The organism is Nonomuraea sp. NPDC050733, assembly GCF_040654215.1.
Lineage (GTDB): Bacteria > Actinomycetota > Actinomycetes > Streptosporangiales > Streptosporangiaceae > Nonomuraea.
Window position 1 is genome coordinate 1 of sequence record NZ_JBFAHO010000041.1, and the last position, 55609, is coordinate 55609.

The window sequence follows — 55609 nt, forward strand, 5'->3', positions numbered from 1 at the left end:
CCCGGCGGTTTCCAGCGGTGGCTGCTGGTACGCCGCAGTCTCACCCCGAACGATCAAGGCGAGCGTGAACTGGCCTTCTACCTGTGCTTCGGACCCGCAGGCACCCCACTGGAACAGCTCGTCCGCATCGCCGGCTCCCGCTGGGCCATCGAGGAATGCTTCCAGTCCGCCAAGAACGAAGTCGGCCTGGACCAGTACCAGGTCCGCCGCTACGACGGCTGGCACCGCCACATCACCCTCGCGATGCTCGCGCACGCTTACCTGGCCGTCACCGCCGCGCACGCCCCAAAAGCACGAGCGGCCTGGTCCCCCTCACCCCAGCCGAGATCCGCCGTCTCCTGGCACATCTGACCAGCGCCGTCACCCACCCCATCAACCAAATCCTGCAACGCGCCCTGGCATGGTCACACCACCGACGAGCCCACCAAGCCCGCGCCCGCAGCAGCCACTACTGGAAACGCTGGCTTCGCCACAACAAGATCCAGCTATAGATCACAAAACATGACTGTAGTACTAGGCAGTGTGACTGCGCCGACGCCGACGCGAGCCGGGCCTGAGCGAGATCCTTGAGAAGGGGTTTCCGCAGGGGATGAACGTGCCTGACGCCCCTAGATAAAGGGTCAGGCACGTTCGTCGGGAGCCCCTTTGCCTTACATGCCTGACACCTGGCTCTGTAGGTGAATTTGAGAGCCGGATGTCGGTCAGTGGCTCTGTGACGCTCGGTGGGGCTGGAGCCGTGTTAGCGAATTCCAGAGCCACTTGAGGGTTAGCGGTGCGAGTATCGAAGCGTTACTCCGTGTGAGGAGACGCTGGTGACACACCCCCAGTCCAAGGTGGAGGTATTCGCGGCGATTCGTCGGGATTCTCGTGCGGGGCTGTCGGGTCGGCAGATCGCGATCAAGTATCGGTCAGCCGGAACACGGTGGCTGAGGCGTTGCGTCAGCCGTGGCCGGAGCCGAGGAAGAAGATGGCGCCGCGGGCGAGTCGGCTGGATGAGTTCAAGCCATTGATCGACGAGATGCTGCGGGCCGATCTGGATGCGCCGCGCAAACAGCGGCACACGGCGAAGCGGATCTTCGCGCGGCTGGTGGATGAGCACCAGGCGATGGAAATCTCGTATTAGATCGTCCGCGCCTACGTCGCTCGCCGGCGGGGCGAGATCCGGGTCGAGGCAGGACGGGGTCCGCCGGAGGCGTTCGTCCCGCAGTCGCATCTGCCGGGAGTCGAGGCGGAGGTCGACTTCGGGGACGTGACGGTGCGGATCGCGGGCGAGCAGGTGAAATGCTTCCTGTTCTCGTTCCAGTTGTCGTATTCGGGCAAGGCGGTCCATCGGGTGCTCGCCACCGGAGGCCAGGAGGCCTTCCTCGAGGGACACGTCCACGCCTTCAGAGTGCTGGGCGGAGTCCCGACAGGCAAGGTTCGCTACGACAACCTCAAGGCCGCGGTCTCCAAGGTGCTGGGGTTCACCCGGGCCCGGACGGAGTCCGCCCGCTGGACGGCGTTTCGAGAGCACTACGGGGTCGAGGCGTTCTACTGCCAGCCGGGGATCAAGGGCGCCCACGAGAAGGGCGGGGTCGAGGGCGACATCGGCTGGTTCCGCCGCAACCACCTGGTCCCGGTTCCAGAGGTCGGCTCGCTGGATGAGCTGAACGAGATGATCGACCGCTGGGACGAGGCTGACGAGGGACGGCGGATCGGGGCGCGGGCCAGAACGGTCGGCGAGTGCTTCGCGATCGAGCGGCCGCTGCTGCGGACGGTCTCGGAGGAGCCGTTCGAGACCGGGCTGTTGCTCCCGGTCCGAGTCGATCGCTACGGCCAAATCACCGTCCGGACGAACCGGTACTCGGTCCCGGCCCGGTTCATCGGCCGCCAGCTGCGGGTCATGCTGCACGCCTCCCACCTGATCGTCTATGACAGGCAGCAGGTCGTCGCTGAGCACGATCGGTTGTTCGCCAAGGGCGGCCGGCGCCTGGAGCTGGACCACTATCTGGAGGCCCTGATCCGCAAGCCCGGCGCGCTGCCGGGCGCGACCGCTCTGGAGCAGGCGCGGGCCGCGGGCAAGTTCACCCCGGTCCACGACGCTTGGTGGGCGGCGGCTTGCAAGGCCCATGGCGACCGCGACGGCACCCGCGCGCTGATCGAAGTGCTGCTCCTGACCCGTCACATCCCTACCGAGCATCTGGTCACCGGCCTGGCCGCCGCGCTGCGGGCCGGCGCCCTCACCGCGGACGCGGTCGCCCTGGAGGCCCGCAAAGCCGCTGAGGAAGACGAACAAGCTGCTCCCGAGCCCGCCCAGCACGACAACCACGAGGCAACGGTGATGTTCCTGACCGAACGGCGCCTGGCCCAGCTTCCCCGCGACACCCGACCGCTGCCCTCGGTGACGGCCTACGACCAGCTCCTCAAACGCGCCCGGCCGCCCGGCGAGCGCCCAGCCCAAGGAGGAACACCATGAGCGTCCCCCACCGCGGCATGACCGAACAGGCCGCCCAGGCCTCCATCGATCAGGCCTGCCGGATGCTCCGCCTGCCCAGCATCCGCACCGCCTTTCCCGAAATGGCCGAGCAGGCGACCCGCGAGCAGATGTCCTACCTGGGATTCCTCGCCGAACTCCTACTGACCGAATGCGACGACCGCGCTCGCCGCCGCTCTGAACGCCGCATCAAGGCCGCCCGGTTTCCCCGCGACAAGTCCCTGCGCGCCTTCGACTTCGACGCCAACCCCAACATCGATCCCGCCACCATCCACACGCTCGCCACTTGCGAATGGGTGAAAAAGGGCCAGCCTCTCTGCCTGATCGGCGACTCCGGCACCGGCAAGTCCCACCTGCTCATCGCCCTCGGGACCGAGGCCGCAATGAAGGGCTACCGGGTCCGCTACACCGTCGCCACCAAGCTCGTGAACGAACTCGTCGAGGCCGCCGACGACAAGGTCCTCGCCAAGACCGTCGCCCGCTACGGACGCGTCGACCTGCTCTGCATTGACGAGCTCGGCTACATGGAACTCGACCGGCACGGCGCCGAACTCCTCTTCCAGGTCCTCACCGAACGCGAAGAGAAGAACAGCGTCGCCATCGCCAGCAATGAGTCCTTCTCCGGCTGGACCCGCACCTTCACCGACCCGCGCCTCTGCGCCGCGATCGTCGACCGGCTCACCTTCGCTGGCAACATCATCGAGACCGGCACCTACTCCTACCGCCTTGCCCAAACCCGAGCCAGAGCCGAACAAGCCAGCTGACCACACTCACAGAGGTGGGACCGGAATACGCCAGAAACCTGCCGTGGTGACCGGTAAGCGCTGGTCAGCGGGTGGCCGAGCTTGGACTGACCAGATCACTCCGTCACGGGCAGGCACTCGGCAAGCAGGTCGACGACGTCGCGCCAGGCTCGCTGCGCGTGCCGTGGGTGGTAGCCGACGCCGGGGACCACGGCGTGGTCGACCGGCGGGTGGTGGAAGGCGTGCAAGGCGCCGCCGTAGACCACGAGGCGCCAGTCGACGCCCGCGGCCTGCATCTCGGCGGTGAACGCGTCCCGTTGCGCGGGCGGCATGATCGGGTCTTCCGACCCGACCCCGGCCCACACCGGGCAGCGAATGCGCGCCGCCTCGCCCGGTCGGCCCGTGGTCAGTGCGTTGACTGTCCCGATCGCGCGGAGGTCGACGCCGTCGCGCCCGAGCTCCAGCCCGATGGCGCCCCCGGTGCCGTAGCCGACGGCGGCGATCCGGTCGGGGTCGGTCCGCGGTTCGGCGCGCAGCACGTCGAGCGCCGCGTGGCCGATGCCCCGCATCCGGTCGGGGTCGGCGAGCAGCGGCATGCAACGGGCCAGCATCTCCTCGGGGTCGATGAGCAAGCGCCCGCCGTGGAGGTCGAAGGCCAGCGCCACGTATCCCAGCTCGGCGAGCGCATCGGCTCGGCGGCGCTCGACGTCGCTGAGCCCTGGGCCCTCTGGTCCGAGCAACACCGCGGGGCGGCGCCCGGTGCCGGAGGGCAGCGCAAGGTGCCCGATCATCGTCAGGCCGTCGGCCTGGTACTCGACCGTGTGGGTTGTCACTGTCGTCATGAGACGGGACTGTAGTGATCGTCGAGCCAGGCCGGGCCGGTGTTCACCGCTGGCAGAGTTCACTGCTGGCAGAACAGCGCGGGTGTGCCTCTGAAATGCGGCGATGGCTCACAAGGTTCGTCACAAACCCCGTTCTCGCGGCAGCGTTATCGGATCACCTCCCTGGCCACGGTGCTGGAGACTGACCCTCGCGGCAGGTTTCTGGCATATTCCGGCCCACCCCTCACACAGCGTCACGAGAGCCATGCCCCAGACCCACGGGCATGGCTCTCGTTTTCACCAACACTCAAGGCAGTTGATCAGCAAGTGGCTCTCAAACCGACCGACACATGGCTCTCGGATCCACCTTCATAGCCAGACACCTTCTTGGCACCCCAGATAACCACTGCGCCCGTTGCGGCATCGAAGCCCACCTTCTCGGCGGCCGCCTCTGCGAACGCTGCACCCTGCATGACCGGCTCGACATACTCCTCGATGACGGCACCGGACGCGTCAATTTCGCGCTCGTCCCGCTGCATCACCTACTCACCGACATGCCGCGATCGAAGAGCGGGCTGGCCTGGCTCAGAAGCACAAAGGTCCAGAATCTGCTGACCGCGTTAGCGACCGGAGACATGCCGCTCTGCCACCAAGCGTTCCACGAGCATCCCGATTGGCGGCCCGCGGCGCATCTCCGTGACCTGCTGATGTCCTGCGGCCTGCTACCGACGGTCGACAAGCACCTCTTGCACGTCGAAAGCTGGCTGCAACGGCGCCTGGCCGAACTCGCCCACCACGAGCACCTGCCGATCCTGCAGCGGTTCGCGACCCGGCACCAGCTGGCCAAACTCCGAGAACGAGCCGCCCGCCGCCCGCTGACCAGCAGCACCGTTCCCCTGGCGACGCAAGAGTTCAACCGAGCCCACGAGTTCCTCCTCTGGCTCACACAGCGCCAATGCCCTTTGGACCGGTTGAGCCAAGTTGACGTCGATCTCTGGCACGCCACTCACAAACCTCACGAGCATCGTTCCCTGTGCGCCTTCTTCACCTGGGCGATACGCACCAGACGCGCGCCGCAAGGGCTCAACCTGCCACGGCTGAACCGGCCGGAAGGCCGACCGCTCACCCAGCACCGGCGGCTCGAACTCCTGCACCGGACTCTGGACGACAAGGCAGGCCCCGTCTGGTCCCGAGCCGCGGCCTGCCTCATGCTGCTCTATGCCCAGCCCGCCGGCCGCATTGTCCGGCTCACCCTCGATGACATCATCCATGACTCCGCCGGCCAGCCCCTCCATTACAGAAGCCTCGCCGACGTCGTCCGCGACCTCGGCATCTCCGGCCAAGCCGCCCGCACCGCCGCCCTTCGGCACTTGGTCCTCCAAGCTCCCGCTCCCGTCATCGCGCAGGCTCTGGGCTTCCACGACAAGACCACCACCCGGCTCGCATCCGAAGCGGGCGGGACCTGGAGCCGCTACGCCTCAAACGATCACGCTCAGTGAACAAAAGCAGAGACAGGAGCGCGAACTCAGATCACTCGATCAACGATCTTTACCAGTCTCGGAGGCCGATACAGGCGTGGATCTCGACCGAGCTACCGGCTGCGGCGTCTCATTCTCTCCGGATCAGCAAGAAGGCCCCGAGGGCGATCAACACGATCCCCAGCAGGACCACGGTCGCACCGATGCCGATCAGGATCGTCCCCAGGAGGACGAGGATCGTCCCAATGACGAGAAGAAAGATCGCGAGGACGGTCACGGCGGCCTCCTGTCACCCTTCCGCCCGACACCCTTCCCCCCTCCAGCGCAAACACTCTGCCCCCGACCTCGGAAGACGGGTCTCTGGACACGGCTAGCGGCCTCTGCCTCGCCGGCTACGTCTGCGAGGTGACCGGCGGCCGGTGGCTGGTCACCGCGGATGATGAACTACGCCGACTGGATCGACGACAGCAACAGCCCTGAGCGGCGGGCCACCCGCCGACCACATTCCCGGCCTGGAGGCCGCCGCGGGCGTCCTGTGCACCCCGTTCGCTGACCCCGCCCCTGCGGTTCGCCGCTGGCTGGAGCAGCGCGCCGACGACTGGCAGCACGGCACCAGCAACGCCCCCGACCTGCCTGCGTACCTGCGCGTCATGGTCACCGAAGCGTGGATCGACTACGCCGCCACCATCGACCTGGGCGTACGCGGCGACACCCCGCAGGACAGCGCGCCGCACGCCGTCACCCCAAAGGTCGTCTTCCACGCCCGTCTGTGGGACGGCCGCCAGATCGACACCAGAGAGCGCGACGTCCAGCTCGCCGCCGACACCCCGGGACTGCCGAGGCGACCTTGTGACACCCGGGCCTGCGCCTGCCCGGGTCGCCGTCATTGGGCGAAGACGCAAAGGCCCTCTCGTGTAGCAATCCGCGGCGTGATGCGACCCCAGACCACGCAGGCCAACACCGACCCACAGCAGATCACCCCCTCCCACGCGCCGGACGGCGTCGACCCCGGCCCGCTGCAGCGGCCCACGATGACCGTGCGCCAGGCGGCCGCCGTGCTCGGCATCGACCGTGGCGCCGCCTACGACGCGGTCCGCCGCGGCGAGCTGCCCGCGCTGCGCATCGGCCGCAAGATCCTCATCCCCACCGCGCCGGTCCGGGCCATGCTCGGCATGCCGCCCCTCGACGGCGAGCACTGAGGTGGGCCTCCGCCTGATGGTCGAGGTCTTCAACCACGCCCCCACCACGCTGACCTGGCGCGAGCTGTTCGTGCTGCTGGCCCTGGCCGAAACAGGCCCGCGACGCCACCCGGCTGTGCCTGCCCGGCCTGGAGGACGACCGCGTCTTTCTGCGCCGAGCCCGGCTCAGCCGCAGCCAGCGCTACGACGTCCCGGTGGGCATCGCGAAGTGGATCGGGGAGCGCGTCGCCGCCATGGGTCGACACACCGCTCGGGAGGCCGATCGTGGCCGATGCCGACGATGAGTTCGCGGATGAACTTTGCGAACTCATCGTCGCCGCGATCAGATCAGTGCATGGTGTCGGCAACCTTGATCATGCTGTGTTCGATGAGGAACCTCTGGTTGTACATGTAGGACTCGTAGGAGCTGGCGCACTGGTAGATGATGGCGCGGTCGCCGTTGTTGCGGGTTGAGGTGATGTCGAGGCACATCGGCCTGCTGGTGCCGAGGGTGTCGGCGACCATGATCTGGCCGTGCTCGATGACGAACTTCTGGTTGGCGTGGATTGGGCTCAGGCACTGCCAGAGACGGACGTTGTCGCTATTGTTGCGGGTGTTGCCAGCGTCCAGGCACATCGGCCTGGCGGTGCCGGCGGTGTCGGCCACCTTGATCTGGCCCCCGTCGATGACCCACTGCTGGTTGGGCGTGAAGCTGTCCCCGGGGACAGCGCACTGCCAGATCACGACGGGGTTGCCGTTCTGGCGGCTGTTGCCGGCGTCCAGGCACATGGTTGGCTCGGCGGCATACGAGGTACTCGGTGACAGGGTCAGTGATACGGCCGCTGTTGTGAGCACGGCGCCAAGCGCCAGGCCGGCTCTTTTCGCCACCGTGCGAAGTGTTGCGGTGCGGTTCATGGGCAACATGAGTTACTCCGTTTCCGTATCGAATTGATTACAGAGCGTGATACTCGGTGCTCCGGCCTCAACATTTCCCGTCCGCCGCACCGCGCTCGACTTGATCAACTCCAATCCACCCATCGAGCTTGACGTGATGCGAATCGGCTTTACCGGGCGTTGACGGATAGTCGCCGGTGGAGCGGCTCCGCTCACGCGCCACGGGCGACACTCCCGCGCTGCTCGACATGGAGATGGCCGCGCGGGCGCACGGGTTCCGCACGTTCGAGGAGACCGTGGCCAAGCTGCTCGCCCTCCTCGACTAGGAGTGTCCTGAAGATCTTGATGGTCTGGCCAGGGTGGGATCGAGGATGCAGACTCGGGTCATGATGGGTCGTCGGAGGGTTCCGGCCGGGCCTGAGGCGTGGGTGGTGTGCCGGGAGATGATCCCGGCTGGGAGCGTGTTCGCGTTCCTAGCCGAACAGCGGCGGGTGTTGTTCCCGCCGCTGGCGTTCGCGGACATGTACGCGCCGGTCAACGGGCGTCCATCGGTGCCGTCGGGCCTGCTGGCCACGGTGGTGGTGCTGCAGGCGCTGCATGGTCCGAGCAGCCCGTCGTTCTCCGGCGCCTGCCGCACCCCGACGGCACGATCCATCTGAGGCAGTGGGCATCCCTACAACGCCACCGCCACCGTCATGGACGCCTCGACGCTCGGCTGCAGCGGTGGCTGGAGGCCCTGCCGGGCTGGAGATGGGAAGTGCCGCTCGCACCATGCGCTGACCCCCAGCCGATCGTGCGCGCATCGCGTCAGGGTCGTACCTGTCACGCACCCATGGAGGAGTAACGATGCGAGCCCTGACCTTCAACCCTGACCTCTCCTTCGAGGTCGTGCCCGACCCGGTGCCGACGCCCTCACAGGCGCTGGTCCAGGTTGCGGCATTCTCGCTCAACTTCGGCGAGATCGCTTTCAGAAGCGCGGACATCCGGCCCGGGTACGTCCCGGGCTGGGACGCCGCCGGAGTGGTCGTCCAGGCCGCCGCCGACGGCTCAGGTCCTGCCGTCGGTACCCGCGTTGTCACTTTTGGCTGGTCGGGGGCCTGGGCGGAGCTGCGCGCCGTGGACACCGCCGAGCTGGCCGTCGTTCCCGAAGCCGTCGACCTGGGGCAGGCGAGCGCACTGCCGGTCGCCGGGGTCACGGCGCTGCAGGCGGTCCGACGGCTCGGCCCGGTGGCGGGCCGCCGCGTCCTGGTCACCGGGGCGTCCGGAGGTGTCGGCCGCTTCGCCGTACAACTCGCCGCCCGTGCGGGAGCCCGTGTCGTCGCCTCCGCCGGCAGCCTGGCCCGCGCGCAAGGCCTGCGTGAACTGGGCGCCGCGGAGATCGTGATCGGTCCGGAAAACCTGGAGGGCCGCGTGTACGGGGTGCTGGACAACGTGGGCGGGCGGCAGCTCGCGCAGGCGTTCTATCGGCTGGAGGACGACGGCGTCGCGATGGCCATCGGACGGGCGGCCCGCGAGAACACGATCATCGACTTCGAGCTCGCGGGCACGCGATCGGCGCGGGGGAGGATCGAGAACTTCAACGTGATCACGCCGTTCGGCGACGACCTTGCTCGCCTGGTCGAACTGCTGGCGGCGGGCGAGCTGGTCGCGCAGGTCGGCTGGCGCGGGCCATGGAACATGGCGATGGAAGCCGCCGATGCCCTGCTCGCCCGCCGCGTCGCCGGAAAAGCGGTCCTCGACGTATGACCTGTCGAGTCGCGCTGGGCGATCGGTCCCGCCTGTCCTTCAGAGTCGGCATACTGAACAGGCTGCTCCACTGTGCTGTCCCCGCACAGGCAGAACGGGGCGCCTGAGCCGTCGCCGTCGACCGCATGAGTGGCATTCTTGGGGCGAACGATTTGGCGTCAAAGACACCCTCTCAGGGCTGAAGACATCTTCCCGCAGACGCTCAACGCCTGGCGCAGCGACCAGCTCGTAGGAGTGGGCGACGAGGTCCTTCACCAGCTCGGCGGTGATCTGCCGGCCCTCGCCCAGGGAGATCCAATGCTTCTTGTTCAGGTAGCGGCCCACCATGATCGATTCGTGCCGTCGCCGCAGCGACCGCGCATGTTCGGGCTCGGCCTTGACGGTGATGATCTGATCCTGTGGGTCGTCGGTGACGATGAGGAAGACCTTTCCCGCCACCTTGTAGACGTCAAGCTTGTCGGTGAACGGCCGGCCATGGCTGACGCCGGGAAGCTCCTCGGCCGTGCTGCGGGCCAGGCGCTGAAGTCGGTTGCCGGTGATGGACATGGCGTCCTCAGCGGGTGTCGAACCGCGCCGGGTCGACTGGCCTGCGCCTTTCCGTTCATCGCGGGCCGCCCCCTCGGCGGTCCTCAGCGCCGGCGTACGCGGGCCAGAAGGGGCCGCGGATCCCACAGCCCCGGCACCGCCGCCCGTTTCGATCATCCGCGCATGCCCATCCCCAGGAAACAGTGCCCAGCGCTGCAACTGGCCCTCGCAACGGCCGGGAAGTGACACAATCGAGGAACTCGGCAAGGCCGTCAAGAGCATCTTCGTCGCCGAATACGTCGCCTCCCAAGAGCTGCGCCGGGAGATCCACGAGGGCCTGCAGGTCGTGGAGAACTGGAACTCCGCCAACACCGACCTGTTCCGCTGCAGTCCGCGCTGGTGTTTCCCTCGGTGTCCGGCAATTCCTCGAACGAGGCGTACCGGGCGACCCCTCATCACCCGGGTGAGGGCGTCGTCGCGTCCGCACATGAAACGGATGTAGTCGCCGGCGGCCAGCCGCCGCAGGCTGGGGTACTGCACCCGGACCTCGATGGTCTTGGAGCCGTCGGCGACCAGGTCGAAGTAGCGGTGGTAGAGGTTCATCTCACGGGCCCGCAGGCCTGGCGCGGTGGTGGCGGGGCGACCTTCCCACCTCCCGGATCGGTCCGCGAGGAGGCTGAGTGCAAGAACCAGCGGTTAGTTCCAGCAAGTTCGGCCGACCCATCGTTACCGCCGAGGCGATCGGCTGGCGCACGCGGTCTTCAAGGCGGCCGCCGACACCTCACCCGGCACGATCTGCGCGGAACCGACGACACAGCGTGATTCGCCGCGAAATGTCCTCTCGCACTACTGTCGCGTGTGCGGCGTCGGCGGCCGCCAGCTTGCTCCGGAATGGCGGCCGTCGAAGCGACGCCTCGGTCTGTCTCGCCAGCTCCCAACGTGAGAATGGGCGCATCCACATGGACGATCTGGAGACCCTCATGGTTTTCGCGAGTTATGAAGAAGCGCACGCGAAGGTGCGCGAGTTGTGCGTCGAGCACCTGGGCGAGCACATCGGCGCGCAGGTCGCGGCGCTGGCCAAGCCCGCCTTCGGCCTGCGCCCGGTGAAGCCCGGCATCGAGCCCGCCGGCCTCGGCCGCTGGGGCGGCCCGGCCCTTCTGAACCCTGGGACGCCGTGGCCCGACTACGACGGCGTCCCACTGAGCCTCTTCGCCGTCCTGGACGTCGACGCCCTCGGCCCCTGGCTGGCGGACGAGCGCCCGCCCGTCGGCGACCAGCTCCTCAACATCTTCTACTGCGACCCCGACCCCGGCCGCGGATACGAACGCGGGAACGCCCCCATTCCTGACTACGAGGGCCCGCGATACTGCCGGATCATCCCGGCGGACCCGGCACAGGCGATCGAGGTGGACGCGCCCGCACCCGCGACGATCCGCGACCCCGAGCCGTTCTACGCCGTGCCGGTCATCACGATTCCCTCCGCCCAGGGCGTCACCTACGACCCGGTTCTCGACACGCTGGATTACGGCGGCGAGACCGACGGATCCCCGTACTACGGATCCCTGCCCGGCTGGCTGGTCGGGGACAAGCTCGGCGACGCCTGGCGCGACTTCTGCCACCAAGTGCAGGGCCTCTACCAGTACGAGGACGTGAACTTCTCCCCAGACCAGGCCTTCGGCTGGCCGTACCTGGAGAACACCTTCCCCCTGGAGAAGATGTCGGAGGACGAGCCGTACCGCCACATCATCACCATTGGCCACTTCGACATGGGCGACGGCGGCTACATGCACTTCGTCCTACCGGCGAAGGCTCTCCGCGAAGGCGACTACACGCAAACAGTCGCCTTCTTCGAAGGCTTCTGACGCTTCTTCCCGCGCTCTGGGCGCACTGTCGCTCTGCGCGGCGGACACGTCACGCTCGCCGCGGCCACCGACGCCTTCTGGCCACCCCGCGCACGGCCAACCCCAACAGGCTGATGCCGATGGCCAAGTCGCGACACAAGAAGCCGGACAACCTCCGCCGCTATTTCAAGCGCTCCCCCGACGCCATCGTGGAAATCACCAGCCTCCTCGCCCCCGGCGACAGCAGTCGCTGATCGCACCGCCTGCTATGCGGAGGCGTTGGCCCACAGCGCGGTGCTGTGGTCATCGACGAGAGCACTGATGCGGGTGAGCACGTCGCTGACCGGCTGTGGGTCGAGTCGGCGTCCGTCACGCAGACGCAGTGCGACGTGATCGTCAGCGGCCTCCTTGGCGCCGATGACCGCTTGGTAGGGAACCAGGCGGGCCTCTCGGATCCGGGCGCCCAGAGTTCCGCGGTCCGGTCCCGCGATGTCGGCACGCAGTCCGAGGTCGGTGCATCGCTGGGCGAGGGCCGCGGCGTTCGGCAGTTCGGCGTCGGAGATCGGGAGAATCACCAGTTGGGTGGGGGCGAGCCAGGCGGGGAAAGCACCTCCGTGCTCTTCGATGAGATGGGCGACGGCTCGCTCCACACTGCCGATGATGCTGCGATGGACCATGACCGGGCGATGTTTGGCGCCGTCCGCGCCGATGTAATGCAGGTCGAACTGCTCGGGCTGGTGGAAGTCGACCTGGACGGTGGACAGGGTGGACTCCCGGCCGGCGCCGTCGGTGATCTGGACGTCGATCTTGGGGCCGTAGAACGCGGCCTCTCCCCCGGCCGCCTCGTAAGGCAGGCCGGAGCGGTCGAGGACGTCGGTCAGCAGGGCGGTGGCCCGTTGCCACTTCTCGGGAGCTGCGATGTACTTGCCGCCAGGGCCCGGGAGGGAGAGCCGGTAGCGGGTCGGGGTGATGCCGAGCGCCTCATACGCCCGGCGGATCATCTCCAGCGCGGCTTGCGCCTCCTGGGCGACCTGGTCCAGAGTGCAGAAGATGTGCGCGTCGTTGAGCTGGATGGCCCGCACCCGAGTCAGCCCGCCGAGCACGCCGGAGAGTTCGGAGCGGTACATGCCTCCCAACTCGGCCATGCGCAGGGGCAGCTCGCGGTAACTGTGGGAGCTCGAGCGGTAGATCACCGCGTGATGAGGGCACAGGCTCGGCCGCAGGACGACCTGCTCTCCTCCGAGGTCCATCGGGGGAAACATGTCGTCGCTGTAGTGCGCCCAGTGCCCGGAGATCTCATACAGCTCCCGCTTGCCGAGGACCGGTGAGTACACGTGGCGGTACCCCGCTCGCCGTTCGGCGGCGCGGATGTACTCCTCCAGGGTGTGCCGTACGGTCGCGCCGTCGGGCAGCCAGTACGGCAGGCCCGCGCCGATCAGCGGGTCGGTGTCGAACAGGCCCAGTTCACGGCCGAGCTTGCGGTGGTCATGCATGGCGGTCTCCTCGCGGATATCGGGCGAGTGACCGCAAGACGAAGCCCCGGGGCACTCGCCCCGGGGCTTCGAACTGAAGACATCTGTCAGCGCGCCGGGACACTCTCCGGCGTCGTCGTCACAGCAGCGCGCTTCATGCTGGAGACGTTAGCAGGCCGTGGCGATGTCCACACGCTCATTCCTCGTCAAGGGTGCCCGGGTCAGCGAGGGACGGAGGGGTTGTTCAGGAGCCGTCCGGGCGTGGAGTGAGGAGGACGACGGGTATCTCGCGTTCGGTCCAGGCGGCGTACTTGGCGAAGTCGGCGTACAGCTCGACCAGCCGAGGCCACAGCACGGCGCGTTCCTCGCTTGTCGCCTCGCGGGCGTGGACGGCGAGAGGGCGGCGGCCCTTGAGGTGCACCCGGGTGTCGGGGTGCGCTGTCAGGTTGTGGTACCACTGCGGGTTGTTCGGCAGGCCGCCTTGAGAGGCGACGACGACGAGGACATGTCCGTCTTCGAGGTACAGCAGCGGGGTGGTGAAGAGCCGGCCGGACTTGCGGCCGCGATGTTCCAGGAGAAGCGTGGGGACGGGCTTACGGAACCCGGCTCCGACGCGCCATCTGCCGCCGACATGCCCGCCGGTGAGCTTGAAGAGCATGACCTGGACGCGAGCCATGCGCGCCAACCACCCCACCTCAGTGCGATCGACGCCATTGTCGCCGCATTCGCCGAGCTGGCCGACAGCTTCCCCGACCACTACCGCCAGATCCGTGAACTCGCCCGGCTCACTCGCGACTCGACCACGCTGGACGCCTGGACCCTGCGTGCCTACCGGCGCTATGAGGACGCCATCGCCGCCCTGATCGCGGACCGGATCCCCGGTCGCGCCGACGACGACCCGCGTCCCCGCATGGTCGCCTCCCTCACCATGGCCGCCGTGCGGATCTCCCTCGACGACTGGGTCAGCGATCGTGGATCACTGCCCGACCTCATTCACCGGGCCCTGGGAACCGTCACCATCAGCACGCCGCCGCCCTCGCCGCCTCTGCCGGCGCGCCCGAGCTCGCCACGACCACCAGATGGAACGCTTCTATGATCATCTGAGCCTGTCCGGCGGCGGGATCAGGGAGGAAGGTGATGCGGCCTCGGCTGCGGCGGCGTGACTCCCCCGTCTGTCTGTCCGCCGCCGTCGCTCTGGCTACCCACCGGTGGCCTGCGCTGCACCGGCTTTCCATCCGCTTCCGGCCTCTTCTCCGGTGGGGGCCTGGGCCGACCCGACGTAGCTTCACGGTCGGTGGCGGCCTTGAGGCCCGGGTCGGCCGCCGCGAACGTTCACCTGTGGTCGCGGAGGAAGGCGGAGATGTCGGCGCGGGTCGGGTAGTTCCGCAGGGGCGACGTCTCGCCCTGGAGGAACGCCGTGATGACGGCGGCAGCGCGCTCGTTGTTGTCGTCGAGGCCGTTCCACATGCGGTGTCCCACACCGGGCATGTACTGGGTTCGCTCGATGGCGGGATCGGCGGCGAGGATGGCGGTCTGCCATGGGCGTGTCTGTGAGGAGCATTCGGCGATCATCAGCATCGCGGGGGTCCGGGAGCGGCTCAGCTCGGGGGCGATGGAGGGCGAGTCCCTGATCGTCTGCTGGATGCGCAGGCTCGCGGCGGCGTTGAAGGAGAAGTTCTCCGCGGTGTCCTCGACAGGGATGCGGCCGGCGTCCCGCGCGCAGTAGGCGGAGGCTGTGTCGCTGCCGAGATCGGCGGCCTTGAAGGCGTTGACGCCTTCGGCCTGCGTGATCAGGCCGGTGTCGGGCGGGAGGAGTCCGAGTTGGATGAGGCCGAGCGCGACGGCGTACCGGGGGACGCGCGTCGCCCGCGGTCCGGTCGGGGCCGGTACGAGGCCGCGCGCGGACGGTCGCCCCTGTTGCCCGCTGATCAGCGCGGTGGGGCCGTCCATGGGGCCGGGCTCAGCGATGATCGCCCGATGTACGCGGGCGGCGGTGTCCGGGGCGGCCAGGGCCCGGGTGAGCACGATCGCGCCCGCGGAGAATCCGAGGACGTCGACCGGACCCTTGTCCAGGCGATCGATGAAGGCGGCGAGGTCGCGTACGGACCTGGAGATCGTGTACTGCTCCATGGGCAGCAGGTCACTCCGCCCGCCGCCGGGCTGCTCGAAGGCGTACACGTCGTAGCCCTGTCCGGCCAGGAGTCGCAGGAATCGGTGGTCGAGCACGGAGACGGAGCGGACGGGCCCTCCGTGGAGGTACACGAGCGGTGTGGGATGCCGGGGGGCGTCGGCGGCGGGGGGATAGTGGTAGACCGCGACCCGGCTTCCCGTGCTCAAGCTCCAGTGTCTCGTCGCGACGAATGGCAGGTCGGGCGGGTACTGCCGGGTCGTGGGGGCGGTGGGGACGCAGACCGACGCCGTGAGCGCCGCAGCAACGATCACCGGCGCGAAGGGCCACAGCCGGCTACGCCAGGTACGGCCGCGGCCTCGCCACAGTGCGGCGATGATCCCGGTACCGAGGGCGGTCAGCCAGGCGGCGAGCCCGGAGCGCGCGCCGTCGGTCAGAACGATCAGGGCGAGAAACAGCCCGGCCAGCCCCACGACGGCGAGCAGAGCCAGAAGCAGACGGCCGATGAGGCGGAGAGGAACGGGGAGAGACACAGTTTTTTCCAAACGCCGTTTCAAAACAATGTTTGGATACGCTATCACCTCGGCTAGGCTGGTCGTCGTGGGAAGGCCGAGAACAAACGACGACACCGTGAAGGACCGCCTCATCGACTCCGCGACCGAGATGTTCGCCACCCGTCCACGGGAGTCGATCACTATCCGCGCCCTGGCCGCCGCCGCCGGGACCGCGACCGCAGCGGTCTACTCGCTGTTCGACGGCAAGGACGGGCTGATCGCCGAAGTACGCGACAGGGCGGTTGCCGGACTGTTCCGGGAACTGTCGGCGGTACCGACCTCCGATGACCCCCTCGCCGACCTCTATGCGCTCGCGGTCGCGTACCGGCGATGGGGACGCGAGCACCGCCACCTCTACACGGTGTTGTTCGGCGGCGTGCAGAGCTTCGACCCGTCCGGCGACGTGGGCGCCGCAGATCCCGTCAGGCCGCTCATCGAGGCGATAGACCGCGCTCGGTCGGCCTCCGTGCTCTCGGGTGACGCGACCTCCATCGCGCTCTCACTCTGGGTGACCCTGCACGGTCTGGTGACTCTCGAACTGGCCGGGGCCCTCGACACCGCCACGGCCGAGACCACCTTCCGCTCGACGATCCCCGCCGCGCTGCGTGGCTGGGCGGCTTGACCACCGTCTTGCGCATGCTCCGTCGCGACGGACGGCGTCGGGCTCGTCGACGGACTGCTGTTCCGCCCGCGCATCGCCCCCGCGCCCAAAGACTGGGCGGAGCTGGACCAGCGGCTGAGCAAGCTCACGCCGCAGGCCGGCTTCATCGCTGGGGGCCGTGGCCGAGCGCATCGCGAGCGGGGCCTTCGGCTGGGACACCACGCTCACGATCACGCCGGAGCTGAAGAGCCCGGGGTCGGGTGAGCTGCGGAACCGCCCGGACAACAGCAAGGTGTCGGTGCTGGAGGCCGCCAAGCTGATGATCTCCATCAGTGACAACACCGCCGCCGACCTGCTCATCCACAAGGCAGGCCGCAAGAACGTCGAGCGTACGGCGTGGGCCTGGGGCGCCCGCGACAAGCGCAACATGCCCTTGCTCACCACGCGGGAGTTGTTCGTGCTCAAGGGGGCCGACTATCCGCGGCACACCAAGAAGTACCTGTCGCTGGAAACGACCGGGCAACGGATGTACCTGGCCCTGTCGATCAACGACGCAGGGCTCGCGCTGGACAAGGCACAGGGGCCGTCCGTCTGGTTCAAGGGCGGATCGGAGCCCGGGGTGCACGACGGGGTTCCGGTAGCAATCGCGGATAATCCAACGAACCTATCTCTGAACTGCGATTATTCGCCTTCCTGGGACGGTTAGCGATCTTTGCCGCTACGGTTCGTACTGGTTGTAGCTCTTCCGTGGAGGTTGATGGGGTTGGCGACCCAGTTCTTCTCGGATGAGCAGATGGAGCGGCTGCGGTCGTATCCGGACATCGGCCGGGAGGAACTGATCCGGTTCTTCACGCTGACGCGGAAGGACCTGGGCTTCATCGACAACCTGGACCGTGGCGGCGGGCGCGGGCCCGCGGCGCGGTTGGGGCTTGCCGTCCAGCTGTGCACGTTACCGTGGCTGGGTTTCGTGCCCGATGACATCTGGGCGGTGCCGCAGGCGGCGGTGCTTCGGCTGGCGAACCAGCTGGCGGTGTATCCGGGGATGCTGGAGCAGTACGGACGGCGGGCAAACCCGCAGTGATCATCTGAAGCTGGTGCTGAAGTATCTGGATTGGAAACCGGTTCCGACTAGGGGCGAGACGCTGAAGGAGCTGGAACAGTTCCTGCTGGACCGGGCGATGGAACACGACTCACCGTCGCTGCTGTTTCATCAGGCGGCGGAGTTCCTGATCAGCGCGCGCGTGGTGCGGTCGGGCGTGGTCACGCTGATGGAGATGGTCGCGACCGCTCGGACCGGTGCGGGGGCGTTGACGTCGGAGAAGGTCGATCATCTGCTGACCAGGCCGATGCGGGCGGATCTGGACCGGCTGCTGGTGCACGATCCGGAGATCGGGGCGACCCGGCTGGCGTGGCTGACGACGCCGGCGGTGGAGGCGACGCCGACGTCGATCAAGCTGGCGATCGACAAGCTGATGTACCTGCGTGCGTTGGACGCGCATCTGCTGGATCTGTCGATGCTGCCACGTGAGCGGCGCCGGTTCCTGGCCACGTTGGGGCGGCGCTCAACGGTGCAGGGGTTGAATCGGCGCGGGGAGCGCCGGTTCCCGATCCTGCTCGCGGTCGTGGCCCAGTCCGCGGTGGACCAGCTCGACGAGGTCATCGCCTTGTTCGATCAAGCGGTGTCGGGGCGGGAGTCGCACGCCAAGGCCAAGACGGACGAGGCGTTGGCGGAGCGGGCCAAGAGGGGAGAGGCCCGCCAGCTACTGATGGATGTGATCTTGCCGGTGCTGGTCGACCCGGGCGTTCCGGACGAACGTGTCGGCGGGATGCTGCGGGAACGGATCGGGATGGACAAGCTCCGCGAGGTCGCCGCGGTGCGTTGGAAGCCGCTGCCGCGCGACCACGGTCGGCTGGCGGCGTTGGAGGCGTCCTACACCTATCTGCGCAAGTTCACCCCCAGGGTGCTGGCCACGATTGATTTCCAGGGCGGGCCCGGCGCCGCGGACCTGATGGACGCGGTCGCCATCCTCAAGGAGTTGAACCGGACCGGCGGCCGGAAGGTCCCGGCCGGGGCGCCGACGTCGTTCGTGCCCGCCCGGTACGCCGACTATCTGGCCAAGGCTCGCAAGGGCGGGGACGACACCGCGTTCCGGCATTATTGGGAGCTGTGCACCGTGCTCGCGCTGCGGGATGGGCTGCGCAGCGGGGATGTGTTCGTGCCGGGCTCGCGCCGCTACGCCGACCCGGGAACTTATCTGTACACCCCCGAGCAGTGGGAGTCCAAGCGGGCGGAGTTCTGTCAGCTGGTCCGCAAACCCGCTCAGGCGGCCGAGGCGATCGAGCAGGTCAAGGAGGAGCTCCACCAGGCCCTGGAGGATCTGGAGGAGACGCTCGCCAACGCCTCCCCGAACGACGTCGGCGTGGTCCGGATGGACGAGGCCGGGCGGCTGGTTATCCCGCCACTGTCGGCCGAGGACATCCCGGCCGAGGCCAAAGAACTGCGGGAGGAACTGTCGGGGATGCTGCCGTTCGTACCGATCGCTTCCCTGCTGATCGAGCTGGACGCCCGCACCGGCTTCCTGGACTGCTTCACTCACGCCGGCGGCCGCAAGTCGAAATTGTCGGTGGAGCAGAAACGCAACATCCTCGCCGTCCTGATCGCCGGGGCCACCAACCTGGGCCTGACCCGCATGTCGGAGGCGTGCGGGGTGTCCTACGACACCCTCGCCTGGACCCAGGAGTGGTATGTGCGGGAGGAGACGCTGCGCGAGGCGAACACAGTCCTGGTCAACCACCACTACAAGCTGGAGCTGGCCAAGAAGTTCGGCGGCGGCACCATGTCGTCCTCGGACGGGCAACGCTTCCCCGTCCGCGGCAAGAGCTTGACGGCGCGGGACATGAACATCCACGGCGGCCGGGTCCTGTCGACCTACCCATGTCTCCGACCAGTGGTCGACGTACGGCACGAAACAGATCGTGCCAACCACCCGAGAGGGCCACTACACCCTGGACGAGATGCTCGGCAACGCCACCGATCTGCCGATCCACGAGCACGCGACCGATACCCACGGCGCCACGCTGGTCAACTTCGGTTTGTTCGACCTGGTCGGCAAGGTCCTCACCCCCAGGATGCGCGATCTGGGCAGGATCACCATGCTGCGGGTCGACACCCCGGCGGCGACTAACGCGCTCTACCCGCACGCCGGGCCGCTGCTGGCCGACCGGTGGAACGAGGACCTGATCTGCGAGTGCTACCCCGACCTACTGCGGATGGGCGGATCGCTGAAGTTCGGGGAGGCCACCGCCTCGCTCATCGTCGGGAAGTGGTCGGCCGCCTCCCGGCAGAACACCCTGGCCGCGGCGTTGAAGGAGTGGGGGCGGATGCGCCGCACCATCCATGCCGCCCGCTACCTTTCGGATCCGGTCTATCGACGCAAGATCTCAAGGCAGCTCAACAAGGGCGAATCGCTGCACGCGCTGCGCCGGGACTTGCACTACGCCCAGCAGGGCACCATCGTCCGGCCCCACCTGCAAGACCAGACCGAGCAGGCATGGTGCCTTACGATCCTGACGAACGCGGTGATCACGTGGACGACCGAGTATTACGGGATGGCGATCAAGGAGCTGCGCGTCCAGGGCCGCGAGGTTCCCGACGAGCTGCTGTCGTTCATCGCCCCCGGCCACCGCGAGAACATCAACTTCTTCGGCTTCGTCGAGGTCGACATCGAAGCCGAACTCGCCAAACTGGACGACGGCTGGCGGCCGCTGCGGCCAACCCTGGTGAACGAGTCAGGCACCACCTTCCTGATCAATCCCTGACGCCTGAGCCCTGGAAGAACCATGATCGTGGCCGCCTGTCGGCGTGCGGGGCCGTATGAGCGGTGGCTCACCCCTGAGGGCCGCCGCAGGCTCAGCCTCCAAGCTCTACGGCCGGTTCCGGTTGGACATGGACATCCGGCTCCACCTCATCACTGCTTGCCGTTCACATCCCCTCACCGAGGGCGGATGTAGCCGGGCTGGCCGGCGGGCTCGCGCCGCGGCCGGCCAGCCCGGCGGCCTTCACTCGGCGGAGGGCGGGGATGGCCGGGTGTCGGTCCAGCCGGACTCCAGCACCATGTTGACCCGGTCTGTCACCTGTGGCATGCCGCCGGTGACTTCGAAGGTCAGCACTTTGGAGGTGTCGGGGTCGATGATCAGTCTGCCCCGGGTGGGCCGGCCCTGCTGGATTGGGAAGGTCACGGAGACGCCCGGCCGCCCCTGCGGATCGGTGGTCTGGCCTTCGACCCGCACTGCGGGCAGCGTCGCCAGCGCCTGGTAGGCGGCGCTGCGCACCTGTGGGGAGGCGGGCAGCTCGTACAGGAGTGATGCCAAGGTGGGCGGCAGGCCGTCCTCCACCGAACCGGCGAAATTCTGATCGCTACGGATGGCCTTAGCGGCCCGCTTCTTCAGCGCTTCGGGGTCAGCAGGCAGCGCCTCGATCTCCTTCAGGGTCAGGGGCATGGCACTCCAGTAGAGCTTCTGCTCCCCCTTGAGCCGGGTGAGCGTGCCCTCGCCGGGCGAGGTGGAGTAGACGCCGCCGTCCTTCCCCATCTCCCATTCGGTCGGCGAGCCGTCCCGGCGCCATGCCTCGACATCCAGGGGGCGTGCGGCCAACTGCCTGCGGCCGATCCAGCCTCGGCCATCCTTGGCCACCCACGTCTCCGAGAGGTACGAGGTTTCCAGACGGTAGGTGTTGCCGTTCTGGCCGTACGGTCCCGCCGAGCCCACGTACAGCTGCTTGAGATGCCAGTAGGCGCCTTTTGGGGCGGCTTGGGCCTTGGCGGCGGCGGCCAGCAGGATCGACGTGCCCGACAGGACGGTGCCGCCGGGTGTGACCGTGGGAGAGGGCGATGCGGTGGGGGTGATCTGGCCGAGGAAGACCGCCGTCGCGGCCGCGGCCGCGGCCGCTGCGAGCCCGATGGCACCGGCCCGCCACGGCAGACGCCGGACCGCTCGGTGCGGGCGCGCCTGGGTCGCCATGATCGCCACACGCAGTTCGCGCGCGCCGGGCCCCTGATCCGGCGCGTGTGGTGCCGGGTCGATGGCCCTTACCAGGTTGTCGATGTCGCTCATGCTTCCCCCATCGCGATTGTCAAGGACGCCTGCCGCTCCAGCGCCGCCGCCATCCGTTTGCGCGCCCGATGCAGCCGGGTCCGGGCGGCAATAGCCGTACAACCCAAAACTTTGGCGATCCGCTGGCTGGTCAGGCCCTCCCAGCAGGCCAGTGCCAAGACCTCGCGGTCGCGTTCGGGTAACCCGTCGAAGGCGGCGCGAACATGGTCCAGATCGACCGGTCTGACCGGCCGGTCGGCTGCCAGTTCCGCACGTAGCCGCTCAGTGAGCACGGCCCTGCGGGATTCGCCGCGCTGCTGGTTGGCCAGTACGCGGCGGGCCACCCCGTACAGCCACAGCAGCGCCTCCTCCCCCTCAGGCACGTCGCCGATGCGCCGCCAGGCGGTGAGGAACGTCTCGGAGATGACGTCGGCTGTGTCGTCGGGCGAACCGGTACGGCGTGCGGCGTACTGGTGTATCGCCGGGTAGTACGCGTCATAGACCGCTTCGAAGCGATCTCGGTGTGTCACAGAGTCTCCTTGCCGAAAGGTGCCGGACACCTAGTAAATGTCCGGCACCTCGCGGAATGTGGCAGCTGGCTATGAGCAGTTTGCGCTACTCACCCTGTAGTCCGGACGCCATACCGTCGCCGGGGCTGGTGTAGCTGGCAGCGCATCGACCGGACACCGCCACTGCCGACGCAGGTGCCCGAGGACGGGAACGCCCTCAGGGTTGTGATCGGGGCCCGGGGCTCGACCGGTTCTTAGATAATCGGCGTTATCTGGCAAATTGGCGGTCGCAGTCCAGGCGCGAGCTGGGTGGCTGTCGTCCGGCGCGGGAGCTTCGTTTCCCGGTTATCTGGCAACCTGGCGGATCAGGGAGGGCGACACGGTGGATCCGGTCATCGTCGAGCAGCTCGGCCGCGCCCACCCGCTCGCGGCACACCTGAACGACTTCCTCACCGACCTGGCCAACGCCGGCGCCTCGTTCCACACCCGGCGCGCCTACCGTGGCGACCTGATTGCCTTCGCGGCCCACCACGGCGAGGAGATCGGCAGGTTGACCGCCGCGCCCATCCGTGCGTACCTGGCCGAGATCGCCGACCTGTCGCCGGCCAGCCGCAAGCGCAAGCGCGCCGCCGTCGCCTCCTTCGCCAAGTGGGCGGCCCGCCACGACCTGCTGCAGGCCAGCCCGATGGACCGGATCGACACCGTCAAGGTGCCCAAGACGCTGCCCCGCCCCGCCGCGTCGGCCGACATCGCCAAGGCCCTGGCCGCGATCTGCACCCGGCGGCCGCGTAAGGACCTGCCACTGGACCGGCTGCGCGACCGGGTGCTGTTCGAGACCGCCTACGTCTGCGGCGCCCGCGCCTCCGAAGTCTGCGGCCTGTACGTCGAGGATCTCGATCTGCGCTTGGACGACGAACACGTCCGCATCTGCGGCAAGGGCGGCAGCGTGCGGACCGTCCTGTTGGACGATCGCGGCTACGTCGCCCTGCTCAAGCTCTACCTGGCCCGCGCCGGCTACACCGCCGGCCCGTTGTTCCGCGCGTCCATCAACGGCCGCGGCGGACCGCTGTCCTACGACGCCGCCCACCACCGCTGGCAGACCTACTGCGCGCAGGCCAGGGTCGAGATCGACATCCACCAGCTGCGCCACGCCCACGCCACCGAGCTCATCAACGCTGGCGTCTCCATCGAGGCCGTGCGCCGCCGCCTCGGCCACGCCTCCACCGAAACCACCCAGCTGTACGCGCTGCTGGACGACAAGGTCGCCGACGCCGAGATCCGCGCCGCCCGCCGACGCCGCGACCGAGCGATCCGCTGACGACAAACCGCTCAGGGCCATCGCACCCTCTTGCACCATCAGCACAGGTCAGAGATGGGTTCGTTGGATTATCCGCGATTGCTACCGGGACCCCACGACCTGGGCCACCTCGCCAGGACGGCGGACGGGCGGTCGTTCGTGGTGACGACCCTCGAGATCAACCCGAAGATCCGTTCGACGGGGCACGGACGATGTCGGAGCAAATGGGGCTGGCCCGTGGCGCGTTCACGCTGGTCAAGGGCTCCTGAACGTGCCCTCGAACGCGAGGGATGCTCAGCCGACGGACGCTGAGCCCCCGCGGCAGCGCAGCTCAGTGGAATCCGTTGAGTACCACCCGCCCGTCACCCCAACCGGAGGGCTCGGAACCGGACCGGGCCGGCTTGGCCAGCCCGGCCAGGGCGGTCATCAAGGTGGTCTTGCCCGCGCCGTTGCGGCCGACCAGGCCGATGCGGTCACCGGCGGACACCGTGAAGGAGACGTCCGAGAGCAGCAAGCGGGCACCCGCACGCAGCGCGACATCGCGAACGGTGATCATGGTATTACGCTCCGAGAAAGCTGGAGGACACACTTCTGGCGTGGAAGCGGGTCCTCGGCTAGGAAACTCGGGGCGTCGACATGCGCCCCATGCCAGCCCACACCTTGCGCGCCGAACCGCTCAAGCGTAGTCCGACGCCTCCATACGCTCGGTTCCCGGTCACGGGTGAGTGTCAGAGTTCGATGCTGGCTGCGATCGGCAGGTGGTCGCTACCGGCCGATGCGACGAGGGCGCCTCCCCGCAGCGCGAGCGTTCCGATCTTCGATGCTCATACGCCCGACCGTACGGGTCACCATCTGTCCTTGTGCACCGTCCGGCCAGGGGTCACGTGATAGTGGGGCCGGCCGTTCCCGGCCCTTTGGGGGTACGGCCGGCAGTCGATCAGGGCTCATGATGCAGGTGGACGCCCGGTGCCGGAGCACGCCTTCGATGTCGCGGACGTCATTGACCGAGCGGAACAGTCCAGCGGGTGACTCCGAAGTCGAGATATTTCTGCCGGCACGGAACCAGACACGCCGGATCTTGCGATAGATCGGAATGTGCGCCCGTTCTTCACACGCCGCCGCGATCCTCCCGCGGTCGATCCCCACAGTGACGATGCCGAGCTTCTCGCGGCCGTTGCGGCCGACCAGGTGGAGGCGCTGAAGCTCCTGCACCAGCGGCACGCGTCCTGGCTGCGGGCAAGGCTGGCCCGCCGGTGCGGCGACCCCGATCTCGTGGACGACGCGATCCAGGACACCTTCGTCGCAGTCTGGCGCGACGCGCATCGCTACCGCGCGTCGGAAGGCGAGGTGGCGGCGTGGATCTGGACGATCGCGATCCGCAGGCTGATTTCCGCGCTGCGCCGCAGCGGCATCACCCGGCCCGTCGCCGCGCTCGATGACTCGCACGCAGCGGGGAGCCACCGATCAGGCGCGCGACCGACCGCCGCACACCTGATCACCGAGTCGGCCGAGGACGCGGTCTTGGTCGGCGTGGAGCACGGCAACCTGGGCTCCGCGCTGGCCAGGCTGTCGCCGGACCTGCGCGCGGCCATCCAGGCCACCGTCCTTGACGGCCTCACCGTACGTGAGGCCGCCCTGCTCCTCGGCGTCCCCGAGGGAACCGTGAAGACCCGGGTCATGCGGGCCAAGGCCCGGCTCAGGGGGTATCTCGCATGAACGCGCCATGGCACCTGCCCCAAGAGCTGATCGAGCAGTACGTGAGCGGCTGTCTCGAACCGGTGCAGGTGATGTCGGTGGAGAGCCACCTCGCCCGGTGCGGACGCTGCCGTGCGGCGGTGCCGTACGAACGTGAGTGGCTCGCCGCGAGCTGGGAGAAGATCGAGGATCTGGTGGACCGGCCCCGGCCGCGACCTGTGGCGCTGCTTCTGCGCCGGTTCGGTGTCCCCGAACACGTGGCCACGTTTCTCGCGGCCACCCCTGCTCTTACCCGGGGGTGGCTGCTGGCGGTCACTGCGGTGACGGCCTTCGCCGTGGCCGCCGCCCACTTGGTCAGCCGTGATCCTCAGGCCGTCTTCGACGGACTGGTGCCCTTCCTCGTGCTCGCGCCCGTGCTTCCGCTGGCGGGCATCGCCGTCGCCTACGGGCCTCGGGTTGATCCCGTCCACGAACTGCAGGCCGCCACTCCGATGGGAGGTGCCAGGGCCCTGCTGTTGCGCGCCGTCGCTGTGCTGGTGACCGCGATCGTGCTGACGGGAACAGCGACGCCGCTGCTGCCCGGCCCGCCGGGGCTGACGGCGGCGTGGCTGCTGCCCGCTCTCGCGCTCACCGCTGCCACTCTCGCCATGTCGACCCGATTCCCGCCGATGATCTCGGCTGCCGCGCTGACCGCCACCTGGTTCGGCGCCGTGGTGACCTCCACCAAGCTCACCGGTGACGTGCTGGCGCCCTTCTCGCTTGCGGCCCAGGCTCTGTACGGCGCGGCCGCGCTGATCCTGATCCCTGTCATCTACCTGCGGCGTGCCCGCTTCGACCCAGGAGAGCCCACATGAACCCGACCGTGACGGTTCGCGGCCTGACCAAGAAATACGGCCGGAGCGTCGTGCTCGACGGCCTCACCCTGGAGTTCGGCCGAGGGGTGACGGGGCTGCTCGGCCCCAACGGTGCCGGTAAGACCACGCTGCTGCGGAGCCTGGCGACCACGCTGGCTCCCGACGGTGGCCAGGTGCGCGCTCTCGGTCTGGATCCCGCGGACGGGGGCCAGCGGACCGAACTGCGCCGCCGCCTGGGTTACCTCCCGCAGGACCCGGGCTTCTACCCACATTTCACGCTCTTCGAGCTGGTCGACTACGTGGCGATCCTGAAGGAGCTGACGGACCGGCGTGAACGCCACCGGGAAGTGCGCCGGGTCCTTGCGGAGGTCGACCTGGCCGACCGCGCCAGGACGAAGGTGCGCAAGCTGTCGGGTGGCATGAAACAGCGGCTGGCCCTTGCCCAGGCGCTGCTCGGCCGGCCCGACCTGCTCATCCTCGATGAGCCCACGGTCGGCTTGGACCCCGAGCAGCGCATGCGGTTCCGGGCGCTGGTCTCCCGGCTCGGCGAGAACCGTACGGTGTTGCTGTCCACCCACCAGACCGAGGACGTCGCGGCCCTGTGCGAGCGGGTGATCGTGATGAATCGGGGACGCGCGGTGTTTCAGGGGACCCCCGGTGAGCTCGCCGCTGTCGCGTCCGGTCAGGTGTGGGTCTCCGACGCGTCTCCCCTGGACTCTCGCCTGTTCTGGCGGACCGCGGACGGCCGCTACCGGAGCCTGGGAGCCGGGCCGCCGGACGCGGCGCCCGCCGCGCCGACCGTCGAGGACGGTTACCTGCTGCTGCTCGGTGAGCCGGTCCGGGCGGCGACATGATCTTCCGATCATTGTTCCTGTTCGAGGTTCTCAGGCTCATACGCAGCCCCATCCCCTGGGGTGCCGCCGCGCTCTGCCTGGGGTTGCGGCTCGTCGCGACCTGGCAGTGGCTGCCCGACATGAGCGTCGACCCGACGAGCACGTCGGGCGCGATGCTGCTCCTGGCGGTGGCCATGATGCTCACAGCCAACCTTGCGACGTCCCGGGACACCCGGGGCGGCATGCACGAGACGCTCGGCGCGCTGTCCGGCCACGCCGCGGAGCGGACCAAAGCCGCGACCCTGGCGGCCGTGACGGTCGGAGCCGGGATCGCGCTACCAGTGATGATCGGCTACTTGCTGGCGCGTTTCGCGATGGGCCCGGTAGCGGGCGTCTTCGATCCCTACGAGGCGCTGGGCGGAGTGCTGGCCGTGCCCTTCGCCGCGGCCCTCGGCGCGATGCTCGGCAGGTGGGCGCCCTGGCTGGTCGCCGTTCCCGTCATGGCCTTCCTGATCGGCGCTTTCACCTGGCTGAACAGCCAGCAGAGCGGTTACGGGAGCTGGTTTCTGCCCGTCGTGCTCTTCCACGGGCCCGACTGGCCGCAGCGCCCATCGGCGTTGCACGCCGTCTACCTCCTGGCCGCCGTCGCTTTCCTCGCGGCTCTGGCCCTGCTGCGGCACGGGGCCAGACCGGTGCGGCTGGTCGCGGCCGTGGCTGCCGCGGCGGTCGCGGTGCCCACGGGGGCCGCCGCGACCGCCGCCGCACCGGGTGGGGAGATCACCCACCGGTTCGAGACCATGCGGGAGAATCCGGCCGCGTTGCTCCATGACATGGACGCCCAGGTCCGAGAACGCTATTTCGGGCGGGACGCTCGGCGGTGCGAGAAGCACGGCGCCGTCACCTACTGCGCCTTCCACGACTACGTCGCCTGGATCCCGTCCTGGGTGTCGGCGGTGAATCCCGTGGCGCAGGCGCTGCCCCCGGCGGAGCGGGACCGCCTGCCGGCTGTGCGGCAGTTCACCGACAGCTGGCTCGGCGCGAACGACGACGAGGAGCAGTCCATCCGCACCTTCATGATGTGGGGACGGGCCGGGGCAGAGGACACCTACCGCGCCGCACTCGCCTCCCAGGTCATCAGCTCTGTGCTGGACCTGCGACCGCCGATGGCGGGTTGCGACCTCCAGGGCCGGAGCCGGGCGCTCGTGGGTCTGTGGCTGCTCGGCCAGGTCGTTGCGCCGGCTCCGCCAAAGGACCGGGAGATCCAGATAGGCTCCTCCGTCTTCATGAAGGTGCAGTCCCCACTGGGTATGGTCCGGTACGGCGCGGCCGAGCTGGGGTACGCCCGCAGGCTGCTCGCCACGCCCGATGCCCGGCAACGGATCTGGACGCACTGGGACACGCTGCTGAAGCCCGGCACGACGGTCGAGCAAGCCCTTCCGCTGCTGGGCCTGCGTCCCGAGTTCGCCGCCGAGCCGGTGAAGGGGCAGCCATGCTCGTGATCCAGCTGATCAGACCGGTCGCGCGGGCGATCGACTGGATTCCTCTCGCGGTCACCGGGACGCTTGCCGTGGTCATGGCCTCGGTGATGGAGGCCGGTTCTCCGATAGGCGTCGGGACCGCCTTCACCCTGCTCAGGATGATGGGAGTGATGCTGGGCGCCGCCGCCGGCTTCGCCGTGATCGACGAGATGACCGTGAGCACGGGCGCGGTCCCGGTGCCCCGCTGGCTCCGCCAGTGGCTGCGCTGCGGCTTCGGGGGCCTTTCCGCGGGGCTGCTCTGGGGAATTGCCTGTGCCGTCGCCGTAGCCCGGCTGCCCGCCGGTGGAGAGCTCAGGGTGGCGGGGATGGCGGTGGAAGCTGCGATGTGCATCGCGATCGGCCTGCTGACGGCGTCGGTAGCCGGGCGCATGCACCAAGGGAAGGCGGCCGCCCTCGCGGGCATGGGCGGTCTGCTGGTGATCGTCTCGGTGAGCCTGGTCCTGCGGGGGCCCTACTGGCCGTGGCTCTATCCGGAAGAGGAGAACTGGGAGATCGTGCACCACGGGTGGTTGGCCGTGCTGCCACCCACGCTCGCCGCACTGGGCTGGGCGAGCCGGGATCTGCGCTGAGGAGGCGGACCAGGCGTCGGCTTCATCGACTCTCGGGCGTTCTTCCGCCTGGCTTGTGCCCATCGTGAGCACCGAAAGGGTCTGTCCAGTGATCGGCTCTGTCGCAGATGACCGTACAGTCCCCGTGGATGATGCGATGGATGGCGAAAGGGCCGACGCTGTACTCGGTCGCCAGATCCGCCGACGAGCAGTCGGCGTCCTGACCCCGGAGCTGTCTCAGGTCCCGCGACTGTGACCTAGGTCACGGTTGAGGTTGCCCTGGGGTCAAGGTGGAAGCTCGGCGCACGGGCCGACGCCGACCCGGACAGAACAGAGCCGAAGGGCGAACCACCATGACGATCACCCTTTCCGACCAGGACAAGAGCACCCTGCGGATTGCCGCGTACGGCGCCGTGTCGCTGATGGCCGCCGCCGGTGCCGCCGGCAAGCCTCACAAGGTCGCCACCAGCGGCAGCATCGCGCTGGGCTCGGCCACCGGCCTGATCGGGCACGTGCTCGCCGACCACCCCAAGGGCAGGGACCTGGCCGGCAAGTCCGTGGCCGAGATCGCCGATCGCGTGCTGCCGGCTCTGACCGCGGCCATGAACCGGCTGAAGCAGCAGGACCCGGCCGAGGCCGACGACTTCCGCCGCACCGTCCTCGTCGCTGTCGAAACCGCCCAGCTGCACCAGGGCCAGCCGAGCCCCACGACGACCGAGATGGTCCGCAAGATCACCGAAGCCCTCGACGCCGCCAGGGCAGCCGCTGCGGACAGCGGGGCCGTGCCGGAAGCTGCGGCCGGGCAGGATCGTCCGGAGCTGCAGAGGGCGATCGAGGAGATGGTCGAGTCCGGTTTCGTCGGGGTGTCGCTGCGCGTGCACGATGAGCGGGGCGAGTGGGCCGGCAGTGCCGGGGCGGCCGAGCTGGGCGGGACCGCCGAGCCACCGATCGACGGGCACGTCCGGATCGGCAGCAACACCAAGACCTTCACCGCGACCCTGGTGCTGCAACTGGTGGCCGAGGGCAAGATCGGTCTGGACGCCCCGGCGGCGGACCATCTGCCCGAGTTCGGGCTGGACCCGCGGATCACCGTGCGGATGCTGTTGCAGCACACCAGCGGGGTGTTCAACTTCAGCGGCGAGGTCTACGACGACGGGACGGTCGTACCGGGGATCCCCATCCCCTACGGCACCACGGGCAAGGAGTGGGTGGACAACCGGTTCAAGGCCTACCGGCCGCAGGAGCTGGTGGAGCTGGCGTTGTCCAAGCCGACCAGGTTCGAGCCGGGCACGGGCTGGAGCTACTCCAACACCAACTACGTGCTGGCCAGGCTGCTGATCGAGAAGGTCACCGGCCGCACCTACGCCGAGGAGATGCAGCGGCTGATCCTGGGGCCGCTCGGCCTGTCGGGCACCGTGGTGCCGGACGCCTCGCCGGAGATCCCCGAGCCGCGGGCCCACGCCTACTACCGCTACGAGGACGCCGGCGAGCAGAAGACGATCGACATCACCCGCCAGAACCCCTCCTGGATCTCCACCGGCGGCGACATGATCTCGACCACCCAGGACCTCCACACCTTCATCTCGGCGCTGCTGGACGGCAAGCTCCTACCGGCCCCGCTGCTGGCAGAGATGTGCACCCCGCACCCGACGGGCATCCCGAACATGGACTACGGCCTGGGAGTGTTCGTGCTGACCACGGACGACGGCGGCACCGTCATCTCCCACAACGGCGCCGCCGTGGGCCACGCGGCGCTGATGTACAGCACCCCCGACGGCAGCAAGACCCTGACCGCCGCGCTGAACTGCGTGGACGACGCCGACCTGTCCATCGCGGCCGCGTTCCAGAAGGCCCAGCAGAGGCTCCTCAGTGAGGTGTTCTGCGGTGGACAGGCCGATCCGGCCCAGCCCACGGGCTGAGGGCCACGCCGAGCTCGGCGTGGCCCGGCCACATGCTCGGCTGTGCTCTGCTAGGTCGCAGGGCTCGAGCACAAGGCAGCATTGTGCAGATGAACGGAGTCACGATCGGGCAGGCGGCGGCGTTCGTCGGCGTCACGGTGAAGACGGTGCGGCACTACCACAAGCTTGGCCTGGTGAAGGAGCCGGAACGCGACAGCTCCGGCTACCGGAGGTACGGATCGCCCGAGCTGTTGCGGCTGGTGCAGGCCCGGACGCTGGCCGCCGCCGGGGTGCCCCTGGCCGAGATCGGGCCCCTGCTCGACGCCGACCCCACGCTGTTCGCCGCCGCGCTCGCCGACGTCGAGAGGGAGCTCACCGAACGGATCGAGGAGTTGATCGTGCGGCGTGACACGCTGCGCCGGCTCGCCGATGGTGATCGTGCCCTGCTGCCCGACCGAGCCGTGGCGCTGCTGGAGCGGCTGTCCGGCCTCGGCTTCGCCGCGGAGGAGGTGTCGGCCGCCAGAGAGGGCTGGGTCCTGGCCAGGGCCCTGGTCCCCGAGGGCTTCGACGACTATCTCACCCATGTCGAGCACGCCCTCGACGACACCCGGTTCGTGGCCTTGATCAAGCGTGCAACCGAAGCCGCAGCCTGGCAACCGGACGACCCGCGCATCGCCGAGCTCGCCACCGCCATGGCCGACCACTTCCTCGCCAACCCCGCACATCTGAAGATCGTGACCGGTCTGCAAGCCCGCACCGAGGCCGCGACCCGGTACCAGCTGATCGCCCTCCACGGCGAAGAACAGGGGTCGGCCGCGGCCAGGGGGGTCACGCTCGTCGAGACCAAGCTCCGCGCCGCCGGCATCCATATCCCCAGACCAGGAACCCACTGACCGCGCCGTGCCCCGATCCTCCGGCGCCGTGGGCGCTGCCCTTCACTCCCGGCAGAAGCGCACCGCGAAGGCCGGCCGGGCCGAGCCACGTCGTGAGGGCGGTCCGGAGCGCGTCGAAGTCTGGCCGCTCGCCGGCGCGGGTGACCCAGGCGACATGTCCGTCGGGACGGATGAATACGGCGTCCGCGCCCAGATCGGAGCCCTCGGCAAGACGGGCGCGAACGAGATCGACTCGGTCCGCCCAGCCGGTCACGACGCTGTCGAGCGGTGGGAGACCGCCAAGATCCAGCAGAACCGCATGGGCGCGGTGCAGGAGTTCGTAGATGCGGCCGCGGTCGAGGTCGAGATCCGGGATCCGGCGGCCGAGAAGGTCGTCGGCCCCCTCCGTCGGGTACCGGAGGTCGGTTGCCGTGATCATGCCGGCCAGGCGCAGCCGTACCTCGTCGATGCCGATGAGATCGTCCAGCAGCTGGCGTAGAGCAGAGGTGTGGTCGTCCACCCGCCAGAGGGCGGTCTGGGCGCGGGTGTTGTGCAGGACGCGGGCGGCGACCGGGTGGCGTTCGTCGTGGTAGGTGTCGAGCAGCGGGTCCTGGGCGTGGCCGCGGATGACGGCGGCGAGCTTCCAGCCGAGGTTGACCGCGTCCTGCACGCCGGTGTTCAGGCCCTGACCGCCCGCCGGGAAGTGGATGTGCGCGGCGTCGCCGGCCAGGAGAACCCGGCCCACGCGGTAACGGTCGGCCTGGCGGGCCGCGTCGCCGTGCCGGGAGAGCCAGCGCGGTGAGTGCATCCCGTAGTCCGTACCGGCGATCTTGAGCATGGCCTTGCGGAGGGTCTCCAGGGTCATCGGTTCGTCCCGGCCGGCGACGTGATCGAACTCGTTGGTCAGCACCCGGTACCAGTCCCGACCGTACGACAGCACCGAGAATCGCGCCGCTCCTGGAAGATGTCGGCCGCGGGCGGCTCGGCGAGCTCGACGTCGCCGAGCATCGCGGTCATCGTGGCCGGGGTGCCGGGGAACTCGATGCCGGCGAGCCCGCGCACGGTGCTGCGGCCCCCGTCGCAGCCGACGAGGTAGTCCGCCCGGACGCGCGACCCGTCCGCGAGCTCCACCATGACACCCGTTTCGTCCTGGGTGAACCCCGTCACCTCGGCGTCGCGGCGCAGCCGTACCCCCAACTGCGCCGCGCGCTCCTCCAGCAGCCGTTCCACCTCGGCCTGCAAGATGAGCAGAGCGTACGGATATCGCGTCGCCATATCGGATAGGTCGATACCGAGTCCGGAGAAGTGCACGTCCTGCCGCGGCCGTCCGCGCTCGAGGAACCCGTCGAGCAGACCCCGCTGATCGAGCACCTCCATCGTGCGGATGTGCAAGCCTCCGGCCCGCGATTCCACCGTTCGAGGCTCCGGGAGGCGCTCGAGCACGAGCACGAGCACCAGCCCGGTCGGCCCCGCCCCGGCGATCGCTACCTGTGTATCGGTCATGGTCAACTCCTTGGTCATCCTTCAGTCGAATTGGTCGACACACGCAAAGGGGCGGAGACGCGTTCGTCGATCGCCACAGGACGTGTCACCTGCCGCGCCGCATCTGCAGCGGCGACTCCGCTGGCGCCGGACATGCGCGATCGCGACCTACTGCGCTGCGGCTTGCCGACTCCTACCGGCTGATCTCACGCGGAACCGTCAGTGCGAGGAGTTTGTCCGGGTTGCGGATGACGTAGAAGTTGGAGATCTTCCCGTCGCCGACCTCGAACAGGCAGACGCCTACCAGGTGATCGTCGTCGTAGGCGGCCATCGCGGGCGCGTTGTTGCAGTTGACCATCTCGATCCGCGAGTCCGGCACCCGTCCCACGCGGAACAGTTCCATGACAAGCGCGGCCACGTTCTCCGCGCCCACCACCGGCCGGCGCGCCGCGGTGACCTTGCCGCCGCTGTCGGCGGTCCATGTGGCGTCCGGCGGGCAGCGAGAGCAGCCCCTCCATGTCACCGGTCGCCGCCGCGGACATGAACTGCTCGGTGATCCGCGTGGTCGTCCCAGCGTCGACGGGGTCGAAACGTTTACGCCGCGCCTGTACGTGCCTGCGGGCGCGGTGCGCCATCTGGCGCACCGTCACCACCGACTTGCCTACCGCTGCGGCGATCTCGTCGTAGTCGAACCCGAACACCTCGCGCAGCACGAACACCGCGCGCTCATCGGGGGTGAGCGTTTCGAGCAGCACAAGCATCGCCATCGACACCGACTCGGCGAGCACCACATCGGCCGACGCGTCGTTCTCCTCCAGCAGCAGCGGCTCGGGCAGCCAGGAGCCGATGTACTCCTCGCGACGGCGCGTGCTCGCCCGCAAGGCGTTGAGCGCCTGACGGGTCACCAGCCGCGCCAGATACGACTTGGTGTCCCGCACCGCCGCGAGATCCACCTTGGCCCACCGCAGATAGCTGTCCTGCAGCACGTCGTCGGATTCGGTCGCCGAGCCGAGGATCTCGTACACGATGGTGAACAGCAGCGGCAGTGACGTGCGTCACTCCACTCAGGAGAGCGGAACGCCTCGGCCGAGCACCCCATCCAGCGGCGCCGCCCCCGCTGACCGCACCACACCGGGGCGGCCGACCGCTCATCAGGCCGGCCACACCTGCGGAGCCTGCTCGTCCTCGGAGTCGGGTGGAGTCGGGTTCGGCCCGCATCCCGACCCCCCTCAGCGCCGCCGCATACTGTGGACGGGGAGAAAGAGACCATCCATCGTCAGGGAGCAATCGCTGAGCTGGCGCTCTCCCGCTGTTCGGCACGTTCAAGGACATTGCCTCTTAGATCGGACACGCCATATGCGCCAGCCCTACACCGTGCTCGTCTTTCCTTTTCGGACAACTGCAGGTATGCCGGAATACTCTCTCTTCCAAAGAGCGGATGATTCTCATTGGCAGAGCGTGGCTGGCGGTGTCGAGGAGGGCGAGGATCTGGAGAGCGCGGCCCGTCGCGAGTTCGCCGAGGAGACTGGCCTGCCTGCGGTAGTACCGCTGTTCAAGCTCGACATGGTAAGCGGAGTAGAGAAGAGTTGCTTTGCGGCGAGCAAGCTCTGGCCCGAGAACTTCTATATCGTGCCCAAGCACTTCTTCGCCTGTGACGTCACCCGAGTAAAGGCCCAGATAGTGCTCTCCTCCGAGCATCGAGACACACAGTGGTTGCCGTATCGGGCCGCATACGAGTTGCTGCGTTACGACGACGACAAGACAGCGCTTTGGGAACTCGACCAGCGGATTCAGCGAAAGGACCTGCCCGGCGCGCCATAGCAGGCGAAGTACTGCATCCAACGTGGCGGGTTCGCCACGACCAGCAGCACGGCAGCACCTGCCCGCCGAGCAGCATCGCCATCGCGCCGGTCCCGGCCGAGATGAACAGGCCCGCCCCCAGGACGGCGCCTTCGCGCACGCGGCGCTGCACCGCCTGGGCGTCGTCGCCGTCCACGCCTACCGGTGGCGCATCGCCGGCCACTACGTGGAGGGCCTGCGCGAAGAGCCCGTCCGGTTGCTCGCCGAAGCCGTCGCCGGATATCGCGGGCAGTACCCCGACGTCCCGGTTCGGCGGAAGGTGGTCCAGGGCGAGTCCGCCCAGGGCCTGGTCACCGAATCGGCGGGTGCCGCCCTGACCGTCGTCGGATCCCGAGGCCGCGGCGGGTTCAGCGGCCTGCTGCTCGGCTCCACCAGCCAGGGCGTACCGCACCACGCGACCGGCCCGGTGGCCGTCGTTCGCGCTCAAGCCACCCGTGGCGGCACCGCCACCCGAACCATTTCGGCCGGATAGTCCAAATACCTCCCTCACTGTCGGCGATAAGGTTGCGGCCAGAAAGGGCAGTGGCCAGGCTGCGGGAGGTGTGGGTCCAGTGGAGCGACATGAGATCGAGACGTTCCTGGCCCTGGCCGAAGAGCTCCACTTCACGCGCACCGCTGAGCGTCTCCTCGTCTCGCCGGGCCGGGTCAGCCAGACGATCAAGAAACTGGAACGGCGCTTCGGCGGCGCATTGTTCGAACGCAGCAGCCGCCACGTGACCCTCACCCCGGTCGGGCGGCAGCTCCACGCCGAGCTGCTCCCCGCATATCAGCAGGTTCAGCGTGCCATCGCCAACGCCTCGGCGGCCTGTCGGGGCCTCAGCGGGGTGCTGCGCGTCGGTTTCTCCGCCCCGTGGTGCGGCGACCTCATCGTGCGGGCGGCTGAGGAGGTCCAAGCGCGCCATCCCCAGTGCACCGTCGAGATCCATAGGGTGACGTTCGCTGCCGCTTTCACGGCGTTGCGGAGCGGCGAACTCGACATGGTGGTCAAAGAACTTCCCGTCGACGGGCCCGGCGTCATCGCCGGGCGCGTTCTCTGCTCCGAACGCCGTGCCTTCGTGGTTCCCGCCTCCCACCAGCTCGCGGCTCAGGAAACGGTCTCGCTGGAGGATCTCGCCCTTCTGCCACTGATCACGCCTGTCGGTGCGTCCCCGAACTTCCTCGATGCCCACTATCCACGCCGCACACCGGGCGGCCGATCCGTCCCTCAGGGCCCGGCTGTCTTGGGCTGGGAGGAGATGCTGTCGTTGGTCGGAGCGGGCAAAGGGGGTACTACGGTCGGTGCGCGGGCGTCTCATTACCACGCCCGGCCGGACGTGACCTACGTCCCCTTCGACGACGCACCGCCCATCGACTACGCGCCGATGTGGCTGAAAGGCAGTGAATCCGCCAAGCTCCAAGCCTTCGTGGACATCCTCTTCGAGTTGGCCCCGGCTCGTGGAGCTGGACTCCCGGTCAGCCGGCCCGCATAGCGAACCCGCTCACAGGAAGCCGAGCCGTGTGCGCGGCAGCCGGCGGGACCGTCCCTGGACCCGGCAGACCTGGTGATGGCGAGCACGAAGGATGGCCCTCTGCAGGCTTCACGCCTCGGTGGCCCAGCGCCCGCCCCGCGGCAGGGTCAGTGTCGCGCCTGCCGTCAGGACGAGCCCGGCGGCCGCGAGCAGCATGCTCCACCGCATGCCCTCCAGGAACGTGTCCGCCCCCGCCAGCAGCGCCCCGAAGACGGCCACCGCGATCGCTCCGCCGACCTGGCGGCCGGTGTTGAGCACGGCGGAGGCGGTGCCCGCCCGGTCCGCGGGCACCGCGTCGAGGAGCATCGCGGTCAGCGCCGGCACCGTCAGCGCCCCGCCGAGACCGACCGGCACCATCAGCGTCGCCACCGTCCACACGTTGGTGTGCGCGCCGACGGTGAGCAGCGCCAGCAGCCCGGCCGTCCCGACCAGTTGTCCCGCGACCATGGGCACGCGTGGGCCGAACCGTCCGGCCAGCCTCGCCGAGGCCAGGTTCACCACGGCGACCAGCGCCGTCATCGGGATGAACATCAAACCCGCGTGCAGCGCCGACTGCCCGCGCTCCTGCTGCAGGTACAGGCTGAAGACGAACACGCCGCCGTAGTAGGCGGCGTTGAGCATGAAACCGACCACCAGGGACACCGCCACCACCCGCGAGCGGAACAGCGGCAGCGGCAGCATCGGGTGCGCGCCTCTCGCCTGCGCGGCGAGGAAGGCGCCTGCCGCGGCCACGGCCACCAGCAGTGACACCACCACGAGCGGCCGACCGAAGCCCTGGTCGCCACCCTCGATCACGCCGTAGGTCAGGGCGCCCAGCGCGACCACCGCCGTCATCTGCCCGACCACGTCCAGTCGCGCGGGCAGCCGCGGGGAGGCCGGCACGCGGGCGAGCAGGGCGAGGGCCAGCAGGCCCGCGGGGAGGTTGACGAAGAAGATCCACCGCCAGCCTGCGGAGGCGGTGAGTGCTCCGCCGAGCACCGGCCCGGCCGCGACCGCGACCGCGCCGCCCACGGCCCAGGTGGCGATCGCCCGCGCCCGCCTCGCCTGGTCGGGGAAGCTTTGCCGGACCAGGGCCAGCGACGCCGGCATCATCACCGCCGCCGCGGCCCCCTGTACCAGTCGCGCCGCCACCAGCACGCCGAGACCGGGCGCGAGCCCGCACGCGGCCGAGGTCAGCGCGAAGAGCACCAGCCCGCCGCCGTACGCCTGCCGGGCCCCGACACGGTCGGACAGGGCGCCCGCGGAGAGCATCAGGGCGGCGAACATCAGCGTGTATCCGTCCACCACCCACTGCAGGCCGGACATGCCGCCGCCGAGACTGCGGCCGATGTCGGGCAGCGCGACAGTGACGATCAACGCGTCCAACGAGATGAGGAAGAAGCCCAGCAGGGCGGCTCCCAGCACCACGGGGGAACCGCCGTGGGCCGCCTCCGGCGCGGCGGCCGCGGCGCCGGAGGCCGGGGAGGACTTGAGCCGGGATTTCATGACACTCCTGAGACGTTCTTGAAGCGTGCAACCGAGATCGGAGGTCAGGGGCGACCGCTGGCAGCCCGGCCGGCAGCCAGAGCAGACTTGATCAGCCATCGGTCGCCGGTGCGGGTGAGCTCGCAGCGGTACTCGCCGCCGAGCGTCCACAGCGGAGCCCCATAACTGCCAAAGGCGATCTTGTTTATGCGTACTCCAGGGTGGCTTTGGTGATCAGTCCGTGGGAGATGTCGAAGTGGTAGTTGGCGCGGAAGCCGCCCACACCGCCGGGTCGGAAGCGGACCAACATGGTGACGCCGCCGGCGCGCGGGGTGTGCTCCAGCAGCGTGTAGACGCCGCCGATGACCTCGTTCGCGGCCCACCGCCGGATGGCGTTCCGGCCGCGGATCTGCCGGCCGACGTCGACGACCAGCGCGTCGGGGGCGAAGGCGGCGGTGAGGGCGTCGGTGTCCTCGGCCGCCACCGCGTCCAGGTAGCGTTGCGCCGCCGGGTCCAGCGGCCCCAGCGAGGCGGCCCGCGAGGGCAGGGGGCGGATGACGTCGCCGGCCGTCGCGCGCAGGAAGTCGTTACTGGTCACGGCCGCGACGCCGCCGACGACCAGTACGGCCGCCGCCACCGCCGTGAGGGTGAGCGTCCTCCTCATCGGCTGCCGTCGCTCCATGCCGCGGTCATCACGACGCTGGTGATGCGCCAGCCGTCGCCGGTGCGCTCCAGGGTGAAGCGGTAGCTGCCGCCCAGTGTCCACAAGGTGTCGTCGGGTTTGCGGTGGGTGGCCTGGAAGGAGGCGGTGCACAGCGCGGCGTCGCCGTCGATGGTGACCAGGTGGTTGCCGAGCAGATGCTGGGTGGCCTTGTAGGCGCCGAGTGCGCTCTGCCAGCCTTTCACGATCTCCGCTGGGGCGAGGGTCGCGGGCTCACCGCCGCTCAGGCTGGTGTAGTCGAGGAGCACCTTGTCGGCGAACAGGCCGCGCAGGAGCTCCCATTCACGGCGATCCGCGTGCACAGCCATCCGGGTGCAGGTTTCGGCGATCTCGATCCTGGTCTCGGCCGAGGACGGGGCGATGGCCTCATGGGACTGGGACATGGTGAAGGGGGCTCCTGTCAGAGTGATGAAGGGGTGGTCCGTAGTCACAGCGTGCGGGCGAAGTGCTCGGCCGCCGCGTCCGCGGCGAAGCCGACCTGGGGTGACTGGTCGTAGAAGTCGAACTGGGTGCCCTCGGTCCACAGGAACTGCTTGGGCCCTGCGAGGGCGTCGTGGAAGCGGCGGGCGCCGTCCGGGATGGCGGCGTCCTCGCTGTGCACGAGGAGCACGGGCGCGGTCAGCCGCGGCGCGATCGCGACGGCGTCGAGGTCCAGCCACCCGGTCCAGGCCATGACGGCGAACCGGTTCGGCCACTGCGGGATACCGCCGCGCTGCGGGTTGAGGTAGAAGTCGATGTCGAACGGCATGGCCGCATTCGGGTCGCTGCCGCTGACCACCGGCACGTAGACGACCTCTCCGGTCTCCTCGTACCTGCGCCGGGCCTCGGCGGCCGCCGCCTTCTTCGCCTCGATGCCCTCCGGGCCGCCGTAGTTCTCCTCGCAGATACGGCGGTCGTGCAGCCACGGCGCCACCAGGGCGAGCGACCCCACCCGTGGATCCTCGGCGGCGAAGGCGCTCGCGTACATCGCCCCGGCGCACACCCCCAATGCGCCCACGGGTGAGCCGCTCACCGCAGGATGCCCGGTCAGGAAATCGGCCGCCGCCCGGAGGTCTCGCACCTTCAGCTCGGGCGACTCGAAGTCGCGTGGCTCACCGGCCGATTCGCCGTACCCGGTGAAGTCGAAGGACAGGGCCGCGAAGCCGCGCCGGGCCAGCTGCTCGGCGTACCGGTCGGCCATCTGCTCCTTGACGCTGGTCCAGGTTCCGGCGACCACGACGCCCTGCACCGGAGCGGCGTCGTCAGCGCCCGCGGCATCGGGCAGAAAGAGGTGACCGGCGAGCTTCGCCGCCGCATCACCGGCGAAGGTCACCTGTTCACGTACGGGCATGTCGGGACTCCTTCAGAAGCGGGAAGGCTGACACGGCAGGTCGACGGTCGACCGCCGCGCGATGGGCGAGGGCACGCGATGCCTGGGTACATCGCGTGCGTGGGCGGGCGGCATTGCCCGCTCGCTGCACCTGACACGCTGGCAGCTGACGCGCCGCCCCGACAACGCCCGATGTCTCAAGGCATGTTGAGCGCGGCTAAACAGCCCGTGACCGGATGCAACGCGCCCGGCCCGGGGTGGTCCCCGGCCGGGCGCGTGCCGGTGTGCTGGTCAGTTGGCCATGTCGGCGAACTGACCGGGCTGGTAGGAGCCTCCGGGGTTGCGCACGATGACGTTGAGCCGGTTGTTGGCGTTGATCATGGCGATCAGGGAGACCAGCGCGGCGATCTGGTCGTCGTCGTAATGCTCGCGCACCTGGTTCCAGGTCTCGTCGGAGACCGGGTGGCGGGCGTCGGCGATGCGGGTGCCCTCCTCGGTGAGCGCCAGCGCCGCACGTTCGGCGTCGGTGAACACCGTGGACTCGTACCAGGCGGCGACCAGGTGGAGCCGGTCAGCGTTCTCGCCGGCGGCGGTGGCGTCCTTGACGTGGTAGTCGACGCAGAAGCCGCAGCCGTTGATCTGGCTGGCGCGCAGCATCACCAGGTTCTGGGTGGTCTGGGGCAGCGGCGAGTCGACGATCGCCAGGGCGACGTTGTAGATCCGCTTGGCGATCTTGGCGCCGAGCTTGTTGGCCATCAGGTCGAATCTGGGTTCCATGGATCTGTGTCCTTACTCGTGGGTCGGGGCACCGCGCGGGTTCCTCGCGCGGCGAAGCATCCGCGATGCGGGTGCCCTCCTCGAACAGGAGATGCCGGTGACCCGGGCGGCGTGACAGCGCGGCGGTGTGGCCTATGTCACCGATAGTGAGTGTCACGAAGCCCGTGGGGCCGGCATCTCGTGTGCGGTGCCAGGTAGGTTCAGAACGGATGGGAGCCAGGGATGCCCGAGCGCAGTGACCGAAGTGTGGAGAACACCGAGCCGCCCGCTGACGGCAACGGCGTGGATCACGCCACCGAGGCCTTCGTCGCCCATCGGAACCTGTTGTTCACCGTCGCCTACGAGATGCTCGGCTCGGCCGCCGACGCCGAGGATGTCCTGCAGGAGACCTGGATGCGGTGGACGGGTGTCGATCAGGCCATCGTGCAGGATCCCCGTGCGTATCTGGTCCGGATCACCACCCGCCAGGCGCTGATGCGACTGCGATCGCTGCGCCGGCGCAAGGAGTCCTACGTCGGCCCCTGGCTGCCCGAGCCGCTGCTCACCGCGCCGGACGTCGCCGAGGACGTCGAACTGGCCGAGGGCGTGTCGATGGCGATGCTGCTGGTGATGGAGACCCTGACACCCACCGAGCGCGCGGTGTTCGTGCTGCGCGAGGTGTTCGGCGTGGACTACGACGAGATCGCCGAGGCCGTCGGCAAGAGCCCCGCCGCGGTCCGCCAGATCGCACACCGGGCACGCAGCCATGTCGCCGCGCGGCGACCACGCACGACCGTCTCCCAGGCCGAGAACCGCGCGGCCCTGCTGGCCTTCCAACGAGCCGTCGAAACAGGAGACATGCAGAGCCTGCTCGACCGACTCGCCCCGGACGTCGTCTTCCTGAGCGACGGCGGCGGAGTCGTCCAGGCCGCGCTGGAACCCCTCGTGGGCGCCGAACCGGTCGCCGATCTGTTGACGGTGGGGCTGGGCCGGCTCGTAGGCTCGGCATCGGTGCAGCCGGCGCAGGTCAACGGCCACCCGGCGCTGATCATACGGATCGGCGGGCAGACCGAGGGCGTCGTGGCGGTGCGGACCGAGGACAGCCTGATCACCGGTCTGTACTTGGTGCGTAATCCCGAGAAGTTGTCGCGCCTCGAGCGAGAGATCTCCTTGCACCGCTGAGCCGGGGCAGCTTTCTCACGCGGAGAGCGCCGGTTCCTGCCAGTCCGGATCGTGCGCGCACGCGGCCGCCAGCTCGTCCAGGGACACGTGCAGCACTGAGGCCAGGGCCGCGATGGTGAAGAAGGCCGGGGTCGGAGCCCTCCCGGTTTCGATCTTGCGCAGGGTCTCGGCGGAAACTCCCGCCGCGGCGGCGACCTCCGCCATGCTCCGGCTGCCGCGTGCCTGACGCAGCAGCGAGCCGAACCGCTCGCCGCGTTCTCGATCCCATGGGGTCAACGGAGTCCTCACCATGACCGTGATACTAATACCGGTATAAGTATTGGATCTGGTTGAGGCGGGAAGTCACAGCACATGGTGGAGATCAAGACGGATGCCGCGATGGACGCGATGCGGGAAGCCGGGCGTGTGGTGGCCCGCGCCCTGGCCGCAGCCCAGAAGGCAGCCGGCGTCGGGGTGTCCCTGCGGGAGCTCGACGAGGCGGCCCGCGCGGTTCTGGCGGAGGCGGGGGCCGGTTCCCCATTCCTCGGGTACCGGCCGGCCTTCGCCCCGGTCCCCTTCCCCGCCGTCATCTGCACCTCTGTCAACGACGCCGTGGCGCACGGCATCCCCACCGGCTACCGGCTGCGCGACGGCGACCTGGTGAGCATCGACTGTGGCGCCCAGCTCGACGGCTGGGCCGGCGACGCGGCCATCACCTTCATCGTAGGAACTCCACGCCCCACAGACCTCGACCTGATCGACGCCACCCAGCAGGCCCTCGACGCCGGCATCGCCGCCGCTCAGGTCGGTAGCCGCATCGGCGACATCTCCCACGCCATCGACACAGTCGCCCGCAAAGCGGGCTGCGGCATGCCCGCCGACTTCGGCGGCCACGGCATCGGCCGCCGCATGCACGAAGACCCTCACCTGCCCAACCGCGGCCGCCCCGGGCGCGGTTATCCGCTCCGCCACGGCCTGGTTCTCGCCATCGAGCCCATGCTCATGGCCGGCGGGCGCAACACCTACCGCACCGACACCGACGGCTGGACCATGCGCACCACCGACGGCAGCCGGGCCGCCCACATCGAGCACACCGTCGCCATCACCGACCATGGCCCCCGCATTCTGACCCTGCCCTGACATGCCAGGGGCGACGTCACGCCTCTGCCTGGCCATGATGCATGGATCAGGCCAGGGACGAGGCGGAGGTCGTCAGAGCAACGCGGCGAGCTCCGCCGGTCGCGAGAACATCGGCCAGTGGCCGGTCGGCAGCTCGACAAAGGTCCATTCGGGCGTGCCGAGGGGGGCGAACGCCGGGTTCCCCGATGCGATCAGCTCGCGGATCAGCGCCACCGGCATCGTCGAGGCGACCATGGTCTTCGGCGTCGCCGGGATCTGCTGCGGCCGCCGAACCGACTGGGTGACCGCGCCCCACGGCTGCGGCGTCGCCTTCGCGCGGATCAGCGCCACATGCTCCTCGGTCAGTCCCGCGAACTGCCCATCCCCCTGCTCGAAGGAGGGCACGTCCAGCGCATGGCCGTCCCCGACCTGAGCACGCCAGGCCCGCTGAGTCTCCTCGTCATTGAAGTCGATCACCGCCACACCGGACGGCAGCGGCGCGGTGTCGACGTAGACGACGCGGCTGAGCCGCTCGGGATGCCGGTCGGCGACCGCGGTCACCGGGACACTCGCCCCGCTGTGCCCGACCAGGACGACCTCCTCCCATCCGTCCATCGCCGCGAGGATGTCGTCGACATGGGTCTCCACGCCGACCTCCGGCGACAGCTCCCCGGCCCTGTCCCCCAGCCCCGTCAGGGTGACCGCCCGCACCTGGTGTCCGGCGGCGCGCAGCTCCTGCGCCACCCGGTCCCAAGCCCAGGCGCCAAGCCAGAAGCCGGGGACCAGCACGTAGTTCGCCATCTCGTCGTCCTCTCAGTGAGCCGATGTCGCTACGCTAAAGCCGATAGCGGACAGAATCCGCCCGGATTAAGTGGGTGACTTGTGTCATATCCGGCGACCCGGATGCTGGCGATGCTCGAACTGCTCCAGGCGCACCACGGGCTGGGCGGCCGCGACCTGGCGCAGCGGCTCGGTGTGGACGAGCGGACCGTCCGGCGCTACGCCGCCCGGCTCGCCGAACTGGGCATCCCGGTCACCGCCGAGCGTGGCCGCTACGGCGGCTACCAGCTGATGCCCGGCTACAAGCTGCCACCGTTGATGCTCACCGACGACGAGGCGACCGCCGTGGTTCTCGGCCTGCTCGCCGGACGCCGGCTGGGCGTCGCCGCCGAGGCCACCGAAGCCGCCCTGGCCAAGATCCGGCGGGTGCTGCCGGCCACGCTGCGAGAACAGGTCGGCGCGCTGGAGGAGACCTTGGACTTCACCCTCGCCGAACGTGCGGCGCCAACGCCCGCGAGCCGGGCCGTGCTGACCCTCGCCGCCGCGATCCGCGACCGCCGCCGGGTCACGCTGCGCTACCGCTCCTGGAACGGCGCCCAGACCGAACGCGAGCTGGACGGCCACGGCCTGGTCTTCCACTCCGGCCGCTGGTACGTGACGGGCCACGACCACCGCTCCGGCGAGATCCGCACCTTCCGCGTCGACCGGATCTCCTCCGTCGCCCCAGGGACGGCCTCCTATGAGATCCCCGAGGAGTCCGACCCGGTGCGGCAGGTCACCGCGTCGCTGGCCCAGGTACCGTATGCGCACATGGTCGAGGTCACTCTGCACGTTCCCCTCGCCGAGGCGTCGCGCCGCATCCCGCCGTCGGTGGCCTCCCTCACCGAAACACCGGACGGAGTCCTCCTGCGGACGCGTGCCGAGTCCCTGGACGGCATGGCCGCCATGCTCGCCGGGCTCGGCTTCCCGTTCACGATCTTGTCACCGCGGGAGCTGCGCGCTGCCGTCCGGCGCCTGGCCGAGCGCCTGCTGGAGCAGAGGGACGACGGGGCGCCGGGCGATCAGGCCGTGACCGGCTGCACCTGACCACACCTCACGCGATCCGTCACGCCGTGATCGCGAGCTTGCCCCACGCCGGGCGCTACTCCGGGCAGCTCCGGGGGCCGACGCGCTGGCCGGCACCGACGACGGTGACCTGGGCAGGGGTTTCCGGCGCCCTGGCGGCGGCCGTGCACACGATCTGCTCGACGGCCAGTGCGGACAGTTCGCCGGCCGCGGTGGACAGGGTCACCACCACGTGGCCGGCGGGCTTGGCGGTCACCGAGAACGGGCCGGCTTCGGACGGGACGTCGGTGGTCAGTCCGTTCGCCTGCTCCTCCGCGGTGGGTCCGGCCGCCAGCAGCGCGAGCGCGTCCGCCGGGAACATCGGGCGACGGGTGGGCCGCGTCACCGCGCGGAGCCGGCCGTTCTCGACCAGGTAGAGGGTGGTCGTGGCGGCTGGTTCGACGGCACCGCTCGGCGGCTCGCCGGCGGAGATGGCGTCGGTGGGTCGCACGCCGCAGCCGGCCACGGCGACGAGCGACACGAGGCCCGCGGCGAGCACGCGGCGGGCGAGCCCGGTCCTCACCCGGGACCTCCGTCCGGGTCGGGTGCCCGGCGTGGCAGGCGCAGCGTGAAGACGGCGCCGCCGTCCGGGGCGTTGGCGACGGTGAGATCGCCTCGGTGCAGGCGCGCGTTCTCCCGCGCGATGGCGAGGCCGAGGCCGCTGCCCTCTGACCTGGCCCTGGCCGCGCTGGCCTTGTAGAACCGGTCGAACACGTGCGGCAGCACCGCTCCGTCCAGCCCGGGTCCGTGGTCGCGGACCTCGAGAGCGATCCAGTGCGGGTCGGCGGAGAGCCGTACCGACACCGGTGGCTCGCCGTGTCGCAGGGCGTTGCCGACCAGGTTCGCGAGGATGACGTCCACTCGGCGCGGGTCCAGCCGTGCCGTCACCGCGGGTGGAAGCTCGGTGTCCACCAGCTCCGGCCAGCCCCGGACCCGCAGGGTCGCGCGCACCAGCTCGGCCACGTCGACCTCGTTCAGCGCGAGGGCCGCCACGCCGGAGTCGAACCTGCTGATCTCGATGAGGTCGTTCACCAGCCCGGTGAGGTTGAGCGTCTCCTGGCTGACCAGCCTGGCGGCCCTGCCGGCGGGCTCGGGCAGCCGGGCCGCCTCCTCGTCGAGGACGTCGGCGACCGCGGTCAGCGCGGCCAGCGGGGTGCGCAGCTCGTGGGACACGTCGGCCACGAACCGGCGGGCGTCGGCCTCCATCTCCCGCAGCTGCCTGACGTGCCGTTCCAGCTCCGCGGCGGTGTTGTTGAACGTGCGTGCCACGTCGGCCAGCTCGTCGGAGCCGCGGACCGCGATCCTGGCCCGCAGCTCGCCCTCGCCCAGCAGGCGTGCCGCCCGGCCGAGCTCACGCACCGGGCGCAGCACGCCACGGGTGGCCAGCGACGCCAGGACGACCGCGAACGCCAGTGCCGCCCCGCCGGCGAGCCAGGCGGATGCGGCGAGCTCGTCGATGCTGCGTTGTTCGGCAAGCAGGCTGCGCGCGGCGTAGACCTCGATGCCGGACGTTCGCGTCGCCTGGTTCGGCTCGGCGATCAGCAACGGCGTGCCGATGATCAGCCAGGGCGTGCCCTGCCGCACCACGCGTTGCCACGCGATCTCGCCGCCGGCCACCAGCCGCCGCAACTCCGGTGAGATCACCCCGAGATCCAAGGCCAGCACCCTCCCGCCCGGACTCCGGCTCTCCGGCGGGGCGATCGGCGAGTGCATCTCGTGGTAGACGGCGACCGCGAACTCCACGGTGTTCTGGTCTGGCACGGCGGCGGCGATGTCGTCGAGCTCGGCCGGGCCCGGCGTCGCGCTCCGCAACGGGTAGAGCGTCTCCAGGCGGCTTCTCATCGCGTGCACCGAGGCGTCCTGGGTCCGCTGCAGGATGTCGTTGCGGGCCTGGACGTAGATCGCGCCGGCCACCGCCGCCGCGGTGACCACACACAGCAGTGCGAACGCGAGCAACAGCCGGGCACGCAGCCCCAGGCTCGGCCGAGGTGTCACCGGCGGCTCACACCGGCCCGAACCGGTACCCGAACCCCCGCACCGTCTGCACGTAGACGGGCGCCGCCGGGTCGTCCTCGATCTTCGCGCGTAACCGCTGCACGCAGGCGTCCACGAGACGCGAGTCGCCGAAATACCCGTGCTCCCACACCGACTCCAGCAGCTGCTGGCGGCTGTGCACCCGGCCCGGCGAGCCGGAGAGCTCGAGCAGCAGGCGCAGCTCGGTCGGGGCGAGGCTGACCGGCACGCCGCGGTTGGCGATCACCAGCCCGGCCCGGTCGATGGTCAGGTCCCCGTGCCGCTCCAGCTCCGCCTGCTCCCGGCCGATCCGCCGGAGCACCGCGCGAATGCGCGCCTCGAGCACTCTGGGCTGCACCGGCTTGACCACGTAGTCGTCGGCGCCCGCCTCCAACCCGGCCACCACGTCCATGTCGTCGCCGCGCGCGGTCAGCATGATGATCGGCACCTCACCGGTGGCCCGGACGCGGCGGCAGACCTCGAACCCGTCCATGCCGGGCAACATCAGATCGAGCACGATGACGTCGGGAAGGTCCATGCGCAGCCGGTCCAGCCCCTGCTCGCCGGACTCCACCGCGCGCACCCGGTGCCCATGCTGGGTCAGGGCCAGCTCAAGGCCCTCCCGCACGGCCGGGTCATCCTCGATCAACAACACTCGCGACACGCCGCCGAGTATCACAGTACGCTCCGTAACTCGCCCGCCGATCAACCTCGTCCACTGTCGGCCGGCCGTGTCCTCGCCTCGTCAGCGCCGTGTCATGGTTGTGTCACGGTCGCGCCGACGGTGGCCGCCGTCGATGAACGGTGACATGCGGCGGACAACGCGCGCATATTCGGTGCCAATCGTAATCGTCATGAGCGAACCACGCACCATCCCACCTCGGCCCCGGGACCGGCTGTTCGCAGTGGTCACGCTGGTGCTCGCCGTGCTCCTGCTGCCCGCGGCGTTCGTCCGGCATCCCGGCCGCGCCCGCGAGCTGGCCTGCCGCTGGGCGTTGCGGATGCGATTCCCCGCCGAGGACCTCACCGGGCTCACCGACGGCGCCATGGCGGCGTTCACCGCTGCGCGCACCGAGGCGCTCTGGCGTCACGGCCAGCTCATCGGCCTCACCTCGGGATACCGCACTCCCCTTGTCCAACAACGGATGTTCGACGAGGAGGTGCGCCGCTCCGGCTCCCCGGCCTCGGCACGCATGCTCGTGTTACCGCCGGCGGAATCTCCCCACGTCAAGGGCATCGCGCTGGACGTGCGTCCCCACGAAGGCGCGCGCTGGCTGGAGGAGCACGGTGCCCGCTACGACCTCTACCGCATCTACGACAACGAGTGGTGGCACTTCGAGCACCGCCCGGACAGCGGCGGCACGCCACCACGACGACGACCCCACCCCGGCGTGGACTACGCCGTCGAGAACGGGGACCAGCCGTAGCGCACACCCGTGGTGGCGCGTCCACGCCGCCTGTGCCACACTCACTGTTATAGAACTCTTCAGAGAGTTATAGAACGACAGGAGCATGGCATGCGAAACGTGACGCCCCGGCGTGAGCCGGTCCCGCCGGACGGGACGATGGGCGAGCCCCGAGCTCGGGGCCGATTCGGCGACTACGGCGGACGGTACGCGCCGGAGTCCCTGGTGGAGGCGTGCCGCGAGGTGGAGGAGGCGTTCCGGGAGGCCTGGGCGGATCCGGGGTTCCGCGGCGCCCTGGCGCGGCTGCTCGCCGTGAACGCCGGGCGGCCGACCCCGCTCACACCGGCCCACCGGCTGTCCGAGGCGCTGGGCGTGCAGCTGTACCTCAAGCGCGAGGACCTCACCCACACCGGGTCTCACAAGATCAACAACGTGCTGGGCCAGGCCCTGCTGGCCACCCGGATGGGACGGCGCAGGCTGATCGCCGAGACGGGAGCGGGCCAGCACGGCGTCGCCACCGCGACCGCCGCCGCGCTGCTCGGGCTGGAGGCCACGGTGTTCATGGGCGAGCGCGACATCGAGCGGCAGGCGCTGAACGTCTTCCGGATGCGCATGCTGGGCGCCGAGGTGGTCCCGGTGACCACGGGCAGCCGTACCCTCAAGGACGCGACCAGCGAGGCCATGCGGCACTGGGTGGGCGCGACCGGTGACTCCCACTACTGCATCGGCTCGGTCGTCGGGCCGGACCCGTACCCATGGATGGTCAGGGAGTTCCAGCGGGTCATCGGCGACGAGGCGCGCGAGCAGTGCGCCGCCGAGCTGCGGACCGGCGTCCCGGACCACGTGGTCGCGTGCGTCGGCGGCGGCTCCAACGCGGCCGGCACGTTCGCCGGGTTCGCCGACACCCCGGCGCGCCTGGTCGGCGTCGAGGCGGAGGGCGGCGCCGGGGCGGCCCGCGGCCGGGTCGGCGTCCTGCACGGCTGCCGCTCGCTGTTCCTGCAGGACGACGACGGGCAGATCACCGAGGCGCACTCCATCGCCGCCGGGCTCGACTACCCGGGGGTCGGCCCGGAGCACGCCCACCTGCGCGACCTGGGCCGGGCCCGCTACGTCACGGTGACCGACGACGAGGCGGCCGGCGCGGCGCTGCGGCTGGCGCGCACCGAAGGCATCGTCCCGGCACTCGAATCGGCGCACGCCCTCGCCTGGGTGATCCGCGCGGCGGGCGACGGCGACCTGCCCGCGGGATCGACGGTGCTGATGACGTTGTCCGGCCGGGGCGACAAGGACGTCTCAACCCTGAAGGAGCTGCTGTGACGAACCCCACCCTGGCCGCGGGCGCGGTCGAACGCCACCTTCGTGCCCGCCGGGACACCGGCCGCGGCCTGCTCATGCCGTACGTCACCGCGGGGATCACGCCCGGCTGGACGGAGTACCTGCGGGCGTTCGCCGCCGCCGGCGCGGACGCGATCGAGGTCGGCCTGCCCTTCTCCGACCCCACGCTGGACGGTGTCACCATCCGGCAGGCCAGCGAGACGGCTCTGGCCCGGGGGGCGAGCACCCGCCGGATCCTCGCCGACCTGGCCGGCATGCCGGACGTAGGCGTGCCGCTGGTCGTCAGCACCTACTACAACCTGGTGCTGCACGACGGCCCCGAGGCGTTCTGCGCCGCGCTGCGCCGGGCCGGCGTCGGCGGCCTGATCGTGCCCGACCTGCCGGTGCACGAGGCGGACGAGCTGACGGACGTGGCCGTCGCCGCCGGGATCGAGGTGGTCCTGCTGGCGTCGCCGTCGACGCCGCAGCCGCGGCTGGCGGAGATCTCGTGCCGCAGCCGCGGATTCGTCTACGCGGTGTCGCTGATGGGCACCACCGGTGAGCGGGCCGCCCTCGCCGCTTCGGCGGCGGAGCTCACCGAGCGGATCAGGCGCGCCACCGACCGGCCGGTCTTGCTAGGATTTGGCATTTCCACCCCGGACCAGGCACGCGAAGCCCGCCGGCACGCCGACGGCGTGGTGGTCGGCGCCGCGGTCATGCGGCGGGTGCTCGACGGGGCCGGACCGGACGACCTGCGGGCCTTCCTCGCGACCCTGCGGCAAGCCCTCGACCAGGAGTGTGACCGACCACGATGACCCCCGACGCCGGGCACGAGGCGAGATACCGCGCCATCGCCGCCGACCTCGCCGCGAAGATCCGGTCGGGACACTACGCCCCCGGTGAGGCCCTGCCACCGCAACGGGAGCTGAGCGCCTCCTACGGGGTGACCCTCATGACGCTGCGCCAGGCGTTGCGGGAGCTCAGCGACGAGAGGCTGATCGTGCAGCAGCCCGGCAGGGGCACGTTCGTCGCCCCGCCGCACCTGGCGTACCAGCTCGACTCGCTCCGCAGCCTGGTCGACGACCTGCGCAAACAGGGCCACGACGTGCGCACCGTGGTGGCCGGTCGGGCGGTGCGCCGGGCCCCCGCCCAGATCGCCGCGGAGCTGCGGCTGCGTCCCGGCGACACCGCCCTGCGGCTGGAGCGGGTCCGCGAGTTCGCGGGACGTCCCGCCCTGCACCAGGTGTCCTGGATCCGCCGGCCGGTGGCCGACCGGATCCACGACCGCGACTTCACCGCCGTCTCCCTCTACACGGCCCTCGCCGACGCGGGCGTGACGGTCGCCCGGGCGTCCGAGGTGGTCCGGCCCGGTCTGCTCGACGCCGCCACCGCCCGCCACCTCCACGAGCCGCAGGGCAGCCCGGTGCTGGTCAGCACCAGGATCACCTACACGCTCGACGCCACGCCCGTGGTGTCCGACCATGCCACCATCCTCGGCAGCATGATGGAGATCCGCACCGAACGCGCCGCCACCGGCCTGTCTCTCACCTGGGGCGCCTCCAGCTGAGACCCTGTGCGCGGCCGGCCCGGCCTGAGCGGCGGGAGGCTGTCAAAGAGATGGTCACGGGCGGGTGAGGGTACCGGCTGGTGGTGGCGGATCGGGGTCGCAGCGGGAAGGCCGGATTCATGGCAGATCTTCCCTTTGGTGACCGGCGGACTTCGAGGCCGCCGATCGCGGATTCGTGGCCGCGTTGAGCCCCGCGACGGTCAGGGCCGATGGCCGTGTCGTATGGGACATCGACTCTTACGGGTTCCTGGCGCAAGAGTGCCCGGACACCGCGCATCCCAGCCTGTGGCGGCAGGGGCAGTTGTGCGTCAAGCAGGGCCTGTACGAGGTGACCGACGGCATGTACCAGGTACGCGGCCTGGACCTGTCGAACATGACCCTGATCGAGGGCGAGCAGGGCGTCATCGTGGTCGACCCGCTGCTGTCCGTCGAATGCGCCGCCGCCGGGCTGAAGCTCTACCGCGACCAGCGAGGCGACCGCCCGGTCACCGCGGTCATCTACACCCACTCCCACGCCGACCATTTCGGCGGGGTACGCGGCGTCACCGACGGCAGCGTGCCGATCCTGGCGCCCGCCGGGTTCCTGGCCTCCCAGTACTAGTGGAACGATGAACCGGGGTTAGCGTCACATGATTTGACACTCTGCGCGATGATGGCTGTTGACCTGCGTCGGGCGTATGACGCAGGAGTTCGAGCTGTTGATCTACAGAGTGGGAGGGCAGATCTGATGGCAGTGCCGACGATGACGCCAGAACAACGGGCGACAGCCTTGGAGAAGGCGGCGGAGGCTCGCACGGCGCGTAGCGCGCTGCTGGCGGGGGTGAGGTCCGGTACGACCAGCGTGGCGGAGGTATTCGGCCGTAGCGGCGAGGAACTGGTGAAGAAGACTCGGGTGGCACAGGTTCTTCGAGCGGTTCCTGGTTACGGGCCGGCGAGGGTCGCGGCGCTGATGGCCATGTCGGGGGTGGCGGAGAAGCGCCGGGTCGGCGGACTGACCAAGCAACAGCGGGAGCGTCTGCTGCAGGCGCTGGCGGGCTGATCGCCGAAGCTCAGCCGAGCGTGGGCTTCAGCTGATGCAGGCGATGATCGGCGATGCGGCAGCCCGTGGGCAGGCCGGCCTCGACCTGGTCGGTGTCGACTCCACCACCGCCCGAGCCCACCATCATGCTGCCGGGATGGTCTTGGACGGTGAGCTGAGCGCAGCGCTGGAAGAAGCCGCCGAGCAGGAAAGGGGGCTACGCCAAAGGGGCAAAACGCCCGCGACGGTGGTCACGGGGACGGCGACGACAGAGAGAGACGAAGGCGGTTACGACGCCGGCACCGGTTCCGGCTCAAGGCGGCCAAGCTGTCCCCCAGCACCCGGACTTCGCCGCTCTTGGCATCAGGCAGCGCGCAGCAATCGGATCAGCAGTGAGCGGGAGACGACGATACCGGGGACTGTACCCGCCAACTGGACACTCCCGTGAGTCGGGGCCGGAGCACTTGTACGGGGTAGCGTAGATGAGGACCGTATCCGAACAGCGAGCTTTCGTGATTGCGAAGGAAGATCGGGGGCGGGCATGGGACCGGGTTCTGCGTCCGCTGGCCGCCGGGAATCTGCCGCAGCCAGCCACGTACAGCCGGGAGATGCGCAGAAAGGCCCTCCTGTAGTGGCCTTCCCGCGCGTGCAGCTGGCGTCGGTGGTGATGTTCGTCCGCGAGTTGGACGTCAGCGTGGACTTCTATCGCAGGCTTTTGGGGATGGAGGTCGCGGTCCGCAGTCCTACCGCCGCTCTGCTGGTCAATGCGGACGGTCTGCAGGTATATCTTCGCGCGGTGGGCGCGAACGCCACCCGTTCGCTGGGCGGCGTCGGCGTTCAGTACGTGATCTGGACTGCGGCTGACGAGGAGGATCTGTGGCGCTGCGAACGCTTCTTGAAAGAGGCGAAAGCGCATGTCTACACGCGAACTGGTGACGGCTTCACCCTGGTTGAGGGCAGTGATCCCAATGGTGTGCCGGTGATGGTGGCCTATCCCGGCCCCGACGTGGCGGTGCGGACGCGGATCATGACGCGGGTCTATGCGTGGTGAGCGGTGCTCATGCGGACGGGTGGTGGCCTTCATCCTCGGCGTCGATAGAGGTCTGCCCATCGGTTGAGGATCCTGGACGATACGGCACCGCTGACGCCAGATGTGGGGCCCGTGTCAGCGGTGCCGTGCTGGCTTGTCTGAGTCACTCGGAAACGGGCACGTTACGGGGCTGGAAGCGTCCGTTCCTCTGGATGACTCGTGCGCCGCCTCTTTTGCTCGTGGCTGTAGCGCGTCGGCTGCGCATTCGCCGGCCTGAAGGGTGTCTTGCGCCACCCCGCTCCGCCCGCCAGGTTGGCCTTCCAACGGCGCAGGGTCATCAGGGTGTGTTTGTGTCGGGCACTCCCGTGCATGTGCGTTTGTTGCTTGTCAGCCGGGCCAGGCGGTGAAGCCGCCGACGATGGCGCCGTAGGCGAGATGGGCGACGAGGGTGACGGCGGGTGTGCTGGGGCCGTAGTTGAGCATGAGGAAGCCGGGGGGTTCGAGCAGCGCGACGTCGGGGGCGCTGGTGTGGGGTGTGCCCATCCGCGGGTGCAGGAGGGGCAGCAGGATGCTGACCAGTGCGGTGGCGGCGAACAGGCCGTGGAGAAGGCCGAAGATGGTGCCCAGCCACCAGCTGCTGTAGCCGATGGCGGTGAAGATCGCGTAGTAGAGCAGGGCGAAGATCTGGCCGTTGACGAAGTGCGCGCCGTAGCCGAGGGCCATGGCGCGGGTCCGGTCGCTGGTGAAGGCGGTGCCGAGTAGAAACGGCAGGTCGATTCGGGTGAGATGGAAGGCGCTGGCGGCGCGCATGCCGGTGGTCAGCACCAGGGTGCCGATGAACCCGCCCGCCAGTGCGGCCCAGATGCTCATCGTGCGGCCTGCTCGATGGCGCAGGCGGCGCTGATCAGGGCCAGGTGGGACAGGCCCTGGGGCAGGTTACCGAGGAAGGCGCCAGTGGCCGGGTCGATTTCCTCGCTGTAGAGGCCGACGTCGTTGGTGAGGGCGAGGAGTTGTTTCATGAGGCGGGTGGCTTCGTCGAGGTGGCCGCATCGGGCGAGGGCCTCGGCGAGCCAGAAAGAACAGGCCAGGAAGGCGCCCTCGCCGCCGGGCAGGCCGTCGGGGCCGAGGTAGCGGTTGACGTATGGGCCGTCTTGCAGAGTCCGCTGGATGGCGGCGACGGTGCCGTGCATGCGGGAGTCGTCGGGTGCGCGGTAGCCGTGCAGCAGCCCGAGCAGGAGGCTCGCGTCCAGGTCGTCGCTTTCGGCGGAGCGCACGTAACTGTTCAGCCGCGGGCTGAAGCAGCGGGTTTCCACGAAGGTGGCGATGGCGTGGCGGTGGCGCTGCCAACGGGCGGCGTGCCGGTCGGGGATCAGTTGCTGTTTGGCCAGAGCGAGGGCACGGTCCAGGGCGATCCAGCACATCATCTTGGACTGGGTGAAGTGCTCGGGGCGGCTGCGGACCTCCCAGATGCCCGCGTCGGGCTGTTGCCAGGTGGTGCAGACGAAGTCGGCGGTCTCGGCCAACCTGCGGGCGATGTCGGCGTCGAGGCGGTGGCCGCCGATAGCGTACAGCCATGCGGTCTGCAGCAGCTCCCCGTAGGTGTCGAGCTGCAACTGGCCGGCGGCGGCGTTGCCGACGCGCACGGGAGCCGAGCAGCGGTAGCCCGACAGGGGCAGGGTCAGCTCGGGGGCGCGGGCCCCGCCGTCAAGGCGGTACAGGACGTGCAGGCGAGGGTGGGTGAGTTGAGATGCCTGCATCAGCCACCAGAAGTAGCCGATCGCCTCCGGTGCGCAGCCCAGTTTCAGCAAGGCCTGCAGGGTGAAGGCGGAGTCGCGGATCCAGCTGTAGCGGTAGTCCCAGTTGCGGTTCCCGCCGATGTGTTCGGGCAGCGAGCAGGTCGCGGCGGCGGCGACCGCCCCGGAGGGAGCGAAGGCCAGGAGCTTGAGGGCTAGCACGCTGCGCAGCACGGCCTGCTGCCATGGACCTGTGTAGATGCGGTCGTTCGTCCAACGCCGCCAGGTGGCGGTGGTGTGCTCCAGGCGGGACTCGCACTCCGCTCGGACGGGCAGCACCAGCGGTTCCTGGTGTGCGTACGGCAATGCGATCATGGCTCTGCTGCCGGCATCGGTCCGGAACCGGGCGGTGATGGCGTCGGCTGTGCACTGGGGCTGTCCCGCGTCCCAGGCACAGACCGCGACCGCGTCGGGCCCGGAGGTGGCCACCGGGATGCCCGCGCGGTGTGCCAGGCGCGGGGGGCGGGTTCCGTAGCCGAAGCGCGGCTGGACGCTCCAGCGCATGGGGACGCTGCCCGCCAGTCCCTCGATCCGCCGCAGGAGTTCCCGCCCGGGCGTCAGCGAGCGGGTGTCGGGCAGGCTCAGCGCGTCGGTCAGCCGGACCGTGCCGCGTGC

56 protein-coding genes and 5 pseudogenes (1 of these 61 cut by a window edge) are annotated in these 55609 nt (G+C 69.5%); 36 read left to right on the forward strand and 25 right to left on the reverse strand.

The window, feature by feature from the left end; genetic code table 11:
- From AB0H64_RS37335 to istB, 3 genes and pseudogenes are all read left to right on the forward strand, one after another.
- Positions 1–351: pseudogene (locus tag AB0H64_RS37335) on the forward strand (IS701 family transposase); the annotation flags it as partial.
- Positions 352–812: 461 nt separating this feature from the next.
- Positions 813–2455: pseudogene (gene istA, locus AB0H64_RS37340) on the forward strand (IS21 family transposase).
- Positions 2452–3237: an IS21-like element helper ATPase IstB gene (istB, locus tag AB0H64_RS37345; RefSeq protein ID WP_357634421.1), complete on the forward strand. Its 786-nt coding sequence runs from the start codon at positions 2452–2454 to the stop codon at positions 3235–3237. Before istA ends, istB begins: the two are co-directional and overlap by 4 nt.
- A gap of 95 nt (positions 3238–3332) precedes the next feature.
- Here the strand turns inward: istB and AB0H64_RS37350 are convergent, their stop codons facing one another.
- Entirely contained in the window at positions 3333–4058 is a 726-nt protein-coding gene (locus AB0H64_RS37350) for a dienelactone hydrolase family protein (protein WP_357634424.1), read from the reverse strand.
- Positions 4059–4387: 329 nt separating this feature from the next.
- Here AB0H64_RS37350 and AB0H64_RS37355 point away from each other — a divergent pair, with 329 nt between their 5' ends.
- Positions 4388–5536 (forward strand): hypothetical protein, encoded by a 1149-nt coding sequence (locus AB0H64_RS37355; RefSeq protein ID WP_357634427.1) that lies wholly within the window; start codon positions 4388–4390, stop codon positions 5534–5536.
- Between the two features lie 109 nt (positions 5537–5645).
- On the opposite strand, the gene AB0H64_RS37360 is transcribed toward AB0H64_RS37355, so the two are convergent.
- Positions 5646–5792: a hypothetical protein gene (locus AB0H64_RS37360; protein ID WP_357634429.1), complete on the reverse strand. Its 147-nt coding sequence runs from the start codon at positions 5790–5792 to the stop codon at positions 5646–5648.
- Positions 5793–6165: 373 nt separating this feature from the next.
- On the opposite strand from AB0H64_RS37360, the gene AB0H64_RS37365 reads away from it, so the two are divergent.
- Positions 6166–6714, forward strand: a complete 549-nt coding sequence (locus tag AB0H64_RS37365; protein WP_357634431.1) for a helix-turn-helix domain-containing protein — start codon at positions 6166–6168, stop codon at positions 6712–6714.
- Between the two features lie 327 nt (positions 6715–7041).
- Here AB0H64_RS37365 and AB0H64_RS37370 read toward each other — a convergent pair whose 3' ends face one another.
- The gene (locus AB0H64_RS37370) at positions 7042–7608 is read right to left on the reverse strand and encodes an RICIN domain-containing protein (RefSeq protein WP_357634433.1); all 567 of its coding nucleotides are present in this window, start codon (positions 7606–7608) and stop codon (positions 7042–7044) included.
- Positions 7609–7784: 176 nt separating this feature from the next.
- On the opposite strand from AB0H64_RS37370, the gene AB0H64_RS37375 reads away from it, so the two are divergent.
- From AB0H64_RS37375 to AB0H64_RS37385, 3 genes are all read left to right on the forward strand, one after another.
- Positions 7785–7913, forward strand: coding sequence for a hypothetical protein (locus AB0H64_RS37375; protein WP_357634436.1), 129 nt, complete (start codon positions 7785–7787; stop codon positions 7911–7913).
- A 60-nt stretch (positions 7914–7973) separates the two neighbouring features.
- Positions 7974–8246, forward strand: a complete 273-nt coding sequence (locus AB0H64_RS37380) for a hypothetical protein (RefSeq protein ID WP_357634439.1) — start codon at positions 7974–7976, stop codon at positions 8244–8246.
- A gap of 187 nt (positions 8247–8433) precedes the next feature.
- Positions 8434–9333, forward strand: a complete 900-nt coding sequence (locus AB0H64_RS37385) for a zinc-binding dehydrogenase (protein WP_357634441.1) — start codon at positions 8434–8436, stop codon at positions 9331–9333.
- Positions 9334–9372: 39 nt separating this feature from the next.
- On the opposite strand, the gene AB0H64_RS37390 is transcribed toward AB0H64_RS37385, so the two are convergent.
- Complete coding sequence (locus AB0H64_RS37390; protein ID WP_357634443.1) at positions 9373–9879, reverse strand: MmcQ/YjbR family DNA-binding protein; 507 nt, start codon at positions 9877–9879, stop codon at positions 9373–9375.
- Here AB0H64_RS37390 and AB0H64_RS37395 point away from each other — a divergent pair.
- Both AB0H64_RS37395 and AB0H64_RS37400 read left to right on the forward strand, forming a co-directional pair.
- Positions 9878–10360 carry a Tn3 family transposase gene (locus tag AB0H64_RS37395; RefSeq protein ID WP_357634602.1) on the forward strand — a complete coding sequence of 161 codons (483 nt, stop codon included), beginning with the start codon at positions 9878–9880 and terminating at the stop codon, positions 10358–10360. The two genes, AB0H64_RS37390 and AB0H64_RS37395, sit on opposite strands and share 2 nt — an antisense overlap.
- Before the next feature lie 457 nt (positions 10361–10817).
- Positions 10818–11720, forward strand: coding sequence for a DUF1963 domain-containing protein (locus tag AB0H64_RS37400; RefSeq protein WP_357634446.1), 903 nt, complete (start codon positions 10818–10820; stop codon positions 11718–11720).
- A gap of 245 nt (positions 11721–11965) precedes the next feature.
- Here the strand turns inward: AB0H64_RS37400 and thrS are convergent, their stop codons facing one another.
- Positions 11966–13210: a threonine--tRNA ligase gene (gene thrS / locus AB0H64_RS37405; RefSeq protein WP_357634605.1), complete on the reverse strand. Its 1245-nt coding sequence runs from the start codon at positions 13208–13210 to the stop codon at positions 11966–11968.
- A 205-nt stretch (positions 13211–13415) separates the two neighbouring features.
- Positions 13416–13829 carry a nitroreductase family deazaflavin-dependent oxidoreductase gene (locus tag AB0H64_RS37410; RefSeq protein WP_357634448.1) on the reverse strand — a complete coding sequence of 138 codons (414 nt, stop codon included), beginning with the start codon at positions 13827–13829 and terminating at the stop codon, positions 13416–13418.
- On the opposite strand from AB0H64_RS37410, the gene AB0H64_RS37415 reads away from it, so the two are divergent.
- Complete coding sequence (locus AB0H64_RS37415; RefSeq protein WP_357634451.1) at positions 13803–14267, forward strand: hypothetical protein; 465 nt, start codon at positions 13803–13805, stop codon at positions 14265–14267. The two genes, AB0H64_RS37410 and AB0H64_RS37415, sit on opposite strands and share 27 nt — an antisense overlap.
- A gap of 236 nt (positions 14268–14503) precedes the next feature.
- Here the strand turns inward: AB0H64_RS37415 and AB0H64_RS37420 are convergent, their stop codons facing one another.
- Positions 14504–15832 (reverse strand): alpha/beta hydrolase, encoded by a 1329-nt coding sequence (locus tag AB0H64_RS37420; protein ID WP_357634454.1) that lies wholly within the window; start codon positions 15830–15832, stop codon positions 14504–14506.
- Positions 15833–15929: 97 nt separating this feature from the next.
- Here AB0H64_RS37420 and AB0H64_RS37425 point away from each other — a divergent pair, with 97 nt between their 5' ends.
- From AB0H64_RS37425 to AB0H64_RS37440, 4 genes and pseudogenes are all read left to right on the forward strand, one after another.
- A complete protein-coding gene (locus AB0H64_RS37425; RefSeq protein ID WP_357634457.1) occupies positions 15930–16475 on the forward strand; it encodes a TetR-like C-terminal domain-containing protein in 546 nt (181 codons plus the stop codon).
- A gap of 157 nt (positions 16476–16632) precedes the next feature.
- Positions 16633–17160, forward strand: a complete 528-nt coding sequence (locus AB0H64_RS37430; RefSeq protein ID WP_357634460.1) for a serine hydrolase — start codon at positions 16633–16635, stop codon at positions 17158–17160.
- Positions 17161–17247: 87 nt separating this feature from the next.
- Positions 17248–19339, forward strand: a pseudogene (locus AB0H64_RS37435) (DUF4158 domain-containing protein); the annotation flags it as partial.
- Between the two features lie 91 nt (positions 19340–19430).
- The gene (locus AB0H64_RS37440) at positions 19431–20273 is read left to right on the forward strand and encodes a Tn3 family transposase (protein ID WP_357634462.1); all 843 of its coding nucleotides are present in this window, start codon (positions 19431–19433) and stop codon (positions 20271–20273) included.
- Between the two features lie 240 nt (positions 20274–20513).
- Here the strand turns inward: AB0H64_RS37440 and AB0H64_RS37445 are convergent, their stop codons facing one another.
- Together AB0H64_RS37445 and AB0H64_RS37450 are read right to left on the reverse strand one after the other, a co-directional pair.
- Complete coding sequence (locus tag AB0H64_RS37445; protein ID WP_357634465.1) at positions 20514–21566, reverse strand: CU044_5270 family protein; 1053 nt, start codon at positions 21564–21566, stop codon at positions 20514–20516.
- Positions 21563–22075 (reverse strand): RNA polymerase sigma factor, encoded by a 513-nt coding sequence (locus AB0H64_RS37450; protein WP_357634467.1) that lies wholly within the window; start codon positions 22073–22075, stop codon positions 21563–21565. Before AB0H64_RS37450 ends, AB0H64_RS37445 begins: the two co-directional genes overlap by 4 nt.
- A gap of 361 nt (positions 22076–22436) precedes the next feature.
- On the opposite strand from AB0H64_RS37450, the gene AB0H64_RS37455 reads away from it, so the two are divergent.
- Positions 22437–23372, forward strand: a complete 936-nt coding sequence (locus tag AB0H64_RS37455; RefSeq protein WP_357634470.1) for a tyrosine-type recombinase/integrase — start codon at positions 22437–22439, stop codon at positions 23370–23372.
- Positions 23373–23745: 373 nt separating this feature from the next.
- Here the strand turns inward: AB0H64_RS37455 and AB0H64_RS37460 are convergent.
- Positions 23746–23907 (reverse strand): annotated as a pseudogene (locus AB0H64_RS37460) (ATP-binding cassette domain-containing protein); the annotation flags it as partial.
- 539 nt (positions 23908–24446) lie between these two features.
- Here AB0H64_RS37460 and AB0H64_RS37465 point away from each other — a divergent pair.
- The 7 genes from AB0H64_RS37465 to AB0H64_RS37495 all read left to right on the forward strand — a co-directional run bounded on the left by AB0H64_RS37465 (position 24447) and on the right by AB0H64_RS37495 (position 31610).
- Positions 24447–25067: an RNA polymerase sigma factor gene (locus AB0H64_RS37465; protein WP_357634471.1), complete on the forward strand. Its 621-nt coding sequence runs from the start codon at positions 24447–24449 to the stop codon at positions 25065–25067.
- Complete coding sequence (locus tag AB0H64_RS37470) at positions 25064–25900, forward strand: zf-HC2 domain-containing protein (protein ID WP_357634473.1); 837 nt, start codon at positions 25064–25066, stop codon at positions 25898–25900. Before AB0H64_RS37465 ends, AB0H64_RS37470 begins: the two co-directional genes overlap by 4 nt.
- Positions 25897–26754, forward strand: a complete 858-nt coding sequence (locus AB0H64_RS37475; protein ID WP_357634475.1) for an ABC transporter ATP-binding protein — start codon at positions 25897–25899, stop codon at positions 26752–26754. Before AB0H64_RS37470 ends, AB0H64_RS37475 begins: the two co-directional genes overlap by 4 nt.
- Positions 26751–28232 (forward strand): hypothetical protein, encoded by a 1482-nt coding sequence (locus tag AB0H64_RS37480; protein WP_357634478.1) that lies wholly within the window; start codon positions 26751–26753, stop codon positions 28230–28232. Before AB0H64_RS37475 ends, AB0H64_RS37480 begins: the two co-directional genes overlap by 4 nt.
- On the forward strand, positions 28223–28840 hold the full coding sequence (locus AB0H64_RS37485; RefSeq protein ID WP_357634480.1) for a hypothetical protein: 618 nt from the start codon (positions 28223–28225) through the stop codon (positions 28838–28840). The genes AB0H64_RS37480 and AB0H64_RS37485 overlap by 10 nt, the downstream gene beginning before the upstream one ends.
- A 332-nt stretch (positions 28841–29172) precedes the next feature.
- Positions 29173–30738 carry a serine hydrolase domain-containing protein gene (locus AB0H64_RS37490; RefSeq protein WP_357634483.1) on the forward strand — a complete coding sequence of 522 codons (1566 nt, stop codon included), beginning with the start codon at positions 29173–29175 and terminating at the stop codon, positions 30736–30738.
- 89 nt (positions 30739–30827) lie between these two features.
- A complete protein-coding gene (locus AB0H64_RS37495; RefSeq protein WP_357634486.1) occupies positions 30828–31610 on the forward strand; it encodes a MerR family transcriptional regulator in 783 nt (260 codons plus the stop codon).
- Here AB0H64_RS37495 and AB0H64_RS37500 read toward each other — a convergent pair.
- The 3 genes from AB0H64_RS37500 to AB0H64_RS37510 form a co-directional block, all read right to left on the reverse strand.
- The gene (locus AB0H64_RS37500; RefSeq protein ID WP_357634489.1) at positions 31546–32529 is read right to left on the reverse strand and encodes an FAD-dependent monooxygenase; all 984 of its coding nucleotides are present in this window, start codon (positions 32527–32529) and stop codon (positions 31546–31548) included. The two genes, AB0H64_RS37495 and AB0H64_RS37500, sit on opposite strands and share 65 nt — an antisense overlap.
- On the reverse strand, positions 32493–33110 hold the full coding sequence (locus tag AB0H64_RS37505) for an FAD-dependent monooxygenase (RefSeq protein WP_357634491.1): 618 nt from the start codon (positions 33108–33110) through the stop codon (positions 32493–32495). The genes AB0H64_RS37500 and AB0H64_RS37505 overlap by 37 nt, the downstream gene beginning before the upstream one ends.
- A gap of 167 nt (positions 33111–33277) precedes the next feature.
- Positions 33278–34096, reverse strand: a complete 819-nt coding sequence (locus AB0H64_RS37510; RefSeq protein WP_357634492.1) for a sigma-70 family RNA polymerase sigma factor — start codon at positions 34094–34096, stop codon at positions 33278–33280.
- Positions 34097–34427: 331 nt separating this feature from the next.
- Here AB0H64_RS37510 and AB0H64_RS37515 point away from each other — a divergent pair, with 331 nt between their 5' ends.
- The 3 genes from AB0H64_RS37515 (at position 34428) to AB0H64_RS37525 (ending at position 36400) form a co-directional block, all read left to right on the forward strand.
- Entirely contained in the window at positions 34428–34892 is a 465-nt protein-coding gene (locus AB0H64_RS37515; protein WP_357634495.1) for an NUDIX domain-containing protein, read from the forward strand.
- A gap of 22 nt (positions 34893–34914) precedes the next feature.
- Positions 34915–35403: a universal stress protein gene (locus AB0H64_RS37520; RefSeq protein WP_357634496.1), complete on the forward strand. Its 489-nt coding sequence runs from the start codon at positions 34915–34917 to the stop codon at positions 35401–35403.
- A 79-nt stretch (positions 35404–35482) separates the two neighbouring features.
- Entirely contained in the window at positions 35483–36400 is a 918-nt protein-coding gene (locus AB0H64_RS37525) for a LysR family transcriptional regulator (protein ID WP_357634499.1), read from the forward strand.
- 108 nt (positions 36401–36508) lie between these two features.
- Here AB0H64_RS37525 and AB0H64_RS37530 read toward each other — a convergent pair whose 3' ends face one another.
- The 5 genes from AB0H64_RS37530 to AB0H64_RS37550 all read right to left on the reverse strand — a co-directional run bounded on the left by AB0H64_RS37530 (position 36509) and on the right by AB0H64_RS37550 (position 40710).
- Positions 36509–37924 (reverse strand): MFS transporter, encoded by a 1416-nt coding sequence (locus AB0H64_RS37530; RefSeq protein ID WP_357634502.1) that lies wholly within the window; start codon positions 37922–37924, stop codon positions 36509–36511.
- 184 nt (positions 37925–38108) lie between these two features.
- Positions 38109–38567, reverse strand: a complete 459-nt coding sequence (locus AB0H64_RS37535) for a nuclear transport factor 2 family protein (protein WP_357634505.1) — start codon at positions 38565–38567, stop codon at positions 38109–38111.
- Positions 38564–39007 carry a nuclear transport factor 2 family protein gene (locus tag AB0H64_RS37540; RefSeq protein WP_357634507.1) on the reverse strand — a complete coding sequence of 148 codons (444 nt, stop codon included), beginning with the start codon at positions 39005–39007 and terminating at the stop codon, positions 38564–38566. Before AB0H64_RS37540 ends, AB0H64_RS37535 begins: the two co-directional genes overlap by 4 nt.
- A 44-nt stretch (positions 39008–39051) precedes the next feature.
- Positions 39052–39954, reverse strand: coding sequence for an alpha/beta fold hydrolase (locus AB0H64_RS37545; RefSeq protein WP_357634510.1), 903 nt, complete (start codon positions 39952–39954; stop codon positions 39052–39054).
- Between the two features lie 270 nt (positions 39955–40224).
- Positions 40225–40710, reverse strand: a complete 486-nt coding sequence (locus AB0H64_RS37550; RefSeq protein ID WP_357634513.1) for a carboxymuconolactone decarboxylase family protein — start codon at positions 40708–40710, stop codon at positions 40225–40227.
- A 246-nt stretch (positions 40711–40956) separates the two neighbouring features.
- Between AB0H64_RS37550 and AB0H64_RS37555 the strand changes: the two genes are divergently transcribed.
- Positions 40957–41871 (forward strand): RNA polymerase sigma-70 factor, encoded by a 915-nt coding sequence (locus AB0H64_RS37555; RefSeq protein WP_357634516.1) that lies wholly within the window; start codon positions 40957–40959, stop codon positions 41869–41871.
- 15 nt (positions 41872–41886) lie between these two features.
- Here AB0H64_RS37555 and AB0H64_RS37560 read toward each other — a convergent pair whose 3' ends face one another.
- Positions 41887–42162, reverse strand: coding sequence for a helix-turn-helix transcriptional regulator (locus AB0H64_RS37560; protein WP_357634519.1), 276 nt, complete (start codon positions 42160–42162; stop codon positions 41887–41889).
- 60 nt (positions 42163–42222) lie between these two features.
- Here AB0H64_RS37560 and map point away from each other — a divergent pair, with 60 nt between their 5' ends.
- Positions 42223–42990: a type I methionyl aminopeptidase gene (gene map, locus AB0H64_RS37565; RefSeq protein WP_357634522.1), complete on the forward strand. Its 768-nt coding sequence runs from the start codon at positions 42223–42225 to the stop codon at positions 42988–42990.
- Positions 42991–43062: 72 nt separating this feature from the next.
- Here the strand turns inward: map and AB0H64_RS37570 are convergent, their stop codons facing one another.
- The gene (locus tag AB0H64_RS37570) at positions 43063–43770 is read right to left on the reverse strand and encodes an alpha/beta hydrolase (RefSeq protein ID WP_357634525.1); all 708 of its coding nucleotides are present in this window, start codon (positions 43768–43770) and stop codon (positions 43063–43065) included.
- Between the two features lie 111 nt (positions 43771–43881).
- Between AB0H64_RS37570 and AB0H64_RS37575 the strand changes: the two genes are divergently transcribed.
- Positions 43882–44835: a YafY family protein gene (locus AB0H64_RS37575; RefSeq protein WP_357634528.1), complete on the forward strand. Its 954-nt coding sequence runs from the start codon at positions 43882–43884 to the stop codon at positions 44833–44835.
- Between the two features lie 55 nt (positions 44836–44890).
- On the opposite strand, the gene AB0H64_RS37580 is transcribed toward AB0H64_RS37575, so the two are convergent.
- Genes AB0H64_RS37580 through AB0H64_RS37590 form a run of 3 tightly spaced genes read right to left on the reverse strand, consistent with a single transcriptional unit; the run spans position 44891 to position 47530 of the window.
- On the reverse strand, positions 44891–45376 hold the full coding sequence (locus AB0H64_RS37580; RefSeq protein ID WP_357634530.1) for a hypothetical protein: 486 nt from the start codon (positions 45374–45376) through the stop codon (positions 44891–44893).
- Positions 45373–46848 carry a HAMP domain-containing sensor histidine kinase gene (locus AB0H64_RS37585; RefSeq protein ID WP_357634531.1) on the reverse strand — a complete coding sequence of 492 codons (1476 nt, stop codon included), beginning with the start codon at positions 46846–46848 and terminating at the stop codon, positions 45373–45375. Before AB0H64_RS37585 ends, AB0H64_RS37580 begins: the two co-directional genes overlap by 4 nt.
- A 7-nt stretch (positions 46849–46855) precedes the next feature.
- A complete protein-coding gene (locus AB0H64_RS37590; RefSeq protein WP_357634533.1) occupies positions 46856–47530 on the reverse strand; it encodes a response regulator transcription factor in 675 nt (224 codons plus the stop codon).
- Between the two features lie 190 nt (positions 47531–47720).
- Here AB0H64_RS37590 and vanY-N point away from each other — a divergent pair, with 190 nt between their 5' ends.
- From vanY-N to AB0H64_RS37625, 7 genes and pseudogenes are all read left to right on the forward strand, one after another.
- A complete protein-coding gene (gene vanY-N, locus AB0H64_RS37595) occupies positions 47721–48293 on the forward strand; it encodes a D,D-peptidase/D,D-carboxypeptidase VanY-N (RefSeq protein WP_357634535.1) in 573 nt (190 codons plus the stop codon).
- 90 nt (positions 48294–48383) lie between these two features.
- Entirely contained in the window at positions 48384–49589 is a 1206-nt protein-coding gene (gene trpB, locus AB0H64_RS37600; RefSeq protein ID WP_357634537.1) for a tryptophan synthase subunit beta, read from the forward strand.
- Positions 49586–50401 (forward strand): tryptophan synthase subunit alpha, encoded by an 816-nt coding sequence (trpA, locus tag AB0H64_RS37605; protein ID WP_357634539.1) that lies wholly within the window; start codon positions 49586–49588, stop codon positions 50399–50401. Before trpB ends, trpA begins: the two co-directional genes overlap by 4 nt.
- On the forward strand, positions 50398–51153 hold the full coding sequence (locus AB0H64_RS37610; RefSeq protein ID WP_357634541.1) for a GntR family transcriptional regulator: 756 nt from the start codon (positions 50398–50400) through the stop codon (positions 51151–51153). Before trpA ends, AB0H64_RS37610 begins: the two co-directional genes overlap by 4 nt.
- A 175-nt stretch (positions 51154–51328) precedes the next feature.
- Positions 51329–51739, forward strand: a pseudogene (locus AB0H64_RS37615) (MBL fold metallo-hydrolase); the annotation flags it as partial.
- 141 nt (positions 51740–51880) lie between these two features.
- Complete coding sequence (gene mihF, locus AB0H64_RS37620) at positions 51881–52192, forward strand: integration host factor, actinobacterial type (protein WP_357634542.1); 312 nt, start codon at positions 51881–51883, stop codon at positions 52190–52192.
- A gap of 625 nt (positions 52193–52817) precedes the next feature.
- Positions 52818–53222, forward strand: coding sequence for a VOC family protein (locus AB0H64_RS37625; RefSeq protein ID WP_357634544.1), 405 nt, complete (start codon positions 52818–52820; stop codon positions 53220–53222).
- A gap of 366 nt (positions 53223–53588) precedes the next feature.
- On the opposite strand, the gene AB0H64_RS37630 is transcribed toward AB0H64_RS37625, so the two are convergent.
- Both AB0H64_RS37630 and AB0H64_RS37635 read right to left on the reverse strand, forming a co-directional pair.
- Positions 53589–54071 (reverse strand): hypothetical protein, encoded by a 483-nt coding sequence (locus AB0H64_RS37630; protein ID WP_357634546.1) that lies wholly within the window; start codon positions 54069–54071, stop codon positions 53589–53591.
- Positions 54068–55609: the 3' portion of a glycoside hydrolase family 15 protein gene (locus tag AB0H64_RS37635; RefSeq protein ID WP_357634548.1), read on the reverse strand. 210 nt of this gene lie beyond the right edge of the window; the window shows 1542 of its 1752 coding nt (coding positions 211–1752); its start codon lies off the right edge, out of view; the stop codon is at positions 54068–54070. Before AB0H64_RS37635 ends, AB0H64_RS37630 begins: the two co-directional genes overlap by 4 nt.

Bases quoted from the DNA above. Each gene is read 5' to 3' on its own strand.
- istB (WP_357634421.1), top strand. From the start codon at position 2,452: ATGAGCGTCCCCCACCGCGGCATGACCGAACAGGCCGCCCAGGCCTCC.
- AB0H64_RS37350 (WP_357634424.1), bottom strand. From the start codon at position 4,058: ATGACGACAGTGACAACCCACACGGTCGAGTACCAGGCCGACGGCCTG.
- AB0H64_RS37355 (WP_357634427.1), top strand. From the start codon at position 4,388: ATGGCTCTCGGATCCACCTTCATAGCCAGACACCTTCTTGGCACCCCA.
- AB0H64_RS37365 (WP_357634431.1), top strand. From the start codon at position 6,166: ATGGTCACCGAAGCGTGGATCGACTACGCCGCCACCATCGACCTGGGC.
- AB0H64_RS37370 (WP_357634433.1), bottom strand. From the start codon at position 7,608: ATGAACCGCACCGCAACACTTCGCACGGTGGCGAAAAGAGCCGGCCTG.
- AB0H64_RS37380 (WP_357634439.1), top strand. From the start codon at position 7,974: ATGATGGGTCGTCGGAGGGTTCCGGCCGGGCCTGAGGCGTGGGTGGTG.
- AB0H64_RS37385 (WP_357634441.1), top strand. From the start codon at position 8,434: ATGCGAGCCCTGACCTTCAACCCTGACCTCTCCTTCGAGGTCGTGCCC.
- AB0H64_RS37395 (WP_357634602.1), top strand. From the start codon at position 9,878: ATGGCGTCCTCAGCGGGTGTCGAACCGCGCCGGGTCGACTGGCCTGCG.
- AB0H64_RS37390 (WP_357634443.1), bottom strand. From the start codon at position 9,879: ATGTCCATCACCGGCAACCGACTTCAGCGCCTGGCCCGCAGCACGGCC.
- AB0H64_RS37400 (WP_357634446.1), top strand. From the start codon at position 10,818: ATGGACGATCTGGAGACCCTCATGGTTTTCGCGAGTTATGAAGAAGCG.
- AB0H64_RS37415 (WP_357634451.1), top strand. From the start codon at position 13,803: ATGCCCGCCGGTGAGCTTGAAGAGCATGACCTGGACGCGAGCCATGCG.
- AB0H64_RS37410 (WP_357634448.1), bottom strand. From the start codon at position 13,829: ATGCTCTTCAAGCTCACCGGCGGGCATGTCGGCGGCAGATGGCGCGTC.
- AB0H64_RS37445 (WP_357634465.1), bottom strand. From the start codon at position 21,566: ATGAGCGACATCGACAACCTGGTAAGGGCCATCGACCCGGCACCACAC.
- AB0H64_RS37470 (WP_357634473.1), top strand. From the start codon at position 25,064: ATGAACGCGCCATGGCACCTGCCCCAAGAGCTGATCGAGCAGTACGTG.
- AB0H64_RS37475 (WP_357634475.1), top strand. From the start codon at position 25,897: ATGAACCCGACCGTGACGGTTCGCGGCCTGACCAAGAAATACGGCCGG.
- AB0H64_RS37480 (WP_357634478.1), top strand. From the start codon at position 26,751: ATGATCTTCCGATCATTGTTCCTGTTCGAGGTTCTCAGGCTCATACGC.
- AB0H64_RS37485 (WP_357634480.1), top strand. From the start codon at position 28,223: ATGCTCGTGATCCAGCTGATCAGACCGGTCGCGCGGGCGATCGACTGG.
- AB0H64_RS37490 (WP_357634483.1), top strand. From the start codon at position 29,173: ATGACGATCACCCTTTCCGACCAGGACAAGAGCACCCTGCGGATTGCC.
- AB0H64_RS37495 (WP_357634486.1), top strand. From the start codon at position 30,828: ATGAACGGAGTCACGATCGGGCAGGCGGCGGCGTTCGTCGGCGTCACG.
- AB0H64_RS37505 (WP_357634491.1), bottom strand. From the start codon at position 33,110: ATGACCAAGGAGTTGACCATGACCGATACACAGGTAGCGATCGCCGGG.
- AB0H64_RS37515 (WP_357634495.1), top strand. From the start codon at position 34,428: ATGCGCCAGCCCTACACCGTGCTCGTCTTTCCTTTTCGGACAACTGCA.
- AB0H64_RS37530 (WP_357634502.1), bottom strand. From the start codon at position 37,924: ATGAAATCCCGGCTCAAGTCCTCCCCGGCCTCCGGCGCCGCGGCCGCC.
- AB0H64_RS37535 (WP_357634505.1), bottom strand. From the start codon at position 38,567: ATGAGGAGGACGCTCACCCTCACGGCGGTGGCGGCGGCCGTACTGGTC.
- AB0H64_RS37540 (WP_357634507.1), bottom strand. From the start codon at position 39,007: ATGTCCCAGTCCCATGAGGCCATCGCCCCGTCCTCGGCCGAGACCAGG.
- AB0H64_RS37545 (WP_357634510.1), bottom strand. From the start codon at position 39,954: ATGCCCGTACGTGAACAGGTGACCTTCGCCGGTGATGCGGCGGCGAAG.
- AB0H64_RS37550 (WP_357634513.1), bottom strand. From the start codon at position 40,710: ATGGAACCCAGATTCGACCTGATGGCCAACAAGCTCGGCGCCAAGATC.
- AB0H64_RS37560 (WP_357634519.1), bottom strand. From the start codon at position 42,162: ATGGTGAGGACTCCGTTGACCCCATGGGATCGAGAACGCGGCGAGCGG.
- map (WP_357634522.1), top strand. From the start codon at position 42,223: ATGGTGGAGATCAAGACGGATGCCGCGATGGACGCGATGCGGGAAGCC.
- AB0H64_RS37570 (WP_357634525.1), bottom strand. From the start codon at position 43,770: ATGGCGAACTACGTGCTGGTCCCCGGCTTCTGGCTTGGCGCCTGGGCT.
- AB0H64_RS37575 (WP_357634528.1), top strand. From the start codon at position 43,882: ATGCTCGAACTGCTCCAGGCGCACCACGGGCTGGGCGGCCGCGACCTG.
- vanY-N (WP_357634535.1), top strand. From the start codon at position 47,721: ATGAGCGAACCACGCACCATCCCACCTCGGCCCCGGGACCGGCTGTTC.
- trpB (WP_357634537.1), top strand. From the start codon at position 48,384: ATGCGAAACGTGACGCCCCGGCGTGAGCCGGTCCCGCCGGACGGGACG.
- AB0H64_RS37610 (WP_357634541.1), top strand. From the start codon at position 50,398: ATGACCCCCGACGCCGGGCACGAGGCGAGATACCGCGCCATCGCCGCC.
- mihF (WP_357634542.1), top strand. From the start codon at position 51,881: ATGGCAGTGCCGACGATGACGCCAGAACAACGGGCGACAGCCTTGGAG.
- AB0H64_RS37630 (WP_357634546.1), bottom strand. From the start codon at position 54,071: ATGAGCATCTGGGCCGCACTGGCGGGCGGGTTCATCGGCACCCTGGTG.